The organism is Halorubrum sp. Ib24, assembly GCF_002252745.1.
GTDB lineage: Archaea > Halobacteriota > Halobacteria > Halobacteriales > Haloferacaceae > Halorubrum.
In genome coordinates, this window is record NZ_NHOX01000014.1 from 1 (window position 1) to 55882 (window position 55882).

54 protein-coding genes, 1 tRNA gene and 2 pseudogenes (1 of these 57 cut by a window edge) are annotated in these 55882 nt (G+C 69.1%); 26 read left to right on the top strand and 31 right to left on the bottom strand.

What is annotated here, in order from left to right:
• Nucleotides 1-233 precede the first annotated feature (233 nt).
• The gene (locus tag DJ82_RS02680) at nt 234-929 is read right to left on the bottom strand and encodes a bacterio-opsin activator domain-containing protein (RefSeq protein WP_094581004.1); all 696 of its coding nucleotides are present in this window, start codon (nt 927-929) and stop codon (nt 234-236) included.
• Nucleotides 930-1128: 199 nt separating this feature from the next.
• The gene (gene arcS, locus DJ82_RS02685; RefSeq protein WP_094581005.1) at nt 1129-2931 is read right to left on the bottom strand and encodes an archaeosine synthase subunit alpha; all 1803 of its coding nucleotides are present in this window, start codon (nt 2929-2931) and stop codon (nt 1129-1131) included.
• An 80-nt stretch (nt 2932-3011) separates the two neighbouring features.
• Here arcS and DJ82_RS02690 point away from each other — a divergent pair, with 80 nt between their 5' ends.
• Together DJ82_RS02690 and DJ82_RS02695 are read left to right on the top strand one after the other, a co-directional pair.
• Complete coding sequence (locus DJ82_RS02690) at nt 3012-3458, top strand: pyridoxamine 5'-phosphate oxidase family protein (protein ID WP_094581006.1); 447 nt, start codon at nt 3012-3014, stop codon at nt 3456-3458.
• 130 nt (nt 3459-3588) lie between these two features.
• The gene (locus DJ82_RS02695; protein WP_094525317.1) at nt 3589-3933 is read left to right on the top strand and encodes a hypothetical protein; all 345 of its coding nucleotides are present in this window, start codon (nt 3589-3591) and stop codon (nt 3931-3933) included.
• Between the two features lie 245 nt (nt 3934-4178).
• Here the strand turns inward: DJ82_RS02695 and DJ82_RS02700 are convergent, their stop codons facing one another.
• Nucleotides 4179-5162, bottom strand: coding sequence for a metallophosphoesterase (locus DJ82_RS02700; protein WP_094525318.1), 984 nt, complete (start codon nt 5160-5162; stop codon nt 4179-4181).
• A gap of 519 nt (nt 5163-5681) precedes the next feature.
• Nucleotides 5682-6554 (bottom strand): hypothetical protein, encoded by an 873-nt coding sequence (locus tag DJ82_RS02705; RefSeq protein ID WP_094581007.1) that lies wholly within the window; start codon nt 6552-6554, stop codon nt 5682-5684.
• Nucleotides 6555-7390: 836 nt separating this feature from the next.
• Here DJ82_RS02705 and DJ82_RS02715 point away from each other — a divergent pair.
• Nucleotides 7391-8449 carry a PAS domain-containing sensor histidine kinase gene (locus DJ82_RS02715; RefSeq protein WP_094581009.1) on the top strand — a complete coding sequence of 353 codons (1059 nt, stop codon included), beginning with the start codon at nt 7391-7393 and terminating at the stop codon, nt 8447-8449.
• 1597 nt (nt 8450-10046) lie between these two features.
• On the opposite strand, the gene tgtA is transcribed toward DJ82_RS02715, so the two are convergent.
• From tgtA to DJ82_RS02760, 8 genes are all read right to left on the bottom strand, one after another.
• Nucleotides 10047-11570, bottom strand: a complete 1524-nt coding sequence (gene tgtA, locus DJ82_RS02725) for a tRNA guanosine(15) transglycosylase TgtA (RefSeq protein ID WP_094581010.1) — start codon at nt 11568-11570, stop codon at nt 10047-10049.
• A gap of 82 nt (nt 11571-11652) precedes the next feature.
• A complete protein-coding gene (locus DJ82_RS02730) occupies nt 11653-12429 on the bottom strand; it encodes a Nif3-like dinuclear metal center hexameric protein (protein WP_094581011.1) in 777 nt (258 codons plus the stop codon).
• A 472-nt stretch (nt 12430-12901) separates the two neighbouring features.
• Nucleotides 12902-14239 (bottom strand): glutamyl-tRNA reductase, encoded by a 1338-nt coding sequence (hemA, locus tag DJ82_RS02735; RefSeq protein WP_094521995.1) that lies wholly within the window; start codon nt 14237-14239, stop codon nt 12902-12904.
• On the bottom strand, nt 14236-14925 hold the full coding sequence (locus DJ82_RS02740; RefSeq protein ID WP_094521996.1) for a bifunctional precorrin-2 dehydrogenase/sirohydrochlorin ferrochelatase: 690 nt from the start codon (nt 14923-14925) through the stop codon (nt 14236-14238). The genes hemA and DJ82_RS02740 overlap by 4 nt, the downstream gene beginning before the upstream one ends.
• 31 nt (nt 14926-14956) lie before the next feature.
• Entirely contained in the window at nt 14957-16042 is a 1086-nt protein-coding gene (locus DJ82_RS02745; protein WP_094581012.1) for an Lrp/AsnC family transcriptional regulator, read from the bottom strand.
• A gap of 97 nt (nt 16043-16139) precedes the next feature.
• Nucleotides 16140-16607, bottom strand: a complete 468-nt coding sequence (locus tag DJ82_RS02750) for a hypothetical protein (protein ID WP_094527913.1) — start codon at nt 16605-16607, stop codon at nt 16140-16142.
• Between the two features lie 13 nt (nt 16608-16620).
• Nucleotides 16621-17022: a 30S ribosomal protein S6e gene (locus DJ82_RS02755; RefSeq protein ID WP_094581013.1), complete on the bottom strand. Its 402-nt coding sequence runs from the start codon at nt 17020-17022 to the stop codon at nt 16621-16623.
• Nucleotides 17023-17150: 128 nt separating this feature from the next.
• Nucleotides 17151-17879 (bottom strand): lipoate--protein ligase family protein, encoded by a 729-nt coding sequence (locus DJ82_RS02760; protein WP_094557218.1) that lies wholly within the window; start codon nt 17877-17879, stop codon nt 17151-17153.
• Nucleotides 17880-18016: 137 nt separating this feature from the next.
• Here DJ82_RS02760 and DJ82_RS02765 point away from each other — a divergent pair, with 137 nt between their 5' ends.
• The 3 genes from DJ82_RS02765 to DJ82_RS02775 all read left to right on the top strand — a co-directional run bounded on the left by DJ82_RS02765 (nt 18017) and on the right by DJ82_RS02775 (nt 21532).
• On the top strand, nt 18017-19696 hold the full coding sequence (locus DJ82_RS02765; protein WP_094522001.1) for a histidine kinase N-terminal 7TM domain-containing protein: 1680 nt from the start codon (nt 18017-18019) through the stop codon (nt 19694-19696).
• A gap of 104 nt (nt 19697-19800) precedes the next feature.
• The gene (locus DJ82_RS02770; protein ID WP_094522002.1) at nt 19801-20781 is read left to right on the top strand and encodes a hypothetical protein; all 981 of its coding nucleotides are present in this window, start codon (nt 19801-19803) and stop codon (nt 20779-20781) included.
• Nucleotides 20782-21070: 289 nt separating this feature from the next.
• Nucleotides 21071-21532 (top strand): PaaI family thioesterase, encoded by a 462-nt coding sequence (locus DJ82_RS02775; protein ID WP_094522003.1) that lies wholly within the window; start codon nt 21071-21073, stop codon nt 21530-21532.
• Here the strand turns inward: DJ82_RS02775 and DJ82_RS02780 are convergent.
• From DJ82_RS02780 to DJ82_RS02795, 4 genes are all read right to left on the bottom strand, one after another.
• The gene (locus tag DJ82_RS02780; protein WP_094581014.1) at nt 21502-23469 is read right to left on the bottom strand and encodes a molybdopterin biosynthesis protein; all 1968 of its coding nucleotides are present in this window, start codon (nt 23467-23469) and stop codon (nt 21502-21504) included. The two genes, DJ82_RS02775 and DJ82_RS02780, sit on opposite strands and share 31 nt — an antisense overlap.
• Nucleotides 23466-24755, bottom strand: coding sequence for a gephyrin-like molybdotransferase Glp (glp, locus tag DJ82_RS02785; RefSeq protein ID WP_094581015.1), 1290 nt, complete (start codon nt 24753-24755; stop codon nt 23466-23468). The genes DJ82_RS02780 and glp overlap by 4 nt, the downstream gene beginning before the upstream one ends.
• Nucleotides 24756-24849: 94 nt before the next feature.
• Nucleotides 24850-25716, bottom strand: a complete 867-nt coding sequence (locus DJ82_RS02790) for a PHP domain-containing protein (protein ID WP_094522006.1) — start codon at nt 25714-25716, stop codon at nt 24850-24852.
• Between the two features lie 376 nt (nt 25717-26092).
• Nucleotides 26093-27040: a permease gene (locus DJ82_RS02795; protein ID WP_094581016.1), complete on the bottom strand. Its 948-nt coding sequence runs from the start codon at nt 27038-27040 to the stop codon at nt 26093-26095.
• 161 nt (nt 27041-27201) lie between these two features.
• Here DJ82_RS02795 and DJ82_RS02800 point away from each other — a divergent pair, with 161 nt between their 5' ends.
• From DJ82_RS02800 to DJ82_RS02820, 5 genes are read left to right on the top strand one after another with little or no spacing between them, the layout of a single operon-like run.
• A complete protein-coding gene (locus DJ82_RS02800) occupies nt 27202-27381 on the top strand; it encodes a zf-TFIIB domain-containing protein (protein ID WP_094522008.1) in 180 nt (59 codons plus the stop codon).
• Nucleotides 27382-27383: 2 nt separating this feature from the next.
• Nucleotides 27384-28088 (top strand): hypothetical protein, encoded by a 705-nt coding sequence (locus DJ82_RS02805; RefSeq protein ID WP_094581017.1) that lies wholly within the window; start codon nt 27384-27386, stop codon nt 28086-28088.
• A gap of 9 nt (nt 28089-28097) precedes the next feature.
• Nucleotides 28098-28439 (top strand): hypothetical protein, encoded by a 342-nt coding sequence (locus DJ82_RS02810; RefSeq protein ID WP_094522010.1) that lies wholly within the window; start codon nt 28098-28100, stop codon nt 28437-28439.
• A 58-nt stretch (nt 28440-28497) separates the two neighbouring features.
• The gene (locus DJ82_RS02815; protein WP_094557225.1) at nt 28498-29031 is read left to right on the top strand and encodes a nucleoside deaminase; all 534 of its coding nucleotides are present in this window, start codon (nt 28498-28500) and stop codon (nt 29029-29031) included.
• A 27-nt stretch (nt 29032-29058) separates the two neighbouring features.
• Nucleotides 29059-30099 carry a carbohydrate kinase family protein gene (locus DJ82_RS02820; RefSeq protein WP_094527903.1) on the top strand — a complete coding sequence of 347 codons (1041 nt, stop codon included), beginning with the start codon at nt 29059-29061 and terminating at the stop codon, nt 30097-30099.
• A gap of 18 nt (nt 30100-30117) precedes the next feature.
• Here the strand turns inward: DJ82_RS02820 and DJ82_RS02825 are convergent, their stop codons facing one another.
• A complete protein-coding gene (locus DJ82_RS02825; protein ID WP_094581018.1) occupies nt 30118-30945 on the bottom strand; it encodes a BtpA/SgcQ family protein in 828 nt (275 codons plus the stop codon).
• Nucleotides 30946-31027: 82 nt separating this feature from the next.
• Between DJ82_RS02825 and DJ82_RS02830 the strand changes: the two genes are divergently transcribed.
• Nucleotides 31028-31474, top strand: coding sequence for a hypothetical protein (locus tag DJ82_RS02830; RefSeq protein WP_094527901.1), 447 nt, complete (start codon nt 31028-31030; stop codon nt 31472-31474).
• A 106-nt stretch (nt 31475-31580) separates the two neighbouring features.
• On the opposite strand, the pseudogene DJ82_RS02835 reads toward DJ82_RS02830, so the two are convergent.
• Nucleotides 31581-32432 (bottom strand): annotated as a pseudogene (locus DJ82_RS02835) (cbb3-type cytochrome c oxidase subunit I); the annotation flags it as partial.
• A 69-nt stretch (nt 32433-32501) separates the two neighbouring features.
• Between DJ82_RS02835 and DJ82_RS02840 the strand changes: the two are divergent.
• On the top strand, nt 32502-32942 hold the full coding sequence (locus DJ82_RS02840; RefSeq protein ID WP_094523432.1) for a MoaD/ThiS family protein: 441 nt from the start codon (nt 32502-32504) through the stop codon (nt 32940-32942).
• A gap of 184 nt (nt 32943-33126) precedes the next feature.
• Here the strand turns inward: DJ82_RS02840 and DJ82_RS02845 are convergent, their stop codons facing one another.
• From DJ82_RS02845 to DJ82_RS02865, 5 genes are all read right to left on the bottom strand, one after another.
• The gene (locus DJ82_RS02845; RefSeq protein WP_176451425.1) at nt 33127-33438 is read right to left on the bottom strand and encodes a HalOD1 output domain-containing protein; all 312 of its coding nucleotides are present in this window, start codon (nt 33436-33438) and stop codon (nt 33127-33129) included.
• Between the two features lie 239 nt (nt 33439-33677).
• Nucleotides 33678-33762: transfer RNA gene (locus tag DJ82_RS02850), tRNA-Leu, on the bottom strand.
• Between the two features lie 85 nt (nt 33763-33847).
• Nucleotides 33848-34201: a ferredoxin gene (locus DJ82_RS02855; protein WP_094581019.1), complete on the bottom strand. Its 354-nt coding sequence runs from the start codon at nt 34199-34201 to the stop codon at nt 33848-33850.
• 100 nt (nt 34202-34301) lie between these two features.
• Nucleotides 34302-34541, bottom strand: a complete 240-nt coding sequence (locus DJ82_RS02860) for a hypothetical protein (RefSeq protein WP_094581020.1) — start codon at nt 34539-34541, stop codon at nt 34302-34304.
• Nucleotides 34538-34996, bottom strand: coding sequence for a DUF5796 family protein (locus tag DJ82_RS02865; protein WP_094523441.1), 459 nt, complete (start codon nt 34994-34996; stop codon nt 34538-34540). Before DJ82_RS02865 ends, DJ82_RS02860 begins: the two co-directional genes overlap by 4 nt.
• A 137-nt stretch (nt 34997-35133) precedes the next feature.
• Here DJ82_RS02865 and DJ82_RS02870 point away from each other — a divergent pair, with 137 nt between their 5' ends.
• From DJ82_RS02870 to DJ82_RS02900, 7 genes and pseudogenes are all read left to right on the top strand, one after another.
• On the top strand, nt 35134-36384 hold the full coding sequence (locus tag DJ82_RS02870) for a hypothetical protein (RefSeq protein ID WP_394338182.1): 1251 nt from the start codon (nt 35134-35136) through the stop codon (nt 36382-36384).
• Nucleotides 36385-36507: 123 nt separating this feature from the next.
• Complete coding sequence (locus tag DJ82_RS02875; RefSeq protein ID WP_094581021.1) at nt 36508-36837, top strand: hypothetical protein; 330 nt, start codon at nt 36508-36510, stop codon at nt 36835-36837.
• Nucleotides 36838-36890: 53 nt separating this feature from the next.
• The gene (locus DJ82_RS02880) at nt 36891-37451 is read left to right on the top strand and encodes a hypothetical protein (RefSeq protein ID WP_094581022.1); all 561 of its coding nucleotides are present in this window, start codon (nt 36891-36893) and stop codon (nt 37449-37451) included.
• Between the two features lie 121 nt (nt 37452-37572).
• Nucleotides 37573-38484: a shikimate kinase gene (locus tag DJ82_RS02885; protein ID WP_094581023.1), complete on the top strand. Its 912-nt coding sequence runs from the start codon at nt 37573-37575 to the stop codon at nt 38482-38484.
• A gap of 27 nt (nt 38485-38511) precedes the next feature.
• Entirely contained in the window at nt 38512-38805 is a 294-nt protein-coding gene (locus tag DJ82_RS02890) for a chorismate mutase (RefSeq protein ID WP_094581024.1), read from the top strand.
• A 172-nt stretch (nt 38806-38977) separates the two neighbouring features.
• Nucleotides 38978-39298: a hypothetical protein gene (locus tag DJ82_RS02895; RefSeq protein WP_170938244.1), complete on the top strand. Its 321-nt coding sequence runs from the start codon at nt 38978-38980 to the stop codon at nt 39296-39298.
• Nucleotides 39299-39837, top strand: a pseudogene (locus DJ82_RS02900) (hypothetical protein). It begins immediately after the preceding gene.
• A gap of 248 nt (nt 39838-40085) precedes the next feature.
• Here the strand turns inward: DJ82_RS02900 and DJ82_RS02905 are convergent.
• Nucleotides 40086-40382, bottom strand: coding sequence for a DUF3006 family protein (locus DJ82_RS02905; RefSeq protein WP_094581025.1), 297 nt, complete (start codon nt 40380-40382; stop codon nt 40086-40088).
• Entirely contained in the window at nt 40379-41833 is a 1455-nt protein-coding gene (locus tag DJ82_RS02910) for a lamin tail domain-containing protein (RefSeq protein ID WP_094522016.1), read from the bottom strand. Before DJ82_RS02910 ends, DJ82_RS02905 begins: the two co-directional genes overlap by 4 nt.
• 249 nt (nt 41834-42082) lie before the next feature.
• On the opposite strand from DJ82_RS02910, the gene DJ82_RS15170 reads away from it, so the two are divergent.
• The gene (locus DJ82_RS15170) at nt 42083-42568 is read left to right on the top strand and encodes a hypothetical protein (protein WP_241881391.1); all 486 of its coding nucleotides are present in this window, start codon (nt 42083-42085) and stop codon (nt 42566-42568) included.
• Nucleotides 42569-43288: 720 nt separating this feature from the next.
• Here the strand turns inward: DJ82_RS15170 and DJ82_RS02920 are convergent.
• Nucleotides 43289-45286, bottom strand: coding sequence for an ATP-binding protein (locus DJ82_RS02920; RefSeq protein WP_394338183.1), 1998 nt, complete (start codon nt 45284-45286; stop codon nt 43289-43291).
• Nucleotides 45279-46181, bottom strand: a complete 903-nt coding sequence (locus tag DJ82_RS02925; RefSeq protein ID WP_158217271.1) for a helix-turn-helix domain-containing protein — start codon at nt 46179-46181, stop codon at nt 45279-45281. Before DJ82_RS02925 ends, DJ82_RS02920 begins: the two co-directional genes overlap by 8 nt.
• A gap of 292 nt (nt 46182-46473) precedes the next feature.
• Here DJ82_RS02925 and DJ82_RS02930 point away from each other — a divergent pair, with 292 nt between their 5' ends.
• Entirely contained in the window at nt 46474-46836 is a 363-nt protein-coding gene (locus DJ82_RS02930) for a DUF5518 domain-containing protein (RefSeq protein WP_094527888.1), read from the top strand.
• A 406-nt stretch (nt 46837-47242) separates the two neighbouring features.
• On the opposite strand, the gene DJ82_RS02935 is transcribed toward DJ82_RS02930, so the two are convergent.
• From DJ82_RS02935 to DJ82_RS02945, 3 genes are all read right to left on the bottom strand, one after another.
• Entirely contained in the window at nt 47243-48952 is a 1710-nt protein-coding gene (locus tag DJ82_RS02935) for a tryptophan--tRNA ligase (protein ID WP_094581027.1), read from the bottom strand.
• Between the two features lie 202 nt (nt 48953-49154).
• Nucleotides 49155-49736, bottom strand: a complete 582-nt coding sequence (locus tag DJ82_RS02940; RefSeq protein ID WP_094522021.1) for a hypothetical protein — start codon at nt 49734-49736, stop codon at nt 49155-49157.
• Nucleotides 49737-50309: 573 nt separating this feature from the next.
• Nucleotides 50310-50696 (bottom strand): DUF5830 family protein, encoded by a 387-nt coding sequence (locus DJ82_RS02945; RefSeq protein WP_094581028.1) that lies wholly within the window; start codon nt 50694-50696, stop codon nt 50310-50312.
• A gap of 129 nt (nt 50697-50825) precedes the next feature.
• Between DJ82_RS02945 and DJ82_RS02950 the strand changes: the two genes are divergently transcribed.
• The 3 genes from DJ82_RS02950 (at nt 50826) to DJ82_RS02960 (ending at nt 53354) form a co-directional block, all read left to right on the top strand.
• The gene (locus DJ82_RS02950; RefSeq protein WP_094581029.1) at nt 50826-52109 is read left to right on the top strand and encodes a tRNA pseudouridine(54/55) synthase Pus10; all 1284 of its coding nucleotides are present in this window, start codon (nt 50826-50828) and stop codon (nt 52107-52109) included.
• A gap of 62 nt (nt 52110-52171) precedes the next feature.
• Nucleotides 52172-52795, top strand: a complete 624-nt coding sequence (locus tag DJ82_RS02955) for a universal stress protein (protein WP_094581030.1) — start codon at nt 52172-52174, stop codon at nt 52793-52795.
• 85 nt (nt 52796-52880) lie between these two features.
• Nucleotides 52881-53354 carry an Lrp/AsnC family transcriptional regulator gene (locus DJ82_RS02960; RefSeq protein WP_094522025.1) on the top strand — a complete coding sequence of 158 codons (474 nt, stop codon included), beginning with the start codon at nt 52881-52883 and terminating at the stop codon, nt 53352-53354.
• A 14-nt stretch (nt 53355-53368) separates the two neighbouring features.
• Here the strand turns inward: DJ82_RS02960 and DJ82_RS02965 are convergent, their stop codons facing one another.
• Nucleotides 53369-54385 carry an amidohydrolase family protein gene (locus DJ82_RS02965; RefSeq protein WP_094522026.1) on the bottom strand — a complete coding sequence of 339 codons (1017 nt, stop codon included), beginning with the start codon at nt 54383-54385 and terminating at the stop codon, nt 53369-53371.
• Nucleotides 54386-54735: 350 nt separating this feature from the next.
• Here DJ82_RS02965 and DJ82_RS02970 point away from each other — a divergent pair, with 350 nt between their 5' ends.
• Nucleotides 54736-55882, top strand: partial view of a proton-conducting transporter membrane subunit gene (locus tag DJ82_RS02970; RefSeq protein WP_094581035.1) — the 5' portion only. It continues 356 nt past the right edge of the window; only the first 1147 of its 1503 coding nucleotides appear in the window; its start codon is at nt 54736-54738; the stop codon falls past the right edge of the window.

Consider the following 55882-nt stretch of genomic DNA (forward strand, 5'->3'; position numbering starts at 1 on the left):
CGGAAGCGTGTCGATGCCGTTGATCTCGACGTAGCCGTAGCCGCACTCGGGGCACCGCCACTTCGTCTTCTCGCCGAGGTGGAGGGTCATCGCCGCGGTCCGGTAGAACGACTGGGCCTCTCCGCACGAGGGACAGTCCACGTCCTTTTCGAGCGCCATACCCGCGGATCGCACCGGCGCGGTTTTGAAGCTACTGATCCGGCGGCCGCCGCCCGCACGCGCGACTCCGTCCCTCAGGCCCGTCTGAGGGACAGGGCGACGAGCTTCTGTTCGGCGGCCCGGAGGTGCTGATGGAACGTCGCCGGACAGATTCCGAACCGCTCGGCGAGCTCCTCGGCGGTGACCTCCCGCGGCCAGTCGTAGTACCCGGCGTCGTGGGCCGCTCCGAGGACCTCCCGCTGACGGTCGGTCATATCCGTCTCGAGAGCCGCCCGGAGACACTCCTGCCCGAATATCGGGGTACCGTAGGACTGCTCTCGCTTGACCCTCAGCTTGGCGTCCGGATAGGCGTCGGTGAAGTCGTTTACGACCGTCGAGACGTCCTCGGACGGCGGGACCTCCGCCCCGACGGTCCCGCTCCCGCCTCCGCTCTCGACGGTGCAGGGGAGCGCGCCGGACTCACCGAGAAAGACGGCCGGACAGCCGTCGTCCACGACGAACTCGAATAACGCCTCGTCCTCGAACCGCTCGACGAGACGCGCCTCCACCGACGGGTGGGCGTGGGCGTGCGCGAGGACGTCGTCGGGCTCGACGCCGCTGACCGAGAAGAACTCGGCGTAGCTCCCCGCTCCGCGCGGGATGAACTCCTTCAGCAGCGCCGCTGCGCCGTCCGCCTCGGACACCGCGACGAACGGGTGGTCGGAGCTCGAAAGAGCGAATTCGACGTAGGTCACCCGTTCGTCCGCCCGAGGTGGATTCTGGGAGGCCATGGGTCGCCGTTGACTCTTGACCGGTTTCACTCTTCTCCCGCGGCGACCGCGGCGACGCGGCTCGCGGATTCGAGCGGAGGGGAGCGGGACGAACTACGGCGAAGGCAGACGCGTGCCTCTGACGGTAATACGGTACGGCCGCATCCGCTTAGTCGCACAGCCAAACTGCTTCGGTGTGGGTCCCGCGACCCCCGCGGAGTCACTTCTCGTCCACGTGCCGGACCTCGCTGGCGACGCCGCGCGTCGAGTCGACCATCTCCGGCCCGGACATCTCCGCGCGGCCGACCGCGAACGCCTTCGGCCCCTCGATGACGACCTCGTCGCCGACGCGGATGTCGTCGTCCGCGTCCACGACGCCGGGCGCCAAGACGGAGCCGTGCGGGACGAACGGGTCGATCTCGACGCGTTTGGTCGGGGCGGCGCTCTCGGCCCAGCGGCGCGCGCCGGCGAGGGTGAACGAGAGGGTGCCGTACTGGGGCACCATCGTCGCGAGCTGCTCGCCCGGCTCGCCCTCGCGGCCGGCGTCGGGGTCGTCGCCCCACACCTGGAGTTTGGGGTAGCGGCCGGTCGTGCGGATATCGGCCTCGCCCGGCCCGCCGAACAGGTCGTCGCCCGCGCCGTCGCCGAGCAGGTAATCGGCGAGCGCCCGGACCGTGTTGTGCTCGCGCTCGCGCTTGCTGTAGGCGGGCTCGCCCTGCAGAGTCGCGTTCAGCTCTCCGAGCGACTCGTCGCTCGTCGGGTGGCCGACGCACGTGTACTCGAACGGGACGTCGACCGCGGGGTCGCTCGCGACGCGCTCGCAGATCTCGCGGTAGCCGTCTTCGGGGACGTGCGCGATCACCCGCGAGTAGTCGTTCCGCTCCAGATAGCGCCGGAGAACCTCGGAGACGAACCCGATCTCGTCCTCGCTCCAGTCGCCGGTGACGACCGCGTCGTAGTGCTGGGCCGGGTACGTCGTCTCCAGCTCCTGAGGCACCACGCCGATCGGCGAGGTCATCGAGACGGTGTGGCCGCGCCACTGGATCGCGTCGTGGAACTGCCCGTGACTCTGCGAGTCGCTGTACGGCTTCGTCGCCGAGCAGGGCACCAACACGAGCGGCTGATCGGTGAACCGGTTCCGGTACCGGCTCGTCACGCGGTCTGCGAACCGCCGGATCTCGACGCGGTCCAGCGTCTCCGCGGTCGCCGCGGTCACCTCGGCGTCGCGCATCAGCGGCGTGCGCTCCTCGACGTACCCCCACTGGTCGTCGAACTCCCGGAACGCGGCCGTGAGCCACTGCTCGTGGCGGGCCTGCCCCTCGACGTAGTCGCGGAGGCGACCCGCGCGGATCCGCTCGCGGACGCGCCGAAGCTCCGCGCGGAGCGCGTTCACGTTGTGCACGGCGCAGTCGGCGCGGGTGAACTCGTCGCGGGGCGTCGCGCAGGCCGGACAGGCGCACGGCAGTTCGTCGAGGTCCTCCAGGAAGTGCTCGGCGTCGGCGGTGAGGTATCGCCCCTCCGTCCCCTTCGTCCGGGCGAGCGTCGCGTCCACGAGGTCGACGCCGGCGTACGCGAGGACCGCGACGTTCAGCGGCGTGGCGACGCCAGAGAGGAACAGCGCGGTGTCGGCCGGGAGCGCCTCCTTCGCCGACACGACCGCGTCGCGGAACGCCTCGCCGTGGCCGACGAACCCGGACGCGTCCGAGAGCAGATACGCGTCGGCGCCGACGTCGCGGGCGCCCGCGCTGTCGACGACGGCGGCGGAGGGGTAGTCGACATCGGGGTGATCGACCGCGAACGACTCGCGGACCTCCTCGCGGGTCCCCGCGGGGAACGAGCGGTGCGGCAGGACAGTGAGCGCGGCCTCGTCGCCGTCGGGGACCGCTCGGTCGCCGGCCCAGAGGCTGCCCGCGTCCTCGAGGAACGTGTCCGCGAGCGCCGGCGTCGTCACCGGCTCGGCGAGCCGAAGCTCCCCGAGTCCGGCGGCGCCGTCGCGCTCGTGGACCTCGAAGTAGTCGGTCATACGTCCCCTCGCGCGGGGACGGTCAATTCTCTTGTGTTCCGCGCCGCAACCGTTACGCCGGACCCGACCGAATGGATCGCATGGAGCCGACCGGCCCGTGGGACCGCGACCGCGTCGACGAGTTCCTGACCGACACGCACGTGCCTGTCCGCCTCGGCTGTCACACCCCCGCAGACGACCCGTGGATCGTCTCGCTGTGGTTTTCGTGGGACGGCGCCGTCCACTGCGCGACGAGCGCCGACGCCGACCTCGTCGCCTTCCTCGCGCACGACGACCACGTCTCCTTCGAGGTGTCGACGAACGACCCGCCGTATAAAGGTGTCAGGGGACGAGGGCGCGCGACGGTGTCGCCGGACGAGGAGAAGGAGCTCCTGCGCGCCCTGCTGGACCGGTATCTCGGCGGCGTCGACAACCCGACCGCGGAGCGGCTCCTGAGCCCGGAGCGAGAGGAAGTCCGGATCCGCATCGAGCCGGAGCGACTCCACACGTGGGACTACTCGGAGCGGATGGGGTCGGGAGAGGGATAGTATCGCCCGGCCGTTTTTCCGGTCCCCGTTGAAGCTCTCATGACGTGACGGGAAGTGGCTGCTGAATACAGAGGATGTAGTCAGCAACTAAGTTCGTGATTTTTTGACCTCCTAGATAGCACAACAGTATATGACAGAAGATATCTCACTCGATGGTCGGACGCTTGTTGGCGTTGCAAACACCGATTCGGGGGAAGTGAGTGGAGATACTCGCTTCGAGTTTGAACAGGAAGGCGAACGAATTTACGCACACTATACTGGTGGAAGTATTGTCGATGGCCATCTCGTCGGAACGTTTGACGGAAATGAATGGAATATCAGGTATTCACAGATCAACACGGAGAATGAAACCGCGAGTGGCCACTCTGTAGGCACCGTCGAACTGCTTGACGATGGTCGCGTGCGTATCGAAGACAAGTGGGAATGGGAGTCACAGGATGGTAGTGGCGAGTCAGTGCTTGAAGAGATCGTCTGAAACGAACTCTACTCTGGCCGACTCGCGCCCTACATTCAGCACCGGATCAGTAACATACCCGACAGCTTTCAGAAGCGGGCTGACTGACGCAGACGATAGAGCCAGTACGGCGTGGTCGATCGTTTCGAGGCGCTCACTTCGAATCGGCTCCCACCCTCAGGCGCGGCTCTTCTTCGACTGCTTCTAAACGTCCTCCTCGCCGGTGGACGAGAGAACGTTCACTTGACAAGAAGGCGCTTTGACGCTCATCCATCGGGAACCGAATCAGGGTCGTCGGTGGCCAGCGGGAGGTTTGACATACGTGCTGCGGCGAGCAAGGTCCGGTCGCTCCCGTGTCCTAACGCGAGCGCCTCAGCCTGACGCGCGTACGTGCAGGCCGAATGAAACGATGCGACGGTCCCTTGGCTCCCGATGTCGAGTACGGTGTAACCACACGGATACGGTCCGAGCGGTGGGAGCGTGAATTCGGTTATGTCCACGGATCGCACGATGGTGGGGACATGAAGATGACCGGTCACGACGAGCGGATCGGACTCGCCTCCGAGTACACTGATGAGTTCATCATCGTTCTCGAACGCCGGGCAGCTGCCGTCTTCGAGAGGCAGGTGTTCCTGTTCGTTTCGATACCGCTCTCGCACCGTCTCTAACGTGTGATGGACCGAAACGATCGGAGATTCGACTTCACTAATTGCTCCCTCAAGCCAGTCGAGAGTCGAAGGCGACACCCGTCCACTGTACGAATCGGTCAGCGCTGCTCGGGTCGACGCGTTGCTGTTCAACCCGATGAGGTCGACACCTCCGATCCGGACTCGGTAGGGAAACGGTGTCGGGGTATATCGACGTTCGAACTCCGGGAGAGTGAGTTGTGACGTGGATCCGTCGCCTCGATCGATCAGGTCGTGGTTTCCCGGAACGGCGAACAACGGGGGGTCGAGATCCGCCACGATCCGGTCGAACGCGTCATACTCGGCTCTAGTCCCGTTCTGTACGAGGTCACCGTTGAACACGACGGCATCGAGTTGGTCCTCGTTTAGTGACGCCACGACCTGTTTCAGTCGCTCCTCGGTTCGATGTAACGCCCGTGACGTGCCGTACCCGAGTGTGGAAAGATGGAGGTCCGAAACGAACGCCACGCGTGTATGGTCTCCGGCGGTCAGTTGCGTGAACGATCCGAGTACGTCGGTTTCGACGCCGGCCGTTCGACTCGCGGCGTTCGGTTTCATCGTCATGGTATCGAGCCAGTTGAGCCACGGGCGGTATGCGGTCGGTCTGCGGTACGGAGGTGGCCGCCGACGTCCGGACTGCCGTGTGCTTCCAGCGTGAGACGATTAATGATAGCGACAAACGCGATCGTAAACGGCCGAGTCGCACAGGCTTGGTCAGAAAGGAGCGATTTTGAGTTCGTTTCAACAGTGCCGCGTAGGTGATGAATCATGGTCTTGAGTGAATGTAAACCGTGTGTTGTGTTTCGGCCACTTGCGACTCAGATGTGTTTACTTCGGACCGCGGTTAATGAATTTCTAATATTGATACATACGAGTACGTATCCGAACGTCCGGATATAATTGACACCGTTGAAACCGTCCGTATTGAACTCGCCCTGAACCCTGGAACGGTGACGCCGAGCGGCAAATTCACCGTTACTTGGCCGGTTTCGAGGCTAAGCTCACGGATAACAACCTCCCTCACCGAGCGAAGTCGGGAGACTGAGTGAGGTAAGGGAGGGTTGTCGACCACAGTTGCTCCGGTTAGTGGGGGCGCTTCGCCGACGCGTCGGCAATCGTCTGAAACTGCGTCGGGTCTTGGAGGAACTCCTCGCCCGTGTCGGCGATCGCCGACCGGTCGATGTATTCGACGCCGTCGCCGTACACCGCTAGCACGGGCTCGCCTTTGAACTCACCAATCGGGCGAGACGTGGTGCACTCTATTGCGACGTACGTCCCTCCCGGGAGGGTAGGTGCGTCGGCGTGCGCCGCCGGGAGGTCGTCCCTGTGAACGCCCGCGAGCATGTGACCGGGAAGGATCACCATCGCGGTCCGGTAGCCGAACGCCGGGTGGGAAAGCATCCCGACCAGCAGATACGTGAGGTCCTCGCAGTCACCGCAGCCGTCGACGAGCGTCTCCTCGACGGTTCGGATGTAGTCCGGCGCTCCCATCGATTCCGCATCCGTCGCGTATTTGAGCGAGTGTACGAGTCCGGTCGCCCCGTCGAGAAGGACCGACTCAGGAAGCGACCGTCGAGCACTCTCGCCCGTCGCGCTCGCGTTGACGAGCGCCTCCGTGAGCCGCTCGGCATGAGCGCTCGCCTTCGCCGCTTCGAAGCCACTCAGATATCCGTGCGTCTCGTCGGCCGCTTCTCTGTACGCGGACCGTTCGATCGGAAACTCCAGACGCCACTCACGCCCGGACCGGTCCGTCCACTCGTACGTCATGGCGTAGCCGTCCGCGGTCCGTTCCCGAGCGACCGAATCTCTCCCGTCGATGGATGTTGGCAGCGTCGGCTCGCTCGCAGAAAGAGCCAGCGCCGCAGACCACAGGTCGGACAGTTCGACGACCGAGGAAGCGACGACCCCGAGCGCTACTCGGTCCAGCGCTTTGTTGAGGAGATCCCGTCGTTTCATACCCACCGACGGACCACCTCGAATTCGTTTGTTACTGGGAGAGGCGTCCGAATCGGCGGCGGGCGAAACATCCGAGTCCGCGTTGACCAGAGCATCGGATTCGACGGGGACCGGCAGCGTCGGGCTTCCCGACCGTCTCGCCCGCCGCGGTCGCGGTACATCCGGGGGGTTATCGGAAGCATTCGGGCTTGACGACGGAGTCGACGTCCACCGTCACCCACGCTGACAGCCGCTCGTCATCGGTCGCCTCTGCTGGGAACACCGTGACCCGATCGGGACCCGACGACCGCCTGTCGACTTGATGTACCAGACCGGTGAACGGGGGACTCACTGACTTCCGCCCGGTCGTCTCGTCGTCCCTCGACCTCCGGTTGGTATCCGTTGTCATCTGTTACTCGTTCGGGTTATTCGGCACCCTGTGCTTGAACCCTTATAATAGGCGAACGGACGCGTCAGAAGCCGACCGGTGGGATATATACTCGTCGTGACCAGTCCGTCGTGCCCCTTCTCGCTCGACGAAGACGAGTCCACTCCGACATTTAGCGTCTGCAAAGCGCGTCGTGGAAGCAGGAAACCCTACCCTCAAGGAGCGAACGGCGTCAGCCGTGAGCGAGTAGGGTAAGGTAGTTCACATCGCAGTTTTTCAGATTGAGATAATCAGACTATGGCGTGGGCCCGGACGGGACTCCGGAGATAGGCGATCATATCATAGTCAGTTTGATACAAATTCAATTCTCTCTTGATCAGAGAACGCCCGTTCGGTTGCTGATTTCGTACGGAGCGATATATATCACTCATAGCAACAAAAACCGTGCCTCGGTGAAATCCTCGGCTGTATGTCCTCGCCCGAGTGCGGGACACTGTCGCCGGTACTCGATACGCTCCACACCGGTGTGGCGATCTATGACGCCGCCTCCGGGGCCGTTATCGACGCGAACGCCCGACTGGAGGAAATCCTCGGATACAGTTCGGACCGACTGCGTGAGCTCTCCGTGGCCGAATACACGGCAAACACCTACCCGCACACCGAGTCTGAGTTCCACAATCGACTCTCCAGGGCCGCCAACGGAAGCCCGCAGCAGTTCGTGTGGCGAGCCAAACGAGCGGACGGCGAACTCATTTGGATTCAGGTGTTCACTTCGCGACAGCGCCCGACGGCGGACCGCTGTGTCCACGTTGAGGTACGAGATGTCACACGTCACTACGACACCCATCATCGGGCGGAGCTGTTCTGGCGCGTCCTTCGGCACAACCTCCGGAACGAGGCCGCGATTATCATCGGATGCGCGGAGCAGGCGATGAACGCCTCCGAGGGCGGACCGTCCGAGGAGGTCATCTCGACTATTCGATCCAGAGGCGAGAAGCTCGGTAACATCGCTACGTCAGTGAAACAGATCGAACACGCGGTGAGCGACTCACAGGCGAGCGTCGTCCGGGTTTCCGCCGCGGGCGCCGTGCAGGACATCGCGAATCGGATAGGCGCCGAATACCCCGACGCGGACATCCGGGTCAGCGAACGGAAACGGATGTGGATCGACGTCAACGACGCGTTTGAGTACGCGCTCGCACACGCCATTGAGAATGCGATCGTCCACAGCAACGACGAGGCGCCGACAGTCGAAATAACGGTCGGCCCATCGCCCAACACCGGTCGCGCGGAGATCCGCATCGAAGACACGAATCCGCCGATCCCGCCCGGGGAGATCGCCGCGTTGTTTTCGCCGACCGTCACCACGAGCACGTCCCACGGCTCCGGGATCGGCCCGTTCGTGATGAAGTGGTGCGTCGAATCGCTCGGCGGAGAGGTGTTGTTCGAATCGCGGAATTCCGGGGGAAACGCCGTCTCCTTATTCTTGCCGCCCAAGCAGCTCCCGGATTCGATGATGACCGATTGAGTTCGTTGTTCGCGACGGCGCGTACGTCTCGATGGGAGTTACCCTTCCTCAGTCAGCACGAATAGATCTCCAATTCGCTCCATTCGATATCGATCCGAGCGCTGTCGGCGGCGACATGTCCGGAGGCGAAACGAGGGGGTTCACGAAAACAGTCGCGGCGACCGCACCTGTGAATCACCTTGATAATCGCAAGCCCACACCCGGACATACCGAGCGGAACGGATGTCTATTGAGCAGAAAGTGATGTGTTTCTCTTGGAGATCTCATCCATCGGTAATTCCGCCTTCGAATCCGTCTCTGAGGTGCGATTCGAGTTCGGATCGAGGAGCCAAGCGGGCAGCCGTCACGAGCCGATAGCCGTCTGATCGACTCGCGCCCTCTATCGGCACGAGCGGTATCAACTCCCCAGTCGCTGTCAGTAGCTACATGACCGATAGGGAGAATACATTCAGCACTGAGACTGCGTTACTTTCTTCGTTTGATTCCCGGACCAACCGTTAGTAGGTGCCTGCGGACGCATCTGTATGACTGGCTAAAGCATCTGTTTGTTTCTGGATATTCTATTTATACTCTACCGTCAAAACCACATGCGTGAACAGGAGAACGTATCTGTCTGTAACGAGTGTGACCGTGGCGTCTGTCCTCGGAGGTTGTTCGGCAGTGACGGGAGGTTCTGGTGATGTCCGCGTCGATGACACGACACAGCGAGAACAGACGTACGAATTAGACCTACAGAAGGGTGATACAGTGAAAATCATCGTTGGAACACAGAAAGGGTCTGGTGGAGAAGTTACTCTCTCTCATGACTCGCAAGACGTTCTCTCAGAGGCGTTCGAAACGGAGCAGACGTTTGAGCGTACAATCACGGTTACCGGTGTTCACGAACTCTCAGTGAAACCGTCCGAGTCTACTGTGATAAGTATCAAAGCTATCGTTAATCCGTAGCGGTGGATGACAGTCGATCCCCTGTACTGACCCATTCGGGCTACCGTTCTCTGGAGGGGGTTCCGTGTAAAATACGCGCGTTGTATGTAGCAGTGACGTTTCGAACTACTCGGCGCTTGTCAGTGCTAGCGTGACCGATACAGAGGATCTAATCAGCACGGGGACTGCGTTATTTTCCCCATTTGAATTCTAAATTAGGCATAGATTGCGCTTGCGAACTGGTCAGTCGTTTACCAGTTCAGAAAAGTTATCACAAACACCACTCGAACTAGTTTTGATGCCCTCCAGAACAGATGAACTACTTACATCGATTCGGTATCTGCTCTTCATAATTGTATTTTTGCTCGGGCTTGGAGTCGCGGCACTTGGTGATCTCGCTGTTGCGGTACGTGGTTACACGACAGGGATATCGACTGCTGCTCGCTCGATCGGGGGCGTAGTCGTACTTACAGAACTTGGGCTTCTCTTTTATACAGTGCTTCGACCGAACGGGAGTCAAGACTCAGCGAACTAAGTTTATCGAGTGATTCGTGATTTCCCTGTACTGACCGATCCGGCCTGATCATACTGAGGGGGACTAGTACAAGACTCCCGCCCTGTATTCAGCACAACCACAGAAATCAGTCACTGATCGGGGGTTCAACAAGCCCCGTTACCCGGACCGCCCGAGCGTCCGCAGGTCCTCCGTCTCGACGCAGTCGGGGACGGCGTCGAGCGCCGTCTCTGGCCAGCCGTCGTGACCGAGCGTGATCGCGGTCTCCGGGTTCGCCGACGCCAGGGCGGCGACGCCCTCGGCCGCGGCGACTCGGGCCGCCTCGTCGAGCCGCTCCGGGACCTCGGCAGTGAGCGGGTACGTCTCCGAGAGCGCCCGCGGGAAGGGACCGAACGGGGGTTTCACGCGCCACACGGCGTCGTAGTCGTGCGTGGAGGGCGCGTTCGACTCCGTGAGCAGCAGGCGGTCGGGGACCTCCAGCCGGGCGAGCCGGTCGCGGTGCCGGCGGATCTCGGGGCGCCGGGCCGATTCGTGGGAGGTGTAGAAGAACGCGTCCTTCGAGACCGGATCGGCGCGCTCCAGCCCGTCGGCGTGGTCCAGCAGCGTCCGGTAGCCGTCGAGCATCGCGGGGTGGCCGCGGGCCCGGCGGTCGACCAGTTCGAGGAGGTTCCCCGACCGGATCGCCGCCTTCACGCGGCGGAGCTCCTCGAAGGTGACGTGGAGGTTGTGCTCGGCCAGCAGCTGCTCGGCGGACGCGTCGGCGTCGGTGTCGCCGTTTCCGCCCCCGGCGCTCCCGTCCATCTCCCGGAGCTCCGCGGGCGTGTGCTCGGCGCAGACCGGACACGAGCAGGGGAAGTACTCCATCTCCTCCAGGTGCTCGGTCCCGGAGACCGTCAGGTAGCGCCCGTCGCGCGCCATCAGCGCGTAGGCGGCCGAGTCGAACAGGTCGCAGCCGGCGGCGACCGCCAGCGCGAGCATCATCGGGTGGCCCGCGCCGAACAGGTGGACGGGCGCGTCCGGGTCGAGCCCGCGCTTCGCGGCGCGGACCGCCTCGACGTCGTCGGCGTAGCGGTAGGCGTTGAGGAGCGGCACCATCGCGCCGACCGGGAACACGTCGAGGTCGGTCTCGGTCGCGCGTCGGCCCGCCGCCTCTCGGAGGTCCGGGAACGTCGACCCCTGTACGGGCGCGTTGACGAGCATCTCGCCCGTCTCCGCCGCCTCGGCGTCGGCGAGCGCCTCCTCGGTGGTCGCCAGCTCGCGCTCGGCGCGCTCGCGGTCGACGTCCGGCGGCGTCGGCACGTCGACGGGGGTCGCCACGTCGCTCCCGATCCGCCGCTGGAACTCGATTATCTCCTCGGTGGTCACGTCGATGTCGCCGTACTCGGCGAGCTGGAAGGAGCCGGAGTCGGTCATGATCGCGCCGTCGAACCCGAGGAAGTCGTGGAGCCCCTCGTCCAGCACGCGGTCGCGAATCCGGTCCGTGCTCCGGATGATGTAGGAGTTGGTGATCAGCATCTCCGCGCCGAACTCCTCGCGGAGTCGGGACGGCTCGACAGTGAGCACGTTGGGGTTGACGACCGGCAGCAGCGCCGGCGTCTCGACCGTGACCCCGGCGCGGGGGACCTCCAGCCGGCCGATCCGCCCGGCGCCGTCGTGGTCCCGGATCTCGAAGTGATCGCGCATACCCGGAGTGCGCGGACGCGGGCGGTAAGGGTTGCGTTCGGGAGGCGACGGGCCGGAGCCCTCGCCCCTCCGGTCGGACTCCTCAGAGTCCCGTCGGGTGACTCACGTACTCGGTCTCCAGCCCCCACTCCGCCGACAGCGACCGGAGGGAGCGCACCCCGAACGTCTCCGTCGCGTAGTGGCCGGCGAGGAACACCGTGATCCCGGCCTCCCGCGCCTCGTGGTACGCCTTCCCCTTCCCCTCGCCCGTGATCAGTGCGTCGGCGCCCGCCTCGACGGCCTCGTTGAGCCAGTCGACGCCGGACCCGGTGACGACGGCGACCCGGTCGATCTCGTCCGGGCCGAAATCGAGCACGCGCGTCGGCGACGCCTCGCCGTCGGGCTGGCCCTCGAAGTCGTCAAGCGCCTCCCGGATCGACGCCGCGGACCGCGGCGCGTCGAGCTCGCCGACCGTCCCGATCGTGACCGGTCCGATCTCGCCGAACGGCTCCCGGTCCCCGACCCCGATCGCGCCCGCGACGCCGGCCGCGTTACCGAGGTCCTGATGGCCGTCCAGTGGGAGATGTGAGACGTACAGCGCGAGGTCGTTCTCGACCAGCGCCGCGATCCGGTCGTACGCGGTCCCCGTGACGCGGTCGATGCCCCCCCACGCGATCCCGTGGTGGACGACGAGGACGTCGGCGCCCGCGTCGGCCGCGGCCTCGATCGTCGCCTCGGCGGCGTCGACCGCGAACGCGACGCGCTCCACCTCGGCGTCGTCCGGACCGACCTGTACCCCGTTCGCGCTGGCGTCGACGTCGGCGTACGCCGCCGTGTCGAGTTCGTCGTCGAGCCGTCGCGCGTACTCGGAGAGTTTCATGACGATCCGTGGATCGGCCGGGGAATAAAGAGCGACGGTCCGTCCGGGTCGGCTCCGATCGCAGCCGGACCGAGAACGTCTCTCAGGCATATAAACGTCTCATGCGGTGGCGCGCGCCTCCGAGCGCCCGGAGGGCGCGACGGAGCGCGCGCGAGGGAGTCGGACGTCCGGAGCGAAGCGGAGGGCGTCCGACGAGGCTGGGGAGGCGTGAGGCTGCGGTGCTGTGCGGGGCGGGATTCAAATGGGCAGCCGCGAGGACGAAGCACGACGACGCAAGCACTGCAGGGAGCGAACGAAGTGAACGACCGAAGCGCGTGGTTCGAGACGCCGGAGGCGTCTCGTCATCGCCGGAAATCAGAGATTTCCGGCTAGCAGTCAGAACGCAGAGCGTTCTGACGACATCACGAAAGGCGCTCCGCGCCTTTCGAACGACAGCGAGTCGCGCGAGTAGCGAGGGCGACCGAAGGGAGCGCTAATCGTCCAGTTCCTCGGCGATCGACTCCGGCGGGCCGTCGATCTCCGGACCGCTCTCCTCCGCCGACGTCCCGCCCGGGACCTCGGGCGGGGCGTCGAACTCGGGATCGAACAGCCGGAGGGCGGTCCGGATCGTCTCCCAGTCGTCCTCGCCCGCGGCGTCGCGCAGCGAGCTGGTCGGGGCCGCGAGCAGCTGGCCGACCAGCGCGTCCGCCATGTCCGAGACGGTCTCGCGCTGCTCGTCGGTCAGATCGCCCTGCGCCTCCAGCTTCGAGAGCGCGCGGTCGACCTCGCGGGCCTTGACGCGGTCGGCGCCCGCGTACATCGCGGAGATGGCGTCGTCCGCGCGCTTGCGCTTGTACGCCCGCAGGATGCGGTCGAGCTCCTCGTCGATGATCGCCTCGACCTCGCGCGCCTCCGCCTCGCGGCTCTCGCGAGTCCGGCGCGTCACGTCCTCTAACGCGTCGATGTCGTACAGCGTGAGCTCGTCGCGGTCGGCGACCGCCGGGTCGACGTCGCGGGGCTGCGCGATGTCGATGCAGACGAGCCGCCCCGCGTCCGCGACGTGTTCCGGCTCGATCACCGGTTCCGGGCTCCCGGTCGCCGAGATCACGAGGTCGGCCCCGTGCACGACCGCCGGGAGGTCGGCGAGCGAGACGGCCTCCGAGGGCGTGTCGACCTCGCCGGCGACGAACTCCGCGTTCGGCACCGTCCGGTTCGCGACGACGATCTCCGAGACGGCCGTGTCGTCGAGCGTCCGGGCCGCGAGCGTCCCCATCTCGCCGGCGCCGACGATGACGGCCGAACCGTCGGTGAGGTCGATCTCGGTCGCGGCCAGCCGGACCGCGGCCGACCCGAGCGAGACGACCCCCTCGTTGATCGACGTCTCGTTCCGCGCGCGCTCCCCGACGTGGAGCGCCTTCGTCACCGCGTCCTTCAGGACGGGGCCGATGCCGCCCGCGGACTTCGACTCCTCGTACGCCTCCCGGAGCTGGCCGATGATCTGGTCCTCGCCGAGTACGAGCGACTCCAGCCCGGAGGCGACGCGCATCAGGTGTTCCAAGCTCTCCTCGTGGTCGAGTCGGCGGACCGCGCCGCCGCGGACCTCGGGGGCGAACGACGCCAGCGCGTCGGTCCCGTCGACGGTCCGGTCGGTGACGACGAACGCCTCCGAGCGGTTGCACGTCTGGAGGGCGAACGCCTCCTCGACGCCGTCGCGCGCGAGCAGGTCCGAGACGGTCGCACGGACGCCGTCGCCGCCGGCCGACTCGATCTCGTCGACCGTCGCGCGGGAGTGAGCGACGCTCACGCCGGCGATTGCTCCCGTCTCTTTCATTCCTTGAGTACCTCCTCGATCACGGAATACGCCTCTTGACGACCGTTGGATCTCCCCTTTTGTAAACCCTTCCAAACCCCCTCGGATCGCACGACGCGACGGATCGCCTCCCGGCGCGCCTCGGGCGCTATCTCCCGCTCTCTGAGCTCCGCGCGGAGCTCGCCGGAGAGCTCCGCCATCGCGCCGGCGCCGTCGATCTCGGCCTCGACGCGCTCGCGGAGCGCCTTCGCGAGCGCCGGGCTCGCGCCCCCGGTCGAGAGTGCGACCCGGACCGGCTCGTCCTCGACGGTCGCCGGGACGACCACGCTCCGGGCGTCACGCGTGCCCGATCGGTCCGCGGCCGACACGTCCGTTCGGTTGACGAGCAGGCCGGCGTCGAGCGCGGCGGCCTCCGCCGCGGCGTTGACGGCGGCGACGTCCGTGGCGGCGACCACGAGCGCGGGGTCGACGCGCGCGACCCAACCGCGGACCGCGTCGGCGTCCGGGGCGGCGCGGACCAGCTCCACTCCCGCTCCGCTCGCTCCGCCTCCGTCCCGCGCCCGCTCGACGAGCCGCTCGTCGAACCCGGGGCTCACGACGACAACGCGGGCCTCGTCGGCGAACCGCGACGCCTTTCGCGCGCCGACGCTCCCCCCGCCGAACACGAGCACCGACTCCCCGGCGAAGTCGTGGTACAGCGGGATCACGTCGGACGCCCCCGAACCGCGGTGCGACGGATCACGTCGTGTTGCTGTCGGCGCGGTCGGCGATGCGGATCCCCGTCTTCTTCAGAATTCGCGTCGAGAACAGCGTGTCCCAGTCGTCGGCGCCGACGTCCCAGTGCTCGTCCATCAGCTCTTTCACCTCCGCGATGCGGCGCTCGCTCTCCGCCTCCGTCCGCCCGTGCGTCATCGCGAAGAAATTGTACTCCCAGACGCCGGCGTGCCGAGGGCGCTCGTAGCAGTGCGTGACGAAGTCGAGCGAGGCGACCGCGGGGCCGACCTCGTCGAGGACATCCTCGGGCACGTCCCAGACCGTCATTCCGTTCTCCGTGTACCCGAGCGCGTAGTGGTTCGGGATGACGCCGACGCGGCGCACCTTCCCCTCCGCCTCGAACCGTTTGATCGTCTCGATCACCCAGTCGACGTCGGCGTCGAGCGCGGCCGCCACGTCGGCGTACGGCGTCTCCGTGATCGGGAGCCCGCCCTGGATCTCGACGACGAGGTCGCGCTCGTCGGGCGTGAGCGCCCCCCGGTCGCTCGGCGCGACCGCAGGGCCGAGATCGGACAGGTCGAGGTCGCCGTCGGGGACCGGACCGTCGACGAGGAACTTCGCGCCGACGTGGAACTCCCGGAGCTTCGGCAGGTTGTACGTCTCTTGGCCCGTCGCCGCCTCGATCTCGGCGAGCACCTCCTCGACCCGGTCGTTCCCGTCCTTGTCGGGGTCCGGGTGGTCGGCGACGCTCACCACGAACCACATGTTGAGGTGCGGGTGCTCGCGCTCGTAGTTGTGCGCCACTGCGGTGAACTCGTTGACCGTCTCCGCGATCTCCTCGTAGCGGTCCTCGGGCGCGTGCATCGCGACGAGCGACGCCGCCCCGCCGATCTCCTCGGCGTTGACGAGCGCGCCGAACCGCGAGAGGATGCCCTCCGCGTCGAGTTCGCGAACGCGCTCGCACAGTTCGGCCCCGGTCACGTCGACGCCGTGTTCGCGAAGCGCCGCCGCGGCCGGCTCGAAGGGCCGTTCGGTCGCCGGGAATCCGCCCTGAAAGGCGTTGATGATCCCGCGGTCGAGCGCCGTCAGATCCGCGTCGACCTCTCTCATGCCACCAGATCGGGTCCGAGCGAGAATAAGCGATCCGACCCGCGGGCGAGGTCTGCGATCAGGGTCACCGTCCCGGTCCGCGCCACCGACGCCGCATTCAGCCGTCGAGGTCGCGCGCGATGTCCGCGAGCGACGACGGCGGCCCGCGGGTCGCCTCGTACACGGTCCGCTCGCCGGGGACTCGGAGCCCGTACAGCTCCCCCGGCACGACGACGTCGAGGACGACGCTGTCTCCCGGCTCTCGGCCGTTCGCGGCGAGCCACGCGACCAGGCGGTTCTCCCCCTCCCCCGCCTCCCGCGCGAGCCGTCTGTTGTCGAACGCGCCGCGGATCAGCCGCCCGGCGCTGTCGGCGGTCACCGGGGCGTGGTACTCCTCGCGGTCGATCGCGATCCGGATCACGTCGCCGGCGGCCATCGACAGCGACTCGCAGGTCCCCGACTCGACGCGGCCGGAGAGCTCGTCGTCTTCGGGGATCCGAACGCAGGGGCGGCGAGTGCCGCCGCTCCGGGCGAGCGAGACGCGAATCGAGGCGACGCCCTCGTCGTCGGAGGGAACGCGGGGCATCGGAAACGGGCCCTTACTCCTCGTCGGCGTCGTCGGCGTCGCCCTCGCCGAGCGCTGCGGCGACGTCGTCGCCCTCGACGACCGAGACGTTGACCTGCGCGACGTCGTCGTCGACCTCGCGGCCACGGACGGTGATGCGCTTGCGCTCGCCTTCGCGGGACGGCTTGAAGCCCACGCCGCCCTCTAAGAGGAGCTCCTTCAGGCGAGTGCCCGAGACGTCCTCGCGCATCGGTCGACCGGTCTCGTCGGAGCCGCCGGTGATCTCGATCGTGTGCTCGGAGAGTCCGACGGCGTCGCCGCCGATCTCGTCGCCGATCTCGCGACCGAGGAACCGGTTGGCGTCCTGTCCGTCGACCTCTCGCTGGAACGTCTCGCCGCTCTCGGGGTCGGCGATGACGACTTTGAATTCGGCCATGGGCGAACGGAGACCCCCGCGAATAAAAAGCACGTCGAAACCGGGATCCGGCCCCGATCGGTCCGCGGATCCGGTTCGGCGGCGGGATTTCCCCGTCGGTCCCGGCCCGCCGCCCGGGATCCCTCCGCTCACCGCCCGGCGCCGATCCGCTCGACCCGCCGCGACCCGTCGCCCCACGGACCCTCGACGAACGCGTCCTCCAGCGCCCGAGCGACGCGCGCCGGTTCGCTCGGGCCGCCGGCCGCCGCGACGCTACCGACCGTCTCGGGATCGAACGGCACGCCGATGGCGTCGTAGACGGCGTCGCTGACGCCGGCGATCGCCCGGGCGTCGGCCGGCGTGACGACGACGCACCCGGCGACCAGCGCCGCGTCGGCGCGGACGCGCTGGGCGATTCCCGACACCTTCCCGCCGCCGGCCACGCGAACCGAGTGGTCGCCCGGGCAGAACGACGCCGGCGGCTCGCCGGCGACGACGTCGGCGCCCAGCTCTCGGAGCGCCCCGACCACCACCTCGACCGTGCGGTCGTACCGCTCCGTGATCGAGCCGCGTGCCCCGCTTCCCGTCGAGTCGCCCTCGCCCAACGGGATCGCGTGGGCGAACGCCAGCGTGTCTCCGGCGTACGCAACGGCCCGACCGCCGACGTCGCGCTCCACCGGGCGGAATCCCCGTTCCGCGGCGATCCGTTCGGCCCTATCGAACGCCTCCGCGCGGGCGTCGCGGCGACCGAAGGCGATCTGTCGGGCCGGGGCCCACACGCGGAGCCCGGGCGTCCCGTCGCCCGCGTCGGTGAGCAACGCCGCGGTCCGCTCACGGTCCGCGTCGGGGTCGTCGACAGCTCCCCTGAGCACGCGCATACCGGTCTGCAGGGCGGCGGCGGACAAGCCGGTTTCGGCCGGTCGCGGCCGCCGTCCGCGAACGGCGGCTCGCCGAGGGCGGGGGTCCGGCGTATGACACAAACGTTTTGCCGGCCCTCTTATTGGGTCACGTATCGATGAGCGACCTCGGCGCGCTGCCGGTACGAGCCTATCTCGCGGCCTGCCTGCTCGCCGCGATCATCGGGCTCTGGCTCGGCGGAGTCGCGTGGCGAGAGCGCGACCAACCGGGCGGGACCGAGGTCGCCCTCTACCTGCTGTGTGGCGGCGGGATATCGCTTCTGTACGCGGTCAGGGTCGCGAGCGCGAGCGAGCTGGTAATGGTCGTGACGCTCAACCTCGCGACGCCGCTCGTCGCCGCGATCCCCGGGATCTGGACGGCGTTCACGCTCGCGTTCGCCGGCCACGACCAGTGGCGGACGGAACACCGCATCGTCGCGCTGGCGACGCCCCCCTTCGTCTGGGTGCTGCTCGCGTGGTCGAGCGCCACGCACGGGCTCTCCCGTCGCTCGCTCGCCGCGGTCGCGGAGGGGCCGTTCACGCTGCTCTCGTTCGAGCTCGGCCTCGCCGACGTCGGCTTCGTTCTGTACGCGTACGCGCTCTGCGTCATCGGCGTCCTCGTCGTCACGGACCTCTACCAGCGGACCGGGAACCGGTACCGGCTCCAGACGTTCGTGATCCTGCTCGGGACGCTGTTCCCGTTCCTCGCCGGGATCGCCACCGTCGTCGACTTAGGTAGCTACGCGAACCTCGCGTGGTTCCCGTCGTCGCTCGTCGTCCACGGCGTCTTCCTGTACGGAACGGTGTTCTGGCTCGGGACGCTCGACGCCGCGGTCGTCGCCCGCGACACCGCCGTCGAGGTGATGCAGGACCCGGTGATCGTGGCCGGGTCCGACGGTCGGATCCGCGACCTCAACCCGGCCGCCGAGGAGCTGCTCCCGCCGGACGCGGTCGGGTCGTCGCTCTCGGCGGTGTTCCCGCGGCTGGAGATCGGCGTCGAACACCCGATCGCCATCGACGGGCGGCAGTTCGACATCCAGGAGGACCCGATAACGGACCCCCGCGGGACGGACCGCGGTCACGTGTTCCTGCTCCGTGACGTGACGGAGCGGGAGCGTCGCCAGACCGAACTGGAGCACCGCGAGGCGGAGCTGGAACGGCAGAACGAGCGCCTGGAGGACTTCGCCGGCGTCGTCTCCCACGACCTCCGGAACCCGCTCGCCGCGGCGACCGCGGCGGTCGAGCTCGCGCGCCACGACGGCGGAGAGAACGACGACGCGCTCGACCGGGCGGCGAACGCCCACGAGCGCATGGACGACCTGATCGAGGGGCTCCTCTCGCTGGCGACCGCGGGGCGCTCCGTCGACTCCGCCGATCGGGTGTCCCTCGACGCGACCGTCCGGCGGGTCTGGTCGCGGCTCGAGACCGCGGACGCGACGCTCTCCGTCGAGGGGCCGGACCCGACCGTCCTCGCCGACGGCGATCGGCTCGAGCAGCTGCTCTCGAACCTGTTCCGCAACGCGATAGAACACGCCGGAGCGAACGTCTCGGTGCGGGTCGAGATCGAGCGGCGACCGGGCGGCGTCGCGCTCGCCGTCGCCGACGACGGCCCGGGAGTCCCCCCGGAACAGCGCTCCCAAGTGACCGAACGGGGCGTCTCGCTGGACGGCGGAACCGGGCTCGGACTCGCGATCGTCGTCGACATCGCGGAGGCGCACGGCTGGGAGCTCTCCGTCGAGGAGTCTGAATCCGGCGGCGCCCGCTTCGTGATCGCCAGGATCGAACCCGCTGACGGGTGAGACGACGGCGCGGACGGGCGGGTCGACTCCGCGGTGTCGACCTCCGGACCGGGCTACCGGCGTCGACGGCCACTTGTCGGTCGAGCCCCGCCCTCCGAACGACGATGTCCGTCACGCTGCCGCCAGACTCGCTCGACGGCTACCGTCGGTTCTCGCGGTTCAACTCGCCGTACCCGGCACACGACGACGGGAGCGCAGTCGATCTGTACCCCGAGGACGGTCGGGGAGCATCGCCCGTCTCGGGCGTCGTTCGCGAGACGCGTACCGTCGGCTGTCCGGACCGATCCTACGCCGCGAGCGAGGACCATCTGATCGTCGTCGACCTCGACGACGAGTGGTGTCGGCGGGCCGGCGCCGCGCCCGGGACCGCCGCTCGGATCCTCCACGTTGTCCCCGAAGTGTCCCCCAGCAACCACGTCGATGTCGGCGACGACCTCGGGCCGACGACGCGCTCCGGGTTCTTCGGGCAGTGGGTCGACGACCACGTCCACCTCGGGTTCCGAGCCCCCGGCGCGAGCGCGCTCAGGGCGAGCGGGTCGCTCCCGGTTGACGTCGACGTCGCGGTCGCCCCCATCCCGTGGGACGGGGAGGGCGTCGTGGTCGAACGCGGGCCGACGCACGTCATCCTCGACGCGCCGGTCCACCCCGATCCGGGCGAGTCGTTCGCGGCGCTTGCGAGCGACGAGCGGATCCCGCTGGACGGCGGACTGGCCCACTACGCCGGCGGCGGCGCGTTCGGCGCGGGCACGCCCGGCGGCGCGCTCGACGGTGGCACGCCCGGCGGCGACGCGGTCGAACACGGCGACCCGGCCGGACGCGGCGACGGGTTCGGCCGGTTCGAGGAGGGGGCGGCGGCGACGCTGTGGGGGACACGCGTCGGCGTCGCGGCGGGTCGCGGACTCGCGTGGGACCCCGTCGACGTGCTCGCGAACGGCGAGCGGGTCGTGGGGCTGTCGCTGTTCGCGGCGCGGGACGCGGGGTACGGCGCGAAGGTCGTCTGCCCGGACCGCGAGTTCGCGATCGGCGAGGCGGTGTCGCTCGACGTGGTCCCGAGCGACGACCCGATCCGGCTCGGAGTGGGGTGAGGTTCCGTCAGCGCGAGGGGAACGACGGCTGGCGAACGGCCGGCGCGTTCGGCGGTTCCCGCGGCGGTGCGCCGGACTCCCGTCTCGGCCGCCGCGGGCGAAGCGTCAGGTCACGGGGCGGGTGGCTCGGCATCGGACAAGAGCGGTCGGGCGGGCTCGGAGCGATCGGTCAGACCGCTGACCGGGCGGACCTCGAAACACCGGTCCCCGACCGCCGCCGGCGCGCCAACCCCGGACCAGTTGTTTCCCGTTTCGGGGGCTACAAGCGGGACCCTCGTGAGTTGGAGGTATGAACCGGACAGATGTCGCGGACTTTGACCCCTTGCCGGCCGAAGCCGTCGCGCTCGTTGAACGGCGAATCGAGGAGGAGCACGGCTACCTCTCGTGGCTGAACACGTCGGTGGACGTCGTCGAGCGGGGGCGGGTCGTCCTCTCGATACCGTACGACGACAAGCTGACGAACAGCGACGGCGGCACCATCCACGGCGGCGTGGCGGCGACGCTCGTCGACACCGCCGGGGGAATCGTCCAGCGCACCGCCTTCGAGGACCCGCTCTCGGGCGGCGTCGCGACGGTGAACCTCAACGCGAACTACCTCCGCCCGGCGACCGGAGACCTCCGCGCCGAGGCGACAATCGTCAGGTCCGGCGGGTCGATCGGGGTCAGCGACATGACCGTCACCAGCGCGACCAACGGCGAGACCGACGAGGTCGTCGTCGGTCAGGGGTCGTTCCGACTGTTCCGCGAGTAGCCGGCGAGACCGTCGATGAGGTCCGCCGGGTCGTCGAGCGCGCCCGCGAGTTCGGTTACCGCGTCGCGCTCGGCCCGGTCGGGCGCCGCGCGGACGACGACCGACTGCTCGCCGAGCGACACGAACTCGCAGTCGAGCCGCTTCGCCGTCTCGCGCAGTCCGACCCCGACGTCGGCGTCGCCGGCGATCACCTTCCGAACCGGGCTCTCGAACGCCCGCACGGTGAGCTCGTAGCCCGCGACGGCCTCGATCAGCTCGCTCCGCGAGGTCGACCGCTCGTCGGCGACCGGGTCCAGCGCGTCGTCGAAGCTCCGCCGGAGCCCGGAGTCGGTCGGGCGGTTGACGAACCGCAGGTCGCGGTCGACGACCGATTCGAGGCCAGTCACGTCGGCCGGGTTGCCCGCGGGGACGACGAGCCCCCACTCGCGGGTCCAGCCGCCGAGCTCGACCGACTCGACCTCGCGGTCGGTCGGTCCCGCGACGACCGCGACGTCCGGGACGCCGTCGCGAAGCCGCCGGAGTCCCTCGCGGGAGCCGACCGGGAGGTACCGCGGGTTCTCCAAGCGGTCCAGCAGGCGGTTGAGCGCCGGGTCGTCCTCGCCGACGCCGAGCAGGCTCGGTGGGCGCACGTCGGGCGAGAACAGCCGCACCGTGACGCGCTCGCCCCGGTCGAGGTACTCCGTGTCCGGGTCGACGGCGACGACGCCGTCCGCTTCGACGAGGCTCGTCGTCGCCCCGGAGCCCTTGTCGACCGGGTAGACGAGCGGGAGGTCGCCGTCGGCCAGGTCGAGGAGTCCGACGGGCATCAGCCGCATGCGTCCCTCCCCGTATCGCTCGCCGAGCCCCATCCGTCCCTCGACGGTCGCCGTCGCGGGCTCGGGCCGGCCGGCCGCCTCGCGGATCGCGGGCGCGACGAACGTCCGGAATATCGTGAGCGCGGAGACCGGGTACCCGGGGAGACCGATGTACGCCGAGGTCGCGGCCGACCCGCTCTCGTCGCCGCGGCGGTCGAGGCGGCCGACGAGCATCGGCTTGCCGGGCTTGACCGCGACGCCGTGGAGCAGCAGCTCGCCCCGCTCCTCGATCACCCGGTAGATGACGTCGACGGCGCTCGCCGAGGTCGACCCCGAGGAGAGCACGAGGTCGCACTCGTCGGCCGCGCGCCGGAGCAGCCGCTCCATCTCGTCGTAGTCGTCGCCCGCGTGCGGGTAGAGGACCGACTCGCCGCCCGCCTCCTCGACGCCCGCGGCGATCGTCGTCGAGTTCACGTCGTATATCTCGCCGCGCGAGGGGTCGAGCGACTCGCCCGGTCGGACCAGCTCGTCGCCGGTCGAGACGATCCCGACCCGCGGTTTCCCCTCGACGGGGACCTCGTCGACGCCGAGCGCGGAGAGGAGCCCGATCTCCCGGGGCGTGAGCCGCGTTCCCGGACCGAGCGCCCGGGCACCCGCGGCGATGTCCGCGCCGGCGCTCATCACGTGATCGCCGGGCGCGACCGCGGTCCGGAACGCGATGCGGTCGGGCCGGTCTCCGTCCCCCGCTTCCCCCTCGCCGTCCAGTTCGTCGGTCCGCTCGACCATCACCACGGCGTCTGCGCCCTCGGGCATCACGGCGCCCGTCGAGACCTCGGCGCAGGTGCCCGGCGCCACCGTCACCTCTGGCGCGGCGCCGGCGTGGACCGCCCCGACGAGGTCGAGCTCCGCGGGGTCGGCCTCGTCCGCGCCGAACGTGTCGCGGGCGCGGACCGCGTACCCGTCCATCGACGCCCGGTCGAAGCCGGGGACGTCGATCGCGGCGTCGACGCGCTCCGCGAGGACGCGCCCGCGGGCCTCCTCCAGCGGGACCGTCTCCGACTCCGGCGCGAGGTCGAGCGAACCGATCGCCTCGCGGGCCGCCTCGGGCGTCGCGAGGTCCCGGAACTCCTTGCGGTCGCTCACGGCGTCACCTCCCAGAGCTCGACGTCGACGACCTCGCCGGCGTCGAGGCCCTCCCGCGGCTCGGGGACCACGACCCAGCCGTCGGCGAGCGCGACGCTCGACAGGATGCCGGAACCGCTCGCGCGCGTCGGGGTCGCGGCGGGGAGGTTCGCCGCTCCCCCGTCGCCGTCGTTCGCCCCGTCTCCCCCCTCGTCGCCGTCCTGTTCGTCGCCCTCGCGCTCGGAGAGCGCCACCCGCGCGAACGTCCGCGTCCCGGGCTCGCTCGGCACCTTCCGGTCGAGGACCGCGCGCCGCGTCGGGAAGGGGTCGGCGGTCGTCCCGCCGACGCGCTTCTGGAGCGGCCGGAGGAACTGCGCGGCGTTGACGATGCAGGCGACCGGGTAGCCGGGCAGGGAGACGACCGGCGTGCCGTCGGCGACGCCGAGGCAGACCGGGTGGCCCGGCTTCAGGGCGACGCCGTGGACGAGCACCTCGCCGAGCCCGTCGACGACCTCGGGGATCAGGTCGCGCTCGCCGACCGACGACCCGCCGGTGGTGACGACCACGTCGGCGTCGAGGTCGGCCTCCACCGCGGCCGCGAGGGCCTCCTCGTCGTCGGTGACGACGTCGCGGTAGCGCGCCTCGCCGCCCCACCGCTCGACTAACCGCGAGACGGTCAGCCCGTTCGTCTCGATCACCTCGCCCGGGTCGGGGTCGGACTGGACCAGCTCCTCGCCGGTCGGGATCACGGCGACAGTCGGGGGGTCGTACACCGGGACCGCGTCGAGCCCCACCGACTTCAGGAGCCCGAGGTCGGAGGGGCGAAGGACGTGGCCCGCGTCGAAGAGGCGCTGGCCGTCGGCGACGTCCTCGCCGGCCTCGCCGACGTTCTCGCCGGTCGCGACGGCGTCGAACGCCTCGACCTCCTCGCCGACTTCCTCCACCTGTTCGATCATCACGACGGCGTCGGCGCCCTCGGGCACCGCGCTTCCGGTGTGGACCCGCGCGGCCTCGCCGGGCGCGACCGACTCGGCCTCCGTGCCCGCGGCGCGGAGCACCGCCGGCGAGCGGTCGGAGGCGCCGAACGTGTCCTCGGCGCGGACCGCGTACCCGTCCATCGCCGCCCGGTCGTAGCTCGGGACCGGCGCCGGCGCGTCGATCGGCTCGGCGACGACCCGCCCGTCGGCGTCGGCCGTCGGCAGCGACTCGGTCCGGCCGTGCGGCTCGGCGGCGTCCAGCAGCGTCGCCAGCGCGTCCGCGACGCGGGTCCGCCGCTTGAAGCCGGCCTCGCGTCTGTCGTGGCTCATGGGCGTTCGTTTCGGGCCCGCGTGCAAAAACCCCGCTCCCCTGGCGGTCGCCTCGCCGGGCTCCGACCGCGGGCTCACCGCCGTCGCGGTCGCCTCAGGTGATCCACGAGAGGACCCGTGCCGCGCGGTGGGTGCCCTGAATCGCCGCGACCCGGGCGGCCGAGAGCGTCTCGGCGGCCCCTCGCCGCGCCGCGGTCGCGCTCCGGACCGCGCTCGTTCGGGCGTAGTAGCCGGACTTGCGCCCCGCGGCGCCCACGTAGTGCTTCGCGGCCATCCGGATCGGGGCGCGGCGACCGTCGACCGTGGTCGTCCCCTCCCGGATCGCGTCGAGGACGTCGTCGGCGGTGACGTCGGCGACCGATTCGCGCCCGTCGACCGCCACGTCGGTGAACGCTCGGCCGACGTACTCCAGGTGGTGCGCGTCGCTGGCGGCCACGCCCGGGTAGTCGTACTTCGCGGCGAAGCGCCGCGCGCGGCGGTTCCGGTAGCCGGTGAACAGCCACGCGTTGAACGTCTCGACGGCGTCGACCTCGTCGATCCCGTCGCCGTCGGCGACGAGGACCTCCTCGTCTCTCGTCTCCGGGACGGGGATGTTCCGCTGTCGGACGCCGTGACGCGAGCGCTGGAAGGGGTGCGGGACGATCGCGACTCCGCCGCGCTCGTGGATCCACGCGATCGTCTCGTCGTAGGGGCGCCGGCGCGGCGGCATCCGCTCGACGCCGACCGCCAGCAGGTGGCCGTGCGCGGTCGACACCTCGACGCCCGGGATGCCGATCAGGCCGTACTCCGGGGCCAGTTCGGCCGCCCGCTTCGACTCGCCGATCACGTCGTGGTCGGTGATCACGACCGCGTCGAGACCGATCTCCGCGGCGTGCTCTAAGATGAGCTCGATCGGCTCGTGGCCGTCGTAGCTCTCGTCAGAGTGAACGTGGGGGTCGATGCTGACCGTGACGCTGGACACACCCGGAGTAGGCGACGGGAGATACTTAAATGCGCGAAGGACGTCCGACGCTCAGTTATCACGAAACCCTGCCGCGGCGCGCGCCTCCGAGCGGTCGCCCGCGGCGACCGCGAGGAGCGCGTGCGAGGGAGTCAGTCGCCGGAGCGAAGCGGAGGCGACTGACGAGGCTGGGGAGGCGTGAGGCTGCGGTCGCGGTACGGGCTTTGGAGCTGTTCGTCAGCGGTCCGAACTCAACTATTTATAAACAGGCGGCTGGCGCTCTGGAAGAGCTCTGGAAGGGCTCTCGAAGCGCTCTGCGAGCCGTCCTCGATCGGTTCTCACTGAGCGCACTCGACTCCGGAAGCGTATCCCGCGACGGACGCAAGTTATAAAACGTTCAGTCGAACAGCCCTCTGATTCTGTCGACGACCGACCCCTCCTCGTCGCTCGCCTCGGACTCCTGGCGCTGTTGCTCCCGGAGCTCGCGGAGCTTCGCGGCCTGGTCGTCGGTCCCCGAGCCGCTCGCGGTCTTCTTCTCGCCGCCCTGGAGCCCCTTCAGCTCCGAGACCGCGTCGTTGACGGTCCCGGACTTCGTCCGGGTCTCCGTGGCGGATCCGGCCAGCTTCTCGCGGTCGACGTCGACGTCGTCCACCGCGCTCGTGTCCAGTTCCAGCCGGCGGGTCTCGGTGCGCTCGACGCCGCCCCACGTCAGCTCCGCGTCCTCCAGCTCGCGCTCGATGTCGGCTCGGACCTCGGCGTCGGTGACCGCGTCGCCGTCGCCGCCAGCGCCCCCGGCGGTCCCGTCGTCGCCGACGGCGCCCGCGGCGGACCCGGCTCCGGCCGCCGCCCCGGCCGCACCGCCGGCGACGCCCGTCGCGCGCTCGACGCGGTGGGCGACCAGCGCGCCGCCGGTCGCGGCGATGACGGCGACGAGCCCGAGAGTGTACACCGCGACCACCTGCGCGCTGTAGTCGGTGTCGGGAACGTTCCAGTAGTACGGGTACGCCCAGGTGAACAGCCCGACGGCGACGAGGGTGATCGCGGTGCCGACGCCGGCGAGGTACACCATCCGCCGGTCGACGGGGAGCAGTACGACGACGCCGAGGAGGAGTGCGGGCAGCCCGACCGCGGCGGCGACGGCGGCGACCTCCCGGACCGCGTACGTCGACAGCGCCTCGGACGGGAGCGTCGCGCTGTAAAAGAAGATCGCGACGCCGACCAGTCCGAGCCCGATCCCGGCGAAGAAGAGCCCGAACCCCGCGTACACGTCGATCGCTCGGTCGGGGTCGCCGACGTAGCGCCGGTAGTACTCCAGCAGGCGGTTCTCCGCGTTCGATTCGCTCATACGGGAGGGTCGCCGCCGACTCTAATGATTGTTACCCCGCGAGCCCGCGGTCGCGCCGCGGGCGGCGCGAAGCCCGACCGCGTCACCCCCGGTCGCGTCGCTCCGCCCGCGTCACCCCGTGCGCTTTTGAGGGCACGGGTCCACCGTTCAGGCGATAGCCCGTGTCACTCGACTGCCCTCGCTGCGGAACGACGCTGTCGACGTTCGCGCTCGGCGGGGCGACGGCGGTCGCCTGCGACGACTGCGGCTACGCCGGCGTCGAGGCCGACCACTCGGGCGAGCCGCGACTCGCCGAGAGCTGGGAGGAGGCGTTCGCGCGCTTTCAGGAGCAACACGACTGACCATGCCGACCATCGAGATCACCGACGACGACCGCGACCGGATCGAGGCGCTCCGCGAGGAACTGACCGCGGCCCACGCCGGGCCGTACGCCTCGGTCGACACGGGGGGCACGCTCGCGTACCTCCTGGACTTGGCCGACGCCGTCGACGACCCCGAACGCGAGGCGGACCCGGCCGCGCTCGGCGGCGATCGAACGGACGACGCGGCGCGCGCGGCCCCGGGAGACGAGACGGCGTTCGACCGGGATCGCACGCGCGAGCGGCTCGAGTCGCGCCCGCGCCGGCACGGCGATCCGGACGCCGCCGAGGAGGCGGGCCTGTACGAGATCGCGGCCGCGTTCGACGTGACCGGCCGCAGCGACATGACGAAGGCGGAGCTGGTCGACGCGGTCCTCGACGCGGCCGAGTCGCTGTCGGCGGACCCGTTCTCGTGGGTCGACGTCGACCTCGGCGACGACGCGTCCGAACCGGCTCCCTCCGACGAGAGCGAGACGCCGGAGCCGGCGGACGACGGGGCGGAGACCGAGAGCGAGGGCGACGCCGGCGCCAGCCAGCTTAACGCGATGATGAGCCTCCTCGACACCCACGACGACAAGTGGCGGGAGGCGGACGGCGACGCGCGGTACGAGGTCGAACTGCCCGACGGCGACGTCGAGACGGCGCGCACCAAAGACGACGTGCGCGCGGTGCTGTTCAGGAACTACTGACGCGAACCGATGGGACTGCTGTCCAGACTGCGCGCGTGGATCGGCACGGTCTTCGGCGGCGACGAGCGCGGCGAGTCGCCGGCCGAGGGAACCGCTGACGACGAGAGCGGTGCGGATGAGAGCGACGCCGACGGGAGCGACGCGGGCGACGAGCCGACCGGTCTCGACCCGAGCGCCGCGACCGAGACCAGAACCGCGGCGACCGACGACGCCGTCGACGCGCTCCGGGACGTCAGGCGATCGCACGACGGCGCCCCGGCCGGCGGTGAGACGGAGGTCGACGCTGACGAGGTCGACGCTGACGGGGTCGACGCCGACGGGGCCGGCGGCGACGACCGAGACGCGCCCTGATCGCTCCGTCGCCGTCCGCCGCACGAAACGTTAGGTGCCCCGGCCCGAACGCCCCCGTATGACCGACCCCAACGACGGCGACCGCGAGGCCGAGAGCGACGCCGACGGCGAGGGTGCGGCCGCCCGCGACCGCGCGTTCGTCGACCGGACGATCGAACTCGCCGAGGAGGCGGTGGAGCGCGGGAACACCCCGTTCGGGGCGCTCCTCGTCGTCGACGGCGAGGTCGTCGCCGAGGCGCGCAACGAGACGCGGACCGAGGACGACCTGGCCGCGCACCCGGAGCTGACGCTCGCGCGGCGCGCCGCCCGCGAGTTGGACCCCGACGAGCGGGCGCGCTGCACGATGTACGCCAGCACGGAGCCCTGTCCGATGTGCGCGACCGGGGTCCACTACGCCGGGCTCGACCGGGTCGTCTTCGGCGTCTCGGGCGAGACGCTCGACGGGCTCACCGGCGGCGTCGTCACCGTCCCCTGCGAGGAGGTGATCCGCCGCGCCGGCGGCGAGACGACCGTTGAGGGGCCGATCGCGACCGAGGCCGCGATGGCGCTCCACGAGTCGTTCTACGGGGCCGGACCCGCGGGGGAGTCGTAGCGTGCGGGGTCGACACCCGCCGGCGCGATGACCGGCGACCCCGAGACCGTCGTGGTCGGCGCCGCGGCGATAGACGAGTGGTACGCCGTCAGCAACATCCCCGAGCCGGACGGCGGCGCGTTCGCGGGCGAGGTGACGAGCGCGTTCGGCGGCGTGGGCGCGAACGTCGCCGTCGCGCTCGACCGCCTCGGCCGCGACGTCGGCCTCGTCAGCCGCGTCGGCGACGACGAGTACGGCCGCCGGGCGCGCGAGTACCTCGCCGAGACCGGCGTGGACGCCTCGCGCGTGCGGGTCGGCGACGACCCGTCGACCCGGTCGCTCATCCTCAGCGCGCCCGACGGGGAGCGCGCGATCGTCACGACTGGCGAGAGCTTCCGCGAGCTCCGGCTCTCGACCGCCGACCGCGAGGCGATCGCCGCGGCCGACGTCGCCTTCCTCACCGGCTACACGCCCGACGCGGTCTCGCGGGACGTCCTCGGCCTCGTCGAGTCGGCCCGCGACCCGCCCGCGCTCGTCTTCGACCTCTCCGGCCCCGTCGAGGAGCTCGTCGGCCGCGGCACCGAGCCCGAGACGATTCACCGACTCCTCCACGCCGCCGACCTGTTCGTCGCCGGCGACGTCGCCGCCGCGGCCTACTTCGGAGACGAGGCGGCCGCGGTCGAACGGGGCGCGGCCGCGCAGCGGGCGCGAGTCGACGCGGGCGGCGCGGTTCCCGGCGGCGCCGAGGCGGACTGGCCGCGCGCCGTCCTCACGCACGGCGCCGACGGGATGACCGTGATCGCCGACGGAGCGGTCCGGCGGTTCGAGGCGTTCGACGTGGACGTGGCCGACGCGACGGGGGCCGGCGACGCGTTCGTCGCCGGGCTGATCGATCAGTGGGTCGCCGGCGGGCGCGACGGGGCCGGCGGGCGCGACGGGGCCGGCGCCGACGCCGCGGGCTCCGAGAGCGTCGCGGACGGCGTCCGGTTCGCGGCCGCGGTCGCCGCGATCAACTGCACGGAGCGGTTCGCGCAGGGCGGGCTCCCGACCCGCGAAGCGGTCGCGCGGTTCCTCGCCGAACGGGACTGACCCGGACCGAGGGCGACCTCAGCGCGCCTCGTCGGCCCGCGAGACGAGCTCGGCGACCCGGTCCGCGTCGACGGGCGCGGTGGTCTCGCCGCCCTCCTTGAGCGCCGTGCCGACGATGACGCCGTCGGCGACCGACAGCGTCCCGGCGACCGTCTCCGCGCTCACCCCGCTCCCGACGAGGACCGGCGTGTCGAGCCCGTGCGCGTCGCGCTCGGCGACGACCGCCTCCAGCGCCTCCGGGTCCGCCGCCTCGCCGGTTCCCCGTCCGGAGGCGATCACGGCGTCGGCGAGCCCGCGCTCGGCGGTGTCGGCGAACGACTCCGCGGTGTACCCCTCGGCCGACAGCGGGGCGGAGTGTTTCACGTCGGTGTCGGCGAACACCCCGACGTCGACGCCGAGCGCGTCCCGGAGCCGGAGCGTCTCGTGGGCCCGCCCCTGCACGACCCCCTGGTCCGTGACCCGCGCGCCGGTGTGGACGTTCACCCGAACGTAGTCGGCGCCGACCGCGGCCGCGACGGAGAGCGCGGCCTCGGCGTCGTTCCGGAGGACGTTGATACCGAGCGGGAGGTCCGTCTCGTCGGCGACAGCGGTCGCGGCGCGGGTGACGGCCGCGACGACGTGTTTCGGGGCGTCGTCCGGGTAGAAGGGGGCGTCGCCGAAGTTCTCGATCATGATCCCGTCGACGCCGCCGCCGTCGAGGGCGCGGGCGTCGGCCGCGGCGCGGTCGAGCGCGTCCCGCATCGCGCGGGCGCCGTCCGCCGGCGCCTTCGGCGCGCCCGGGAGTGGCGGGAGGTGTACCATGCCGATCACCGGCGCGTCCGTGCCGAAGGTGGCCTCGAACTCCATGTCACCCCCAGCGACGCCCGCTCCCCTCATAAGCCTCCCCACACGGTTTAGTCGGTCCGGGTCGAACTCGGGACGAACGGTCATGAGCCTTGACGTCGACGCCGACCCCGTGACCCGGAGCGGCGAGCTGACGCTCGTCCTCTCGCTCGGCGCTGCGCGGCGGCTCGCTGACCCCGAGGCGGCGTTCGCCGAGGCCCGCCGGTGGAGCCGGTACGTCGGGATCGTCGCGAACGACGCCGAAGCTGTCGAGCGGTTCGTCCGCGAGCACGGCGTCGAGAACGACTACGCGCTCCGCAACTGGGACAAGTGGGGGACGCTCGGCGACGTCTACGACGAGGCCGACACGCCGCGGCACGTCTTCGTCGGGACCTCTCCGTCCGACCGCCGCGTCGCGACCCACGTCGGCTTCGAGTACCGCCCGATCGGCGAGGCGGCCGAGAAGGCCGACTGGGAGCTCTCCGACCCTCGCTCCGCCGACGACTCGGGGTTCATCGACCGAATCCGCCGCGCGGTGAGCGACCGGCTTTGATGAGCGACCGGCTTTGATGAGCGACCGGCTTTGATGAGCGGTCGCTCCGTCGCCGACGGAACTGGATTCTAAACAACTGATCGAGGATTAAAACCAAGGTTTCCGGTCAGTCGTCGTCGCCGCCGACGATCCCCTCCGCGACGGCCATGTCGTCGACGGTCGGGTCGTCCTCGGAGCGCCGGAGCGCGAAGCGCTTCCGAGCCACGTCGGCGGCGTAGACGGCGGTACCGGCGATAAGCAGCGTGTCGCCGGGGAGCCGCGCCCAGAACAGCGACTGGACGAGCGGCCGCTCGTAGAACGCGAGGCTCCGGGCCGCCGCGTAGCTCTCGGTGAACGCGACGTCGAGCTGGAGGAACCCGACCGGGAGCACGGAGACGAACACCATCAGCGCGAGCCCGACGTTCCAGAGCCAGAACGACGCGCGGAGCCACGAGCCGTCCCAGCGCTCGGGGTCGATCGACAGCTGGAGCACGTACGCGACCATCCCGAGCGCGAGGAACCCGAACGCGCCGAACATCGCGGCGTGGGCGTGGCCGACGGTGAGGTAGGTGCCGTGCTCGTAGTAGTTGACCAGCGGGAGGTTGATGAAGAAGCCGAGCACGCCTGCGCCGACGAAGTTCCACACCTCGCTGGCGACGATGAACATGAACGGGAGCGTGTAGGTGAACCCGCCCGAGGCGGTCATCGCCCGGTACTGACCGATCGCCTCGTAGAGGATGAAGATCAGCGGGAGCAGCTCCAGCGTCGAGAAGACGCTCCCGATCGGCGCCCAGTAGTCGGGCATGCCGACCCACCAGTAGTGGTGGGAGACCCCGATGACGCCGGTGCCCATTACCAGCAGCGCCTGCAGCATGACCGACTTCTCGGCGCTGCGTCGGGTGAGGAGGTTCATCGAGACGAGCGTGAGCCCGATGATGGTGACGATGAAGAACTCGAAGGCGCCCTCGACCCACATGTGGCGGCGGCCCGAATGGTGCCGAACATGTTCGTAACGGGGCTTACGCCCCGAGACGCCTTACAGAACGGTATGACCTCGAGTCAGCAGGCGGCAGAGCCCGCCGTCGAGAGCGCGCCGGACGCCGCGGCCGGAGGGGAAACGGAAGCCGAGACGACGGTCACGGTGCGCTGTACCGGGCACGTCCGCACGGAGCTCGGCGAGTACGAGTTCGAGTACACGTTCGAGGGCGACACCCTCCGCGCGTTCCTCGACGAGCTGTTCGAGGAGTACCCCGAGCTACAGGACATGCTCATCGCCGAGACCGAGGCGGACGCGACCCACAGCGGGTGGGCGCCGGCGCCCGAGGAGCTTCCCGGCACGTGGACGAAGAACCCGGTCGGTGAGCAGACCACCGCCTACGCCCGGATCCTCGTGAACGGCCACTTCAACGAGAACGAGAACGGCTTCGACACGACGTTAGAAGCGGGCGACCGCGTCGCCCTCGTCTACCCGTTCATGTTCTGTTGTTAGTCGAATTGCGTCGGTACGGCTCCCCGGAAACCGCTTCTCTGGACGTACTCACGACCGAGTCACTCCGTTCACTGACGAGTGAGGAGGGGCCGGTATTCTGGACCGGCCTGGTAGTCTGGAGCGACAGATAGACCAAGAGGAGCCTGGCGCTCGGGTGGCGGCCGGTAGTCGCCGCCGTTCGAAGCTACTTCGCGAACGCGGCCGGTTCCTCGTTCGGGACGAGTCGGAGCCACCGGTTCTCGACGACCTCGACCGTGTATCCCTGATACTGGAACGCGAGTCGATACGGCGTCGAGGATTCGCTCGCGTGGCCGACGAACGAGTCCAACGCCTCCGGATCGACGCTATCCCACAGCGGTTCGAGGTCGCCCGGGTCTCGGTCGGTCAAGTCTGCAATACTTTCGACTACTGTATAGCTCGTAGACTGATCGGCGGCCTCGTTCAGATCGACTTTGTACACAGGGACGTCTCCGTCCCGGTTTGTTTCAATATCCATTGTGGCTGTATTACAAGACTCGGGTTACGATTCTAACACAGACTGTCAGGGACCGAGGCATAAGTCGTTTGCACCGGATATATTTGGCCAGAATACTGACATAATCTGTCGGTGAGCGCCGCGATATGCTGGGGAAGGGATTCGAACCACGGTCACGTCGCTCGCTACGCTCGCGTCGCTCCCTGATTCGAACCCCTTCTCGGCCCAGTGCTGTCGCTCGCGGAGTGCTCGCGACAGCATGCGGGGGAAGGGATTCGAACCCTCGAACCTCTACAGGAGCGGATCTTAAGTCCGCCGCTTTTGGCCAGGCTCAGCCACCCCCGCGCGGATTTCGGTTCCGGCGGCGGGGTGAAACCCCTTTCGGATAGGCGGCGCCGTCCGGAGGCCGGTCCGTCGGTGGCGGTCCCCGTTACCAGTCGACCGAGAGCGTCCCGTCGCCGTGCGGGTTCGGCGCTATCTCCTCGTCGGTCCGCCGGTCGACGACGTGGATGACGCCCCGTTCCTTCTTCGCGGGACAGACCTCCGCCGCCCTTACGTTCTCCTCCAGTTCGTCCTCGCCGATGTAGTACGACCGCGGCTGCGCCATCCCGCTCTGGATGTCCATCACCCAGTTGTCGGCGACCTCGGCGCACTTCCCCGCTCCGAAGCACTTGTTCGCCTCGAACACGATCTTGTACGGCTTCTCCTCGACCGGCGGCCCCTCGCCGCCGATGTCGCCCGCGCGCACCGCCTCGTCGCCGTCGGCGTCCGCGTCCTCGCTCATACCTGCCCATCGGCGACCGCTGGACTTTCGTCTGTCGGTCGTTCCCCGCGAGTGCAGCCCGTTCCGGAGGCCGGGGGCGCGCCGCGGCTCGGCCCCTCGCTCACGCGTCGACGTGCTCCGCGAGCAGCCGCTCCGCGTGTTCGGCCGAGTCCGCGAGCTCCCACCGCACCTTGGCCGCGTCCCCGTACGCCAGCGCCTCCTTCAGCTCGTCGCGGAGCACGCCGGCGCCGAACCCGACCGTGTCGCCGTCGGCGTCTCCGAGTTCGTACAGCGCGTACCGAGTCGGGGCGCTTCCGACCGTCGAGCGGTCGAGGTCGCGCCAGGGCTTCGCGAGGCTCACCGGTGCGCGTCGAGCCCGTCCTCGGGGCCCTCGACGATCTCGAAGCTCCCCTCTGTCCAGCCGTCCTCGACGAAGACGAACACGCGGCCGCCGGCGATCTCGGGGTCCGCGATCACCTCGTTTCGCTGGTCGGTCCGGCCGACGATCACGCCGGGGAACACCTCTTCCCGCTCGCCCTCCTCGACCATGACGCGACCGACGCCGGAGTCCTCCAGGATCTCGTCGTCGGTGTTGTAGTCGTTGACGTAGGTCATCACGCCCTCGGTCTCGGTCGGGTCGGTGACGAGCACGTGGGTCTCCTTGCCGGGACCGGCAGTCACCGAACCCTCCACCGCGTCCGGAGCGCCGCGGTAGAGGGTCGTCCGCCCGTCGAGGTACTCGACGACGACTCCCTCCTCGCGGAGGTCGATCCCGATCGACGTCGGCGGGACGTCGCTGCGTGAAGGCGCTGACATACGCGCCGCTCGGGTCGCCCGCCTCAAAAGGGGCGCGCTCGGCGGCGGCCGGACGGTCCACGGCGACGTGCGGCGCGCACTCAGTTTCGAGAATCGGGCATCCCACATTTAAGTCCCCACCGACGGGAGAGTACCGTATGCAACGGACGCGACGGGGCCTGCTCGGCGCCGGCGTCGGGATCGCCGCCGGGGCCGCGGGGTGTCTCGGCGTTCGCGGCGTCGAGTACCCCGACGCGGCCCCGGACGCGACCGACGGCGACGACGGCGAACCTGATCCTCCCGGCGACGAGCAACTCGACGACCCCGATCCGGTCCTGAACGAGTCGCTCGCGGCGGCGACGCGGAACGTGGTCGACGACGCGGTCTGGTTCGCGACCGAGTACGCCGACGCGGTCGCGACGTACAGGGACGCGATCGCCGGCGTCGTCGCCGAGGTGGACGCCCTCCGCGCGGCGGCCGACGAGAGCGACGCGGTGACCGTCGAAATGGTTGACCGCTTGGACGCCGCCGCACGCGCCGCCGCCGATCGCGCGGCCGAGGCCCTGGAGCCGCACTTCCACCCGGAGGCCCGGATCCGCGGGCGAGCGCGGCGCCACGTCGAGGAGCTCCGAACGGTCCCGCCCCGGAACGACGTCGACCGGTTCTTAGAGGAGCTCGACCGCATGCGCCGAGGGTTCGCGAGCATCGGCACCGCGATCTACGTCGCGGAGGCGTTCTCCCGGGACCCGATCCACAACCGGCTGCTCGACCGACTGCTGTACCCCCTCCCCGAGGGCGACGAGCGGCGGCGGGAGGTCCGGGGGACCGCGTTCGTCGAGGTCGCGCTCGCGAGCCGCGGATTCGCGGCGTTCGCGCACGAGCCGTACGACGACGACCGGTACGACCGCTCCCGCATCCCGCGGATCTACGGCGGGGCGTTCGGGGCGGACCGGCGCGAGGAGCTCCGCGCCCGGCTGGGACCGATACCGCGGAGCGAAGACCGGACCGATGAGCTGTTCGTCGCGTTCGCGGACCGCCCGTCCGCCGGCAACCGTCCGAGCGAGACGTTCGAGGGGTGGGCCTCCGAGCTGGACGGAACGCCCCTGTACGTCCAGCGCTACCCGGACGCCGACACCGAGAGCGAGCGGCTGGTGGCGGTTCTCGCCGACGCGTCGACCGGAGGGCGGCACCGGATCGATCCCGGGCCACGGCCGCCGGGCTCGGACTTCTCCGGGGAATTGCTCGGCGGACGGCGACGGCGATCGGCCGGGACGGCGACGAGACCGGGGCGCGACGACGACACGCTCGTGGCACGGACTCTACCACGGACGAGGCCGGGAGGGCTGGAGGCGCTACGGCTTCGACGAGCACGCGAGGTCCAGTACGGCACGTCGGTGGCGGGCCGCTAGTTCCTGCTCGCCGGCCGGGTTCCCGGCGACGCGTGGGAGGAGCGCCCGGTGGCTGGGCGGCTTGTCGACGGCTGGGGGGGGCCGGTCTGATGAACGGCGAACGGGAGTCGGCTCACGGCGGCGGTGTTCTCAGTGGCCGGCGTCGGCGTCGGTCTCGTCGCCGCGGTCGGGACGGGTTGGGCGGAGGCCGCGCTCGCGACGGCCGCGACCGGCGAGACCGCGCGGTTCGGACCGGTGTTCGTCGCGCAGTCGTACCTCGCCGTCACCGCCGCCGCCCTGGTCGGCGCGCTGATATACGGGCTCCTCGTCGTCGTCCTCGTCGTCGCATCGCAGGGCGAGGCCGCCACGCAGGCGCACGGGATCGCCGACGCGCTCGGACCGGTGCTCACGACCGCGGTCGTCGCCGCCGTCGTCGGCGCGGCGTCCGGCGCGCTCGGGTCGGTGACGGGGTGACCGATGCGGGACCGAGACCCACCGCACCCTCGGGCGGCGGCGAGGAGGGAGCCGTGAGGCGATCGCTCTCTCGGCGGCGGTTGCTCGCCGCTTCCGTCCCCCGACTCCACGAGACAGCCGGCGCGGACGGGGGTGAGTCCGAGAGCGACGCCGAGACGGGAACGGACGAGGGGACCGACAGTGACGGCTCGACCGCCGACCGGTCCGAACCCGACCGAGAGGGCACCGACCAGGTCGACGACGATTCAGTCCCCGACGCCGTCGGTCCGGACGGCTCGGGGCTGGTCGTCGCGAACGCCGAGGTGCTCGACGTGGCCGACGAGGGGTACGAGACGACCGTCGACGCTCGGCTCACCGTCGAGAACCGGGGGCGGTCCACGTACGGTACGGTCGAGTTCCGCGCCGATGCGTACGCGACGCGCCCGAATTCGGCCGAGCGCGACTCGGCCGGCTTCGCGTACGACACGGAGCGGTTCCCGTCCGGAAACCGGTTCGGCGACGGGGTCCGCCGATTCGACGTCTCGATCACGTTCCGGAGTCGGGAGACGAACGTCCCGGCCGACGTGGACTGGTACGAGGTCGACGCCGCGGTGCGGCGCGCGGAGCCGGTCTGAGCCGAGCCGCCCCGGCCCCCCGTGCCGCGCCGTCGTCCCCGCGTGCTACGCCGCCGGCCGCGCCGCCGAGAGTCTCGCCGTGATCGCTACCTCTTTGTCCGCGCTCGCGAGCCGTAAGTGCATGGAGGGACGGGCCGCGGCGCTCGGCGCCGGCACCGTGTTGAACGCGCTCGCGACGGGCACCGGCGCGGCCTTCGGCATCGACGTCGAGACCCGGGCCAGCGTCGCGCTCGACCCGGCCGCCGAGGGCGTCGACGGGACCATCGCCGAGGACCCCGACGCGGACTCCGCCCTGATCGAGCGCTGCGTCGCGCTCGCGACCGAGCGGTGGGGCGACGGCGAGGGCGGCACCGTTCGGACCGACAGCGACGTGCCCCTCGCGGCCGGGCTCAAGAGCTCCAGCGCGGCCGCGAACGCGACCGTGCTCGCGACCTGCGACGCGCTGGGCCTGCGCGTGGGGGACGGCGGCGACGGCGCCGGCGGCGACGCGGACCCGGACGCCGACGTCACCCGGCTGGAGGCCTGCCGGCTGGGCGTGCGCGCGGCCCGCGAGGCCGGCGTGACGGTCACCGGCGCGTTCGACGACGCGACCGCCTCGATGCTCGGCGGCGTGACCGTCACCGACAACGCGGGCGACGAGCTCCGGTCGCGCGAGGCCGTCGACTGGGACGTCCTCGTGTGGACCCCGCCGGAGCGCGCCTACAGCGCGGACGCGGACGTGGCCCGCTGCGAGGCGGTGGCGCCGATGGCGGACCTCGTGGCCGACCTCGCGCTGGACGGCCGGTACGCCGAGGCGATGACCGTCAACGGCCTCGCCTTTTCGGCCGCGCTCGGGTTCGACGCCGATCCCGCGGTCGAGGCGATGCCGCGCGCGACCGGGGTGTCGCTGTCGGGCACCGGGCCGAGCGTCGTCGCCGTCGCGGACCCGACCGACCCGGCGACCGACCTCGACGCGCTCGCAGACGCGTGGGGCGAGCGCCCCGGAACGCTGCGGCGGACGACCACGAGTAACGACGGCGCGGCCGTCGAGTGAGCACACCATCGACCGATCCCACTACCAATGAGTGACACACCGAACTCTGAGGACCGAAGCCTCGACGAACTGCGACACGAGATCGAAGACATCGACCGAGAGATCGTCGAACTGATCGCCCGCCGGACGTACGTCGCGGACACCGTGGCGGCCGTGAAGGAGGAGCGCGACCTCCCGACGACCGACGAGGGCCAAGAGGAGCGCGTCATGGAGCGCGCAGGCGAGAACGCCGAGCGGTTCGACGTCGACGCCAACCTCGTGAAAGCGATCTTCCGGCTGCTGATCGAGCTGAACAAAGTTGAGCAGCGCGAGTCTCGGTAGCTACAAACAGGTTTCTTAGGCCGTTTGTTGCCGGTTTGGCTGCCGAATCACCTTCCGATAGCTGCTCTTTCGATTCAGACTCGATGAAAAACACCATGTCCGCGGTGGCTCCGAAGGATGTGGTAGTGACAAGAGGGCAAGCGTTTTGCCTCTGTGCTCACAATGTACACATATGAGTTCCGAGTCCGAAAAGAAGCGCGTCCAGTTCCGTGCACCGAGGGGACTAGTAAACCGGGCCGACGCGCTCGCTGCGGTGTTCGAGACGGATCGGACGGACATCCTCATCTCCGCGCTTCGGGACTACCTGCGGGACGCCGCGCACTCCGACGAGGTGAAACAGGAGATCGCGGAGGCCTTCTACGACGACGATATCACGTTCGAGGAACTGAAAGACCTCGTCGGGCACGAGGAGGCCGCCAACTTCCACCTGTTGAAAGAGCAACTGACCGACGAATTCGTGGACGAGGTCGCGGAGGAGCTGGCCGACTCGTAGATGGTTCTGATAGTCGCCGACACGTCGGCTCTCGTAAGCCTCGGGACGGTGGCTGGCAGCTCACCGAATCCACTCGACCTCCTCCTCGATTCGCACACCGTGGTCGTCCCAGAGCAGGTCATCGACGAACTCACCGAAACTGCGTCCTACGACGACGCATCCGGTGAGGCGGCACAGGCGGTTCTCGACCGTCGCTCTGCGTTCGAGACTCGTTCCGTCGAACTAGACGAGACGTTCCCCCTGGACGATGGCGAGAACGCGGCGGTTACGCTGGCGAACGATATCGACGCCGTACAACTGATCTGCGACGAATTCAATCGGCTTGCGCTCGTCCACGCCTCGCTGGCCGAGACCGCCTCGTCACGACGCCCATCCTCCTCACCGCGCTGGTTCGCAACGACGCAATCTCGCCGGACGCTGCCGACGAGTTCTTGGCCGAGATGAGTGACGCTCGCAGTTGGTCGTCGAACTCCTACGTCGAGCGGGCGCGGTCTACGCTTCGACAGCAACGCAATAACGAGCAACCCGATCCGAAGTGATCGACTCGTTAGACACGCGCTAGCCGATCGGAACGACTCTCCGTAGAGCAAGGGCATCTCACATAAATACGCCACCGATACACGCTCTTTGCGTCCTGAATTTTGTCGTATTGGACGTGTCGCTGGACACTATTTCAGAGATTCCATCATGGATTTCAGCTACCTGAACAAAACCGAGCAGCGGGAGCTTCGGTAGCTACACTTCTGATTAGAACGGATAGCGTTCGAAAACGGCCGGCTTCGGCCCGCTATTTGTCGTCGTCTTTCGGCGGTCGGCTCGATAACCGATCGAACCGGTCTTGCGCGGCCTCGGAACGGGACGACGTGCGGTCCGGGTCGTAGGTCGCGGTCGCGATCGATCCGTCCTCGACCTCCACGTCTAGGATCGCGTCCGCGTGTCGCCCGTCGTCCGGTAATCGGTCGACGCCGAGGACGACGTTACCGACCTCGTCGCCGTCGCGCTCGAAGAAGAGCGTCGCGAACCCGTCTTCGACCGCGTCAACGACCGCCGCGTACGTTCCGTCCGCGAGATCGATCTCGGTCATTCGTACGACTCCGCTAGCACGCGGTCCCCGGTAGCGTTTTCGACGATCACGGTGTCGCCGCCGTTGTTCCAGACCGGCGATCCGGCGCCCCAGTAGAGGTCGGTTTCGGTGTCGGTCCCGCTCCCCGTCCTGAGCGTCAGCGTCTCTCCGGGGGCGAGCGTCACCCCGTCCGGCATCTCGTACCGCTTCCCGGCCTCGTCTTCGACGGTCCACCCCGACAGGTCGAGCGTCTCGTCGCCCGCGTTCTCGAAGACGACGTACTCGTCGTTGAGGTTCTCGCGGTCGTCGCCCGCGGCGTCGGCGTTGATCGCCGCGACCGCGAGCGTGCGGTTCGAATCGGCGGCCGTCTCGTCGTCGCTCCCGCCGGAGCCGTCCGCGTCGTCACCGCCGTCGGTGACGGCGACCGCCCCGCCGCCGCCTATTCGGGCCCGTTCCACCACGTCACCGCCCGCTCCGGGACCGACCGGGTCGCCGTCGCGGAGCGACAGCGGTTCGGTCGGCGCGTCCCGCTGCGTCCGCACCGAGACGTTCGCGCCGTCGCTGACGAAGACGACGTCGCCGTGCGTCGCGGTCCAGTAGGTCGGTACCGAGCGGTCGGCGAAGCGCCGGAGGACCTCCTCGTGCGGATGCCCGTACTGCGAGTCGTAGGCGCTCGACACGACCGCGACCCGCGGGTCGACGGCGTCGACGAACGCCTCGCTCGAGGAGCTGCTCGACCCGTGGTGGCCCGCCTTCAACACCGTCGACCGGAGCTCATCGCCGTACGTCTCGACGAGGTACGCCTCCTGGTCGTCCTCGGCGTCGCCGGACAGCACGAAGCTCGTCTCGCCGTGCGCGATCTTGAGCACGACGCTGTTCTCGTTGCGGGCCTCGTTCTCGAGGTACGGCTCCGGGGGACCGAGCACGTCGACGTCGACCTCGCCGAAGGCGATCGAGTCGCCCTCGCGGGTCTCGTACAGCGTCACGTCGTGCGCCTCGATCGCGTCGAGGTACTCGCCGTACGTTCGTGTGCTTGCCGCGATCCCCGGATCGTAGACCGCGCCGATCCCGTCGGCCTCCGTCTCGTAGTAGTCGATGATCGCGGCGTTCCCGCCGATGTGGTCCGCGTCGTTGTGCGTGGTCACGAGGTGATCGATCCGCGTGATATCGTGCCGCCGGAGGTACTCCAGCACGTGTTCCCCGTCGTCGTTGTAGTGGCCCGTGTCGACGAGCATCGTCTCGCCGTCCGGTCCGACGACGAGCGTGCTCACGGACTGGCCGACGTTGACGAAGTGGACCTCCAAGGAGCCGTTGGCCGCGGCGACGTCCGCCCCGCCGTCGGTCGCCGCCCCGGTATCGGGCGTCGACCCGGTGTCGGGCGCCGGGTCACCGAGCGACGCGCCCGCGCACCCCGCGAGAGCGACGAGGCAGACGACGAGAAGCACGCGGGACAGCCCCCGAGAAGATGTCATTGTTCCTCATGAGAGACGTTTACCTGTAAAGTTGATCTAACGTGAAATATATCCGTTACTTGGAGCCGCGGTGGTGAGAGAGCCGTTCCGTTCCGTCGTTTCGCGCGTTCCGTTGTACCCTCTCGTGCGTTCCGTTGTACCCTCTCGCGCGTTCCGTTGTACCCTCTCGCGCGTTCCGTTCCGCCGTCCCGTTCAAACGGAACCTCCCCGCCGGGATTTTTGACGGCGCGCCCCCGAGTCGAGACCGACATGTCACGAGAAGTGATCTCACACACCGACGGCCACGTGTATGAGTTCGCGCGGACGATGGAGCCGGTCACGAGGCGCCGACGGGGAGTCCGCTCACGACGAGACCATCGACACCTGAACGGCGAGATCCAGAGCGACGACGACCTGCTGGACGCGATCCCCGAGGAGGTGAACGCGGCGACCGGTTCCGATCGGCCGTCGAGGGGCGGCCCGGCGACGTTTGCTCGCGTCAAGATCGGAGGACGTGCGCGTCGCAGAGACCGCGGGCGGTCCTCACGGCGCCCGGGTTCGGCCTCCTTGCAGGACGACCCGGGGATAGAGCATCCGGGCGGGACGGCGGATCACCTAAACGTGGCGGCGAGGGCACCGGAGCGAGCGGCGCTGGCAGCGGGAGCGACGGCGCTGGCGGCGGGAGGGCGCTGGCGACGGGAGCGACGGGGCCGCCGGCGGGAGACCCGGATCGAGTTCGAGGATCGACGTCGATGATCCGGTGATCGGCCACGATCGGGGTCGCCTACGCCGACGAGGCGATCTCGACTGCTGACGCCGACGACCACGGCGGGACCTCGACACGACCGACATGACCGGCCGGGACGACAGCGTTACTTTCCCGGTCTTCCAGGCGGGCGCGATGGCTCGCGATGGGCGATCCAGGCCGCGATGGCCGACGGCGAGATGTGCGGACCGGCGCCGAGATCGCCACCGAGATGACGGTGACTCTTTCCGTGGATCGGAGCCGGAGGTCCGCTCGACGCCCGCTCGTCGACACCGGCGACGGGTTCAAAAGACCGTAGGAGCGCCGAGACGATGGGCGGGGCGGTGGAGATCGCGACCGCGATATCTTCGCTTGCGTGGGCGCGCGACCAGGCCTCTTCAGGACCCGAGGTCTACCTGTTTCTGCAGCCTCGTCGGCGGCTGGAGATCAGTCAGGTGCGACCGAGGTGACGCGCGGAACGCGGTGCACGAGCGAGTACGCTCTCGTCCCCGTTCTGAGCGTCGCCGTCGCGGCCGACCCACCTCCGCCCTCCGCCGTCTAACGTCGCCGGGAACCGCCGGCCGCCTGAACCCGACGACCAGGCGCGCGGGAGGCGCCGCCGCGGCCGCGAGGAGCGGCGGACCGGCGGCGGAAGTCCGGCGGCGGAGCGCGGCAGTCCGACGACGGTGACCGGCGAGTCGAAGGCCGCGAGCGCCCCGGCCGCCGCCGGCTCACTCGTCGGCGGTCGGGCCGCGGTCGGCGAACCGCCGCGCCGCGTCGGTCAGGCCGCCGGCGTCCGATCGATCGGTGGTCTCCGCCGGGGTCTCGTCCGCGTCCGCGGCACCGTCGGGCGCGTCGCCGTCGCCGACGTCGGACCCGTCGCTGGTTGGGGCGCCGCCGTCGCCGCTGACGAGCGCCGCGTCGCCCTCGTCGCCCGGCGTCCGGTCTCGGCTCGGATCGACCGCCGAGGGGTCCGCGTCCGGCGGATAGCTCCGCTCCGCCGGCGGGACGAAGACCGTCTCGACCGCCCGGACGATCTCCCGGACGCTCTCCTCGTCGAGGCGGTCGGCGTACGCCTCCCGGATCAGGTCGGGGACGGCGTAAGCGTAGTGCCCGCGCCCGGCGTGCCGGATCAGCCCCGCGCGCCGGACCGGGCGATGGCGGCTGTAGGCGTGGCCGGAGTCGCCGTCGCCGCCGGCGTCGATGTGGGCGGCGACGGGGTCGCTGACGCCCTCGCGGCGGTAGTGACGGAGCATCCCTCGCGACAGCTCCGGGAGGGCCTCGATCCGGCCGCGGAGCTCCTCGATGACCGCCTCGCGGGTGCCGAGTTCGACCGCGTCGTCGAAGCGGAGCGCGCTCTCGGCCACGTCAGCGCGCGTCACGGGTTCGACGTCCTCGTCCGGCGGCGCGGCCGCGTCCTCGGGGTCGCCGTCGACGGCGGCGGGGGCGTCGGCGGCGTCGGAGGCGTCGAGGGCGTCCTCGGCGTCGTCCGCGTCCGCCGCGGTCTCGGTCGCGTCGTCGGCGTCCGTCCCTCCGTCGGCGTCGGATATGTCGTCGCCGTCGAGGGTCGCCGCGACCGCCTCGTCATACGATTTGAGGACCGACTGGTCCTCGTCACCGCCGTCACCGACCCTCTCGCCGGCGCCGACCGCAGACGGTTCGGTACCGGGCGCGGCCCCGCCGCCGCCCCGGTAGGGCGCCTCGGCCTTCCCGAGGAGCGCCTGCGCGAACTGGTCGGCCATGCTGCTCAGGTCGCGGGCCTCCTCCAGCTCGCGTTCGAGGTCGGCGATCCGCCGGTCCTTCTTGTCGAGCTCCTGCCGGAGATCGGCGATCTCCGACTCGCGGCGCTCCTTCTCGTCGGAGATCGACTGGAGCTCGCCGACGAGGTCGCTGGAGACCGACTTGAGCTCGGGGCGCTCGAAGTCGTCGAGCCCGGGCGTCGCGCCCGCGTCGAACGTCGCCTTGCGGTGGAACTGGATCCGGCGGATCGACTCGTCCCAGTCGGTCATCAGGAACGCCTCGCCGTCGCCGAGGTCCTCGACCGCGCTCGAGTACTTGGAGCCGAGTATCCGCCCGACCACCTTCGTGTCGTTGTCCCAGGTGAGCCGGTGCCAGCAGAGCCAGTCGCACTGCGTGATGAAGTCCTTCTTGACGTCGGCCGGGCGCTGGCTGATCCCGACGATGCCGAGGCCGTGTTTCCGGCCGCGCTTGCCCACCTTGATCAGCATCTTGCCCGTCTCGTCCATCCCGCCGCCCTCGGGGATGTACTCGTGGCACTCCTCGACGACGAGGAGGAACGGCTTCTTCATGCGCTTCTCCTTCGCGAACAGCTGTTTGACGACCTCCAAGAGGAGCTCGTTCGCGGTCTCCTCTTCGAGGTAGCCGGAGACGTCGAGGATGATCGGGACGTTCTGCTCCAACGCGAGGGTGGCGAGCTTCTCGGCGTGCTCCGGGGAGACGACGATGTCGCACTCGTCGTCGGCGCCGGCGTGGAGGATCTCGTACTCCTCCTTCAAACCGTAATATTCACCGTCTACGTCAACGATGAGAATACCAAGCGCCGAATCGAGGAGTTTCTCGGCGACGACCGAGGCGGTATTGCTTTTACCCGATCCGGATTTGCCCGTTATAAATCCCCGTCCGGTGAGCAGCTCCACTACTGGGAGTGAAATTTCCGTGTCCTGTTCCTGATCGACGCCGACAGGGATCTGTTGTTGAGCGTCAGTCATTTTGGTTCTCGTTTGGCGGCTCAATGGTATTGTGACACGAACGACAAAGCGTTACAAGGTTATCCAACGTGTTCGCGTCTTCGGGGGACTGAAACGTACGGATCGGCGTTTTGTGGTGAACGTCTAAGCCGATGTCAGTCCGGTTCCTGTGTTCGGACTGCGTGATGCCGCACCGTTGACATTCGTAGTCGTCTCGCCGAAGGGTCTTACGCCGCTGTTTCGCCCAGTTGTCGCCGTAGTATTCGTCTACACCACCCTCCCAGCGATGGTGTAGTTCTCCGGGCTGTGAACCGACTGTCCGGGTTTCAATTCCGTGGTCGTGTAACCAGTCATGGACTGTAGACGGAGCACAGTCGAGTTGCTCTGCTATCGCGTACGTACTCATTCCGTCCGAGAGATACATCGATCTGAGCTTCGATTCATCTTGAAGTGCTTTCGGCGTTTCCGGGTTGTACGACCGCGTTTCGATATCGTGACGATGTATCCACACCTCTATCGCTTGCCGACCACAGCCGAGTTCCGAGGCGACTTCGTCCATCGTCATCTCCGATTCGACGTACAGTTCACGTAACGTCTCCTCGTCGTGCCACGGCCGTTCCGGTCGCGTCCGACTCGTGTCGATCCCGAATTTGGTTAGCCAGTTGTGAACGGTTGCTTGACTACAGTCCAACTCGTCTGCGATGTCGGCTTCGCTCATTCCCTGTTGGCGGAGAGAGCGAAGTCGTTCCTCGTCTTCCGAAGGTCTGGATTTCTCGATGTCGTGCTTTTTTAACCAGTTCTCGACAGTCTTGCGGCTACAACCGAGTTGCTCACCGATCTCGCTCGTCGACAGGTCTTCTCCGATGTACAGCGATCGGAGGCGATCCGCCTGCCTCCACGGGGCTTCCTCGGTCATTTCAGACATCCGGTTCGCTCGTGAGTGAGAGTCCCGTTCATGCTGGGTACTAGTCATGTGATGTCACGTAACTCTTCAGGAGGTTGGAACAGCCCGATCCGTACCGTCGCGTCGCCGCCGATCCCCTCGCTGACGTCCGCGACGTGGATCGTCTCCTGCTCGCTCATACCCGTGAGAGGTGGCGCCCGCCCCATAAACTATCGCCTCGGTCGTCGGGCGGTCGCGTCGGTCGTGGATGGCTCGCACTTAGAGGTCCGCAAGACGTATGCCGTCCCCGGAAGACCGACGGCACATGGACACCGAGAACACCCTCCTCAACGCTGTCGTCGGCGCTATCGCGTCGGCCCTCCTCTCGTTTACCGGTATCTCACCGCTCCTCGGCGGCGCGGTCGCCGGGTATTTAAACGGCGACGACGGGCTGCGCGTCGGCGCGCTCTCCGGTGCGATCGCGTCGATCCCGATCGTCGGGCTGCTGCTGCTCGCGCTGGTGATCCTTCCGTTCCTTGGAGTCTTCGGGTTCCCGCTCGAAGTCGGCCTCGCGGCCGGAGGGATCGTCTTCGTCGCCGTCATCGTGGTGTTGGGCGGCGTCGCCTACTCCGTGGTGTTGAGCGCGCTCGGCGGACTGCTGGGCGTGTACGTAAAAAACGAGCTGTAGGTCGGTCGCTGTTACTTATAAATGATCGAATTCGGATCGGTGGCGAACACCTCCGAAGCCCCAGCCACTCACATATAAATGATCGAATCCGGATCGACAGCGAGCACCACCAAAGCCCCAGCCGCGAGGACTCGGTGCGCTCGCTGCAGTCCTCGGCGCTCACTCCGTTCGCGCCTGCGGTCCTTGCGTCGCGCGCCTTCGCCCTCGCGGCTGCCCCTTCGAGTCTCACCCGACCGCGACCGCACCACAGCCTCACGCCTCCCCAGCCTCGTCGGCCTCCTTCCGGTCGGCCGACTCCCTCGCGCGTGCGACTCGCGCCCTCCGGACGCTCGTCGGCACGCGCCACCGCACCGTTTATTTATAAAAGAGTGCGTGAGAGTTGGCCCGCGACTCCAGCGGAGACGCCTCAGTGCTCGCCGCCCGTCCCGCGCCGGTCGGAGTCGAGGTCGATGTCGAGGTCGTCGAGGAGTTCCTCGACCTCCTCGCGCTTCTCTTGGTGGTCTTCGAGGAACTCTCGCATGAGCTCGGCCGCCTGCTCCTTGCAGCCGCCGCAGAGGCGCTCGCCGTTGACGCACTCGGAGTAGACGGTCTTCGTGAGCTCGTCGTCGTCGCCCGCGAGCAGGTAGGCGTACAGCTCGTAGACGGGGCACTCGTCGGCCTCGCCGCCGAGCTCGCGCTGCTTCTCGGCGGTGTCGCGCCCGCCGGTGGTCGCCGCCTTCACCTTCTCGTAGCCGTCCTCGGGGTCGTCGAGCAGGGAGATGTGGCTCGCCGGGATCGACGAGGACATCTTCCCGCCGGTGAGCCCGGTCATGAACCGGTGATAGATCGAGGAGGGCTGGCGGAAGCCGAACCCGTCGTGATCGATCTCGACCTCGCGCGCGAGCGACTCGGCCTCGCCGCGGGTGAGGTCGAAGGCGTCGACGTGGCCCTCGAAGACGCGCTTGTCGCCCTCGACCGCCTCGATCAGGGCCTCGAACGCCTCGTCGGTGGCGTTGCGGTCGAAGAAGCGCACGCGGGGGCGGAGCGGCTCCTTACCGCCCGCGCGGAGCTTGTCGAGGGCGGTCGACTTGGCGGCCGCGAGGTCGGGGGCGTCGTCGGCGTCTCCGTCGGCGGCGTCCCCATCGGCGGCGTCTCTGTCGGCGGCGCCGGCCTCCGGCGGCTCGTAGTCGGCGAGCCACGCGGCGGCGCCCTCGCAACGCACGTCGGTCTCGGCGTCGTCGACGTCGGCCGCGAGCGCGTCGTACGCGGCCCGGACGAGCTGTCGCTCCGCGTCGTCCAGCTCGAAGCTCGCGAACGCCTCGGTCACCTTGAAGTAGCGCATCCGCGTCGCCAGGTCGCGGGTCAGCCGGACGTGCGGGTCCTGATCCGGGCCGACGGGGATGACGGTGGGCTTCGGCTCGTCGACGAGCTGCGGGTAGAGGATGTCGGCGGTCTGGGTCACCACGCTCTGCATGTGCGAGATGTTCGTCTCGCCGTCGAAGCCGTAGATGGCCTCGAACTCCGAGAAGTTCGCCTTCGAGCCCAGCTCGAAGCCGAGGTCCTGGACCTCGCGGTTATCCGACTGCCGGTACAGCTCGCCGTCCTCGGCGTCGAAGCCGAGCGCGAGGAGGCTGAGCGGGTAGTTGCGCGCGTGCTCGTCGATCTCGTCCCACGACATCCCCCGCGCGGAGTGGGCCTCGAGGTCGGCGATCAGGCCGAACGCGTCGCCGCCCTGCTCCTGATGCCAGATGATCTCGTCGAAGACGAGCTTGTGGCCGATGTGCGGGTCGCCGGTCGGCATGAACCCGGAGAGCGCGGCGAACGGCTCGTCGTTCGCCATCGCCTCGGCGACGGCGTCGTACTCGCGGTGCCCGAAGATGACGCCGCGCCGCATCAGGTAGTGCGGGTCGACCACGTCGTCGGCCACGTCGTCGAACGCCTCGATGCCGAACTCCTCGAACAGGTCCGCGTAGTCGCCGACCGACGCCGACCCCCACGGGTCGAGCGCGACGTCCTCGGTCGGTCCGTCCGCGCGCTCCGTCCCGCCGTCGGCCCGCGCTGTGCGGGTGCCCTCCGGGTGTCCGGAGTCGCCCGCCGGCGCCGACGGCCCCGTCTCCTCGGGGGTGTCCTCGTCCATACGTCTCCTCCCGTCGGTCGACGCAAAAACCGTTCGCTTGCGCGTCAGGACGTGGCATACGAGGTCGGGTACTGGGATAACCGTAATCGGCTCCGTTGAAGTCCTATTCTTCAGACATCTTCTCGTCAGAAACGGCTAGTCAGTAGGAACTGCGTATTGACCACCGAGACGCTACGGTAGTCATCGGAACTACTGGATCGTCTCAGGCGTCGTGATAATCGACGGCGATTTCAGTCGGTCGGTCGGCACCGTTCAGATGCCAGAGAGTGAACGAATAGTCGTAATGATACTCAGGGGTGTCCGGATCCGGCGGGAACGCTTGGTATGAGGTCACGTCGTATCGAAGTTGCCCGTTTCGGTAGACAGAGCGGTCGGTGAAGTCATCGACGACGTCTTCGACGACATTCCCGTTCTCTTCGCGATAGTCCGTGAGGGCGTCACCCGTCGGAAGAACGCCGACAATCACCGACATGAACTGCGTATTCGGGTCAAACGTGCGGAACTCCGTCCCGGGGCCGCCGTCGCCCTCTGCTGGGGTGAGCGCTCCCCAGTCGATGAGTTTGCGCGCGGCGTCTGGATGCGCGAGTAGTACTCCCCAGACCGCGGGGGCACCCTCCTCGGGCGTCGGTTGGTCACCGATGACCGCATCATAGGCAGTCGTTCCAAGCGATGAACTAACCTGTGGCTGCGCGTCGAATCCCACGGCGCTACAACCAGCAAGGCCGGTGAGGGCTGCTACACCGGAGAGGTGGAGGGTCTTCCGTCGTGACCATTCAGGGACCATACGCACAGTTTACCTCACCGACGGTTATAAGGGGTGTAGTAATCCCGAAATGCCGTATGGACTCTTCAAAGGCAGAAGGCTTCACTAGATACCTCGTCCGTATTGACCGCTATCGGAGCAGAACATACCACTTGCTGAGGGTTTCAACAGAGCCCCGTGATCGTGCTTCGATGAGCAGTGTCTTGTCCGGACCGGCCAACCCTATATAAATAGTCACTGTCGGTACCTGAGAGAACATCTTCAAAGCCCCAGTCGCGAGGACTCGCGCGGCTTGCTGCGGTCCTCGGTCGCTCGTTTCACTCGCTCCTGCGGTCCTTGCTGCGCCGTGCTTCGTCCTCGCGACTGCCCCTTTGAGTCCCACCCGACCGCAACCGCACCGCAACCTCGTACCTCCCAGCCTCGCGGCTCGCGCTCAAGAGCGCTCGCCGCGTCCCTCGCGCGTGCTGTCGCCGGCGGCGAGGCCGCCGGCTGCCAGAGGGACCTCCGGTCCCTCGCTGCTCGCGGCCTTTCAGCCGCTCGCAGGCACGCGCCACCGCGTCGGTTATTTAAAAATGCGCGTCGAGACCGCGGTTCTCACTCGTCGTCGCTATCGCGCCCGGTCACCTTCCGGATGCAGGAGGATCCGAACGGGCCGAGCTCGCCGGCGTCGAGCTTCACGAAGTGTCCGGTCGAAATCGAGGTCCCGCAGCGGCGACACTCGAACTCGCCCTCGCGCTGGACGACTTGGCTGTCGTAGTTCACGTAGGTGCCGCCTCGCTGGACTCGGAGCCGGGCGTCCTCGCGCTCGATGAGGCCCCGCTTCTCGGCGGCGTCGAGGATGTCGCGGGTGAGCGCGGGGCTCGTCGTCACCGTCTCGATCCGGTCGATCGCGTCGGGGAGCGCCAGCTCCTCGTGCTCGAGGTGCGCGAGCAGCTCGACGCCGAGCTCCAGCTTCTCCTCCCGGGACGCCGGCTCGTTCACGCCCGGCGAAACGAATCGGACCCTCTTAAGTCGGCCGGGAGGCCGCGCGTCCCGCGGCGCCGGTCCTCCGCGACCACCCGTCGCCCCCGATGTAGTAAGACAGTTACCACGCCGGGCGCTGGGGTTCGTATGGACGTACTGGAGGTCGCGGCGCGGGCGACCGAGACGGGACCGGTGTGCGACGCCTGTCTCGGCCGGCTGGTCGCCGACCGGAGCTTCGGGCTGTCGAACGCCGAGCGGGGGTCGGCGCTGCGCGTCTCGCTCTCGCTGCGCGACGACGAGGACCACGAACCGGTCGACACCGCGGACTGCTGGGTCTGCGAGGGCCGCTGCACCGAGTTCGACGCGTGGGCCGAGCGCGCCGACGAGGCGGTCGAGGGGATCGAGTTCGCCACGTACAACGTCGGCACGCGCCCGCCGCCGCTGATCGAGGAGAACGAGGCGCTGCTCCGCGCCGACGCCGGGCTGGACGAGGACGCGGGCGAACCGTTTAAATCCGAGTTCAACCGCGAGGTCGGCAAGCGGTTCGGCCGGCTCACGGGTGCGGAGGTGTCCTTCGACCGCCCGGACGTGCAGTTCACGATCGACCTCGCGGACGACGAGATCGACGCGAAGGTGAACTCCACCTTCGTGTACGGGCGATACAGGAAACTGGAGCGCGACATCCCGCAGACCGAGTGGCCCTGCCGCGAGTGCAAGGGCTCCGGCCGGCAGGGCGCGGACCCCTGCGACCACTGCGGGGGCTCCGGCTACCTCTACGACGACAGCGTCGAGGAGTACACCGCGCCGATCGTCGAGGACGTGATGGACGGGACGGAGGCGACGTTCCACGGGGCGGGCCGCGAGGACGTCGACGCGCTCATGCTCGGCACCGGACGGCCGTTCGTGATCGAGGTGGAGGAGCCGCGTCGGCGTCGGGTCGACGTCGAGCGCCTCCAGTCGGACATCAACGCCTTCGCCGACGGCGCCGTCGAGGTCGAGGGGCTCCGGCTCGCGACCTACGACATGGTCGAGCGCGTGAAGGAGCACGACGCCGCCAAGCGCTACCGCGCGCAGGTGGCGTTCGACGCCGACGTCGACGCCGACGCCCTCGCCGAGGCGGTCGACGAACTGGAGGGGACGACGGTCGAGCAGTACACCCCGAACCGAGTGGACCACCGGCGCGCGAGCCTCACCCGCGAGCGCGACGTGTACGAGGCGACCGCGGAGGTCGACGACCCGCGTCACGCGACCGTCGAGGTCCGCGGCGCCGGCGGGCTCTACATCAAGGAGCTGATCTCGGGGGACGAGGGCCGCACCGAGCCGAGCCTCGCCGGGCTGCTGGGCGTCGGCGCAGAAGTCACCGCGCTCGACGTCGTCGCCGTCGAGGGCGAGGCGGAGCCGTTCGAGCGCGACGCGTTCTTCAGAGACTGACGCGCTCGAACGGTCGGCGCGGACCGGCGGGATTTATCTGACGCGCGTCTGACGTTGGGGGTATGTACGGGAGCGACGCGGACGAAGCGAGCGCCGAGGCGCCGACGGTCGGCGACGGTGTCGGCGAGCCTGTCGTCGAACCGGCGGTCAGGGAGGCGGCCGCGTCGACCACGACGGCGGCGCACGCCCGTCTGAAGGGGAAAGACCGAGCGGCGCGGCCGGACCGCGTGTCCTCGATCCTCGTGGCCGTCGGCGCCGGCCCGCACACGGGGGCGACCGTCGACGTGGCCCGCGAGGTCGCCGACGCGACCGGCTCTTGGCTCGAACTGTTCCACGTCGTCCCCTCCGACGAGGCGCTCGTCGACGGGGACGCGACGCCGGTCGGCGACCGCGAGGACGCCGACGCCGCCGAGTACGCCGCGGCCGGCGATCGCCTCCTCTCGTCGGCCCGCGACCGCCTCGGCGACTTCGACAGGGTGGACCGCTGGCTCGTCGAGGACCGGACCGCCGCGGGCGCGATCGTCGAGCAGTCGCCGTACTACGACCTCGTGGTCGTCGGCGCCCCCACCACTGGCGCCGTCGGCCGGTTCGTGTTCGGCTCCACGACGGACACCGTGATCGACGACGCCGAGGTCCCCGTGGTCGTCGTCGAGGCGCAGGGTGACACGTCGCTGGACGTGGCGTAGGCCGCGGTGGACTCGCGTCGGGCGTCCCCGCTCCGTTTAAAAGCGACATAGAACAGTAAAGTGGCTATGCCACGGAGGCTCCGGTATGGCTGACGAAGCGATCGACGACGTGGACAGGGCGATCCTGTACGCGCTCCAAGAGGACGCCCGAAACACCTCGTCAGGGGACATCGCGGAGCGCACCGGGACGTCGGACAGCACCGTCCGCAAACGCATCCAGCGCCTCGAGTCAGACGGGATAATCAAGGGGTACAGCGCCGACGTCGACTACCAGAAGTCGGGGTATCCGCTCCGGATGCTGCTCTACTGCACCGCGTCGATACCCGAGCGCGGCGAGCTGCTCCCCGAGATCCTGAAGATCGACGGCGTCATCTCGGTGCAGGAGCTGGTCACCGGCGAACAGAACCTCCTCGTGACGGCGGTCGGCGAGTCGGACGGCGACATCACGCCCGTGGCACAGGAGCTCCTCGACATGGGGCTCACCGTCGCGGACGAGGTGCTCGTTCGGAGCCACGAGGCGACGCCGTTCGGCAAGTTCGACGCCGAGACCGACTCCTGAACGCGGACCGGTCGCTACCCGACGACCCGCTTGACGTCGAGCGCGGTCGCGCGCCGGACGACCGCCCGCACCGGGTCCTCCGAGCCGGCCAGGTTGTCCGAGTCGCCGTCGAGGACGACGAGCGCGGCCCGTCGCCCGGGCGCGATGACGCCGCAGTCGAGCCCCGCGATCTCGGCGCCGGCGGCGGTCGCCATCCGTAGCACCTCCCGGGCGGTCACGTCGAACCGCTTCGCCGTGTACGCCATCTCGCGGAACATCGACGGGGCGTTCAGCATGACGTTGTCCGTGCCGAGCGCGACGGTCGTGTGGTCGAGCAGCTCCCGGACCGGCGGCGTTCCGACGTCGAGGACCTCGTTCGCGCGCGGGCACACGGCGACCGGGACCGACCGGTCCGCGACGCGTTCGAGGTGCTCCCGCTCGGCGTGTACCATATGAACGAGCAGGTCCGGATCGAGGTCGAGCGCCGGGTGGATGTCGGTCGCGTCCGGCTCGCCGGCGTGGATGGCGAAGGGAACGCCGCGGTCCTCGCACGCGGCGCGTTCGTCGGCGAAGTCGTCGTCGTTCGCCCCGGAGGCCCCGTACCCGTCGGCGACGTCGAGGACGGCGGGGTCGCCGCTCCCGAAGATGAACGGGTCGACGGCGACCGACGACGCCGCCTCGCGGAGGGCCCGCGCCCCGGCCACTCCGTTCTCCCGGAAGTCCAAACAGGAGATCGTACCGGTCCGCCGCGCGAACCGGAGCGTTCGGCGCATCGCCGACACGAGGTCGGCGCGGTCGGCGGCCGCCAGCCGCCGGTGTTTCAGGCTCTCCGGCGGGGCCACCGCCTCGTCGAGCGACAGCCCGACGGCCGCCTCCTTCGCGACGGAGTCCCCTAGATGCGTGTGGGCGTTGACGAACGCGGGCAGGACGATGTCGGTCGACTCCGTGTCGGTCTCCTCGACGGCCTCGATCCGACCGTCGTCGACGACGAGACGCCCGCGAGTCGGCTCGAACGACTCGCCGGCGAGGACGGTCCCGGTGAGTTCCTCCATACCGACACTGCGGATCGGATAACGATATGGTTTTCTGAACGCGATTCGCGAACGGACCGAGAACTGGACTGGTCGTCGGCGACGTATCCGTTACGGACCCGCGGACGAGCCGCTCGGGACGAACCCCGTCCGGACACGTCCACGATTACGCCTACGAACCCGCTCCGCTCGGTTCACGACGCGGACCCGTCTCCTCGCGATAACTATAATGTTCTATAATGAGATTATATCGAACAGTTTGTGAAGATAAACAGATTTAATACACAATCTGTTCACTAGACGGAGTGAAGACGACCGATACCGGTTCGCCGTGCGGGTCGGCTACGGAGATTGGTCGCACGAGCCGAACGATGTCGGAATCCAACTCGAAAACGACGGTCGGAGCGCTCCCGGACGCGACGGCGGAGACGCCGTTCGCGCCCGTCGCACTCACGTGGCTCGCCTGGTCGCTGTTCGCCGCGAGCCTCGCGGTCCTCGTCGCCCGAGTCCGAATCGGTTTCGCCCCGGCGGTCCCCGGCGCGTTCGCCGTCGACGGACTCACCGTCCTGATGTGGGTGGTCGTCGCCTTCTTCGGCGGCGTCGTCCACAGCTACTCGCGCCGGTACATGGCGGGAAGCGCCCACGAGACGCGGTTCTTCCTCGCCGTGTTCGCCTTCGAGGTGACCGTGATGGCCCTCGTCGCGGCCGACCACCTCGCCGCGTTCGGACTGCTGTGGCTGGCGATGGGGCTGGTGATGGCGAGGCTCATCGGCGTCGTCGACGGGTGGAGACAGGCGCGGGCCGCCGCGTCGCTCGCTCGGCGGTACTTCGTCGCCAGCAGCGCGCTCCTCGGCGTCGCGCTGACCGCGCTCTGGCGGGCGACCGGCGCCACGACGGTCTCCGGCGTCGCCGCGGCCGCCGACGGGCTCGGCGGACCGCTGTGGGTCGTCGCCGCGGGCGCGCTCGTCCTCGCGGCGATGATCCAGTCCGCGCTGCTTCCGTTCCACGGCTGGCTGCTCTCGTCGATGACCGCCCCCACGCCGGCGTCGGCGCTGATGCACGCCGGGTTCGTCAACGCCGGCGGCGTCCTGCTGCTCCGGTTCGCGCCGGTCGTCACCGTCGACGCCGGCCTCATGCTCGCTATCGTCGCGGTCGGCGCGACCAGCGCGCTGCTCGGGAAGCTCCTCAAGTCCGTCCGGCCGGACGTCAAGAGCAAGCTGGCCTGCTCGACGGTGGGGCAGATGGGATTCATGATCATGCAGGCCGGTCTGGGGTTCTTCGGGGCCGCCGTCACCCACCTCATCCTGCACGGCTTCTACAAGGCCTACCACTTCCTCGGTGCGGGCGGTGCGGTCGAACGGACGGCCCCGAGCGGGCAGACGGCCCCCCGGACGGGCGTCTCCGGCGTCGCCGACGGCGCGGTGACGCTGCTGACCGGACTGGCGGGCGGCGCGGTCTTCGCGCTGCTGACGGGGAAGGGAACGAGCGTCGACTCCGGACTGCTGCTCGCCCTGTTCG

Coding starts and splice junctions, on each gene's coding strand:
- DJ82_RS02830 (WP_094527901.1), top strand. CDS start 31,028: ATGAGCCTTGACGTCGACGCCGACCCCGTGACCCGGAGCGGCGAGCTG.
- DJ82_RS15170 (WP_241881391.1), top strand. CDS start 42,083: ATGTCACGAGAAGTGATCTCACACACCGACGGCCACGTGTATGAGTTC.
- DJ82_RS02905 (WP_094581025.1), bottom strand. CDS start 40,382: ATGACCGAGATCGATCTCGCGGACGGAACGTACGCGGCGGTCGTTGAC.
- DJ82_RS02755 (WP_094581013.1), bottom strand. CDS start 17,022: ATGGCCGAATTCAAAGTCGTCATCGCCGACCCCGAGAGCGGCGAGACG.
- DJ82_RS02810 (WP_094522010.1), top strand. CDS start 28,098: ATGGGACTGCTGTCCAGACTGCGCGCGTGGATCGGCACGGTCTTCGGC.
- DJ82_RS02695 (WP_094525317.1), top strand. CDS start 3,589: ATGACAGAAGATATCTCACTCGATGGTCGGACGCTTGTTGGCGTTGCA.
- DJ82_RS02760 (WP_094557218.1), bottom strand. CDS start 17,879: ATGCGCGTGCTCAGGGGAGCTGTCGACGACCCCGACGCGGACCGTGAG.
- DJ82_RS02885 (WP_094581023.1), top strand. CDS start 37,573: ATGGAGGGACGGGCCGCGGCGCTCGGCGCCGGCACCGTGTTGAACGCG.
- DJ82_RS02960 (WP_094522025.1), top strand. CDS start 52,881: ATGGCTGACGAAGCGATCGACGACGTGGACAGGGCGATCCTGTACGCG.
- DJ82_RS02820 (WP_094527903.1), top strand. CDS start 29,059: ATGACCGGCGACCCCGAGACCGTCGTGGTCGGCGCCGCGGCGATAGAC.
- DJ82_RS02930 (WP_094527888.1), top strand. CDS start 46,474: ATGGACACCGAGAACACCCTCCTCAACGCTGTCGTCGGCGCTATCGCG.
- DJ82_RS02955 (WP_094581030.1), top strand. CDS start 52,172: ATGTACGGGAGCGACGCGGACGAAGCGAGCGCCGAGGCGCCGACGGTC.
- DJ82_RS02935 (WP_094581027.1), bottom strand. CDS start 48,952: ATGGACGAGGACACCCCCGAGGAGACGGGGCCGTCGGCGCCGGCGGGC.
- DJ82_RS02870 (WP_394338182.1), top strand. CDS start 35,134: ATGCAACGGACGCGACGGGGCCTGCTCGGCGCCGGCGTCGGGATCGCC.
- DJ82_RS02715 (WP_094581009.1), top strand. CDS start 7,391: ATGTCCTCGCCCGAGTGCGGGACACTGTCGCCGGTACTCGATACGCTC.
- glp (WP_094581015.1), bottom strand. CDS start 24,755: ATGAGCCACGACAGACGCGAGGCCGGCTTCAAGCGGCGGACCCGCGTC.
- DJ82_RS02750 (WP_094527913.1), bottom strand. CDS start 16,607: ATGCCCCGCGTTCCCTCCGACGACGAGGGCGTCGCCTCGATTCGCGTC.
- arcS (WP_094581005.1), bottom strand. CDS start 2,931: ATGACCGACTACTTCGAGGTCCACGAGCGCGACGGCGCCGCCGGACTC.
- DJ82_RS02950 (WP_094581029.1), top strand. CDS start 50,826: ATGGACGTACTGGAGGTCGCGGCGCGGGCGACCGAGACGGGACCGGTG.
- DJ82_RS02925 (WP_158217271.1), bottom strand. CDS start 46,181: ATGACCGAGGAAGCCCCGTGGAGGCAGGCGGATCGCCTCCGATCGCTG.
- DJ82_RS02680 (WP_094581004.1), bottom strand. CDS start 929: ATGGCCTCCCAGAATCCACCTCGGGCGGACGAACGGGTGACCTACGTC.
- DJ82_RS02910 (WP_094522016.1), bottom strand. CDS start 41,833: ATGACATCTTCTCGGGGGCTGTCCCGCGTGCTTCTCGTCGTCTGCCTC.
- DJ82_RS02805 (WP_094581017.1), top strand. CDS start 27,384: ATGCCGACCATCGAGATCACCGACGACGACCGCGACCGGATCGAGGCG.
- DJ82_RS02765 (WP_094522001.1), top strand. CDS start 18,017: ATGAGCGACCTCGGCGCGCTGCCGGTACGAGCCTATCTCGCGGCCTGC.
- DJ82_RS02895 (WP_170938244.1), top strand. CDS start 38,978: ATGAGTTCCGAGTCCGAAAAGAAGCGCGTCCAGTTCCGTGCACCGAGG.
- DJ82_RS02770 (WP_094522002.1), top strand. CDS start 19,801: ATGTCCGTCACGCTGCCGCCAGACTCGCTCGACGGCTACCGTCGGTTC.
- DJ82_RS02815 (WP_094557225.1), top strand. CDS start 28,498: ATGACCGACCCCAACGACGGCGACCGCGAGGCCGAGAGCGACGCCGAC.
- hemA (WP_094521995.1), bottom strand. CDS start 14,239: ATGAAAGAGACGGGAGCAATCGCCGGCGTGAGCGTCGCTCACTCCCGC.
- DJ82_RS02965 (WP_094522026.1), bottom strand. CDS start 54,385: ATGGAGGAACTCACCGGGACCGTCCTCGCCGGCGAGTCGTTCGAGCCG.
- DJ82_RS02705 (WP_094581007.1), bottom strand. CDS start 6,554: ATGAAACGACGGGATCTCCTCAACAAAGCGCTGGACCGAGTAGCGCTC.
- DJ82_RS02775 (WP_094522003.1), top strand. CDS start 21,071: ATGAACCGGACAGATGTCGCGGACTTTGACCCCTTGCCGGCCGAAGCC.
- tgtA (WP_094581010.1), bottom strand. CDS start 11,570: ATGCGCGATCACTTCGAGATCCGGGACCACGACGGCGCCGGGCGGATC.
- DJ82_RS02730 (WP_094581011.1), bottom strand. CDS start 12,429: ATGAAACTCTCCGAGTACGCGCGACGGCTCGACGACGAACTCGACACG.
- DJ82_RS02855 (WP_094581019.1), bottom strand. CDS start 34,201: ATGAGCGAGGACGCGGACGCCGACGGCGACGAGGCGGTGCGCGCGGGC.
- DJ82_RS02940 (WP_094522021.1), bottom strand. CDS start 49,736: ATGGTCCCTGAATGGTCACGACGGAAGACCCTCCACCTCTCCGGTGTA.
- DJ82_RS02865 (WP_094523441.1), bottom strand. CDS start 34,996: ATGTCAGCGCCTTCACGCAGCGACGTCCCGCCGACGTCGATCGGGATC.
- DJ82_RS02890 (WP_094581024.1), top strand. CDS start 38,512: ATGAGTGACACACCGAACTCTGAGGACCGAAGCCTCGACGAACTGCGA.
- DJ82_RS02745 (WP_094581012.1), bottom strand. CDS start 16,042: ATGAGAGAGGTCGACGCGGATCTGACGGCGCTCGACCGCGGGATCATC.
- DJ82_RS02840 (WP_094523432.1), top strand. CDS start 32,502: ATGACCTCGAGTCAGCAGGCGGCAGAGCCCGCCGTCGAGAGCGCGCCG.
- DJ82_RS02825 (WP_094581018.1), bottom strand. CDS start 30,945: ATGGAGTTCGAGGCCACCTTCGGCACGGACGCGCCGGTGATCGGCATG.
- DJ82_RS02690 (WP_094581006.1), top strand. CDS start 3,012: ATGGAGCCGACCGGCCCGTGGGACCGCGACCGCGTCGACGAGTTCCTG.
- DJ82_RS02845 (WP_176451425.1), bottom strand. CDS start 33,438: ATGGATATTGAAACAAACCGGGACGGAGACGTCCCTGTGTACAAAGTC.
- DJ82_RS02795 (WP_094581016.1), bottom strand. CDS start 27,040: ATGAGCGAATCGAACGCGGAGAACCGCCTGCTGGAGTACTACCGGCGC.
- DJ82_RS02700 (WP_094525318.1), bottom strand. CDS start 5,162: ATGACGATGAAACCGAACGCCGCGAGTCGAACGGCCGGCGTCGAAACC.
- DJ82_RS02920 (WP_394338183.1), bottom strand. CDS start 45,286: ATGACTGACGCTCAACAACAGATCCCTGTCGGCGTCGATCAGGAACAG.